The following is a 57671-nucleotide window of genomic DNA, read 5'->3' as shown; positions in this document are numbered from 1 at the left end:
TGTACAAGGTGGTGACCAGCCCGGCCATGCTCGGTGCACTGGCCGAGCTCCTGGACCGGGCGCTCCATGCGACGTGACGGTTCGTCATTGGGGCGTCTGCAGTGGATCCGTCGGTGCTCCGGGTGCTTCCGCGCTCGGGGCGGGGGCGGGGGCGGGGGTCGGGACGGGGTTCGTGGCCGTCGTCGAGGCGATGCGGGCTTCGTCACGGCCGAGACGGCGGTCGCCCTGCCGGCGCTGGTGCTGCTCGCCGTGATGCTGATCTGGGGCGTGCTCGCGGCGGGCGCGCAGATCCGCTGTGTGGACGCGGCGCGGGTGGGCGCCAGGGCGGCCGCGCGCGGGGAGGCGGATGCCGCCGCGGCGGCCCGCGCGGCGGCCCCGCCCGGGGCGGAGGTGCGGATCGCGGTCGAGGCCGACACCGTCCGGGTCACGGTGGTCGCGCCGTCGGCGGCGCCGGGCCGGTTCGGCTCGCTGCTCTCGGTGCGCCTCGGCGCGGCCGCGGTGGCAGCCCGGGAGGACACCCTGAAGGGCGGAGGAGGAGGTGGCCCGTGGCCGTCCTGACGCCGGTTGCGCGTGCCGCGGCGGCGGTACGGCGGGTGGCGCGGGCCCGCACCGCCCGGGCGGTGGCGGCAGGGCGCGGGGCCGACACCGGGTCCGCGACGGTGTGGCTGGTCGCGTTCGCGGTCCTCGGGTGTGCGGCCTTCACGGCGGTGCTCTCGGTGGGAGCGGTGGTCGGCGCCCGGCACCGGGCGGAGTCGGCCGCCGACCTGGCGGCCCTCGCGGCCGCCGACCGGCTGCTGCTGGACGTGGACGGCGGGTGCGGGCGGGCGGCCGGGATCGCCGCCGCACAGGCGGCCACCGTGGTGTCCTGCACGGTTGACCGGGAGGCGGACGCCGTCGAGGTCGTGGCGGAGGTCCGGGTCGGCGGGCTGCCCGTGCGGCTGCCGGTGGGACCGGCCCGCGCACGGTCCCGTGCCGGTCCGGTCCGAGCGACGGCCGCGTCGGCAGCCGCCACGGCGGGTGCCGACGCGGACGCCGGCCTCACCGGGACGGCGGGCGGCTCATGAGTCCTCAGCGCCCCCGGCCTCGTCGGTGGCTCCCGCCGCTCCGGTCTCCCCGCGCGGGGTGTCCCCGGGCACCGGCCCCGTTGCGGAGCTCGTCCCCGGCCCGGACCCCAGCCCCGCCCCTGTTGCGGACCCCAGCGCCGGCCCGGGCCCGGCCTCGTCCACCGCCGCCGGTGCGCCGGCGAGCAGGATGTCCAGGAGCCGGACGGCGGCCGCCTTGTCCAACGGGTCGTTGCCGTTGCCGCACTTGGGCGACTGCACGCACGAGGGGCAGCCGCGCTCGCACTCGCAGGCGGCGATCGCCTCCCGGGTGGCCGTCAGCCACTGGACGGCCCGTCGGAAACCGCGTTCGGCGAAGCCGGCCCCGCCGGGGTGGCCGTCGTAGACGAACACGGTGGGCAGCTGGGTGTCGGGGTGCAGCGGCACCGACACGCCTCCGATGTCCCAGCGGTCGCAGGTGGCGAACAGCGGCAGCAGGCCGATGGAGGCGTGTTCGGCGGCGTGGGCGGCCCCGGGGAGCTGGTCGGGCGGGATGTCCGCGTCGAGCAGCTGATCCTCGGTGACGGACCACCAGACCGCCCGGGTGCGCAGGGTGCGGGGCGGCAGGTCGAGCTTGCTCTCGCCCATGATCTCCCCGGTGGAGATCCGCTTGCGGAGGTAGCCGACCACCTGGTTGACCACCTCCACCGAACCGAAACTGAGCCGGCCCTCGCCCCACTCGACGGAGGTGTCGGTGGAGAGCACGGAGATGGAGGTGATGTCCCGGGCGGCCGTCGTGTAGGGCGGGTCGGCCGGCTCGACCAGGGCCACCGAGGTCTCCAGGTTGAGGTCGCGGACGAGGTAGCTGCGCCCCTGGTGCAGGTGGACGGCGCCGGTGTGGACGGTGGTGTGGGCGGCGGAGGCGTCCACCGTGCCGAGCAGCCGCCCGGTCGGGGCCTCGACGATCTGGACCGGGCTGCCCCCGCTTCCGCGCAGGTCGACGGCGTCGGCGGCCCGTTCGCGGCGGGTCCAGTACCAGGCCTCGCCGCGGCGGCGGAGCAGTCCGCGGCGTTCCAGGACGGGCAGCAGCGGTCCGGCGGAGGGGCCGAACAGCTCCAGGTCGGCATCGGTGAGCGGCAGCTCTGCGGCGGCCGCGCACAGGTGGGGGGCGAGGACGTGCGGGTTGTCGGGGTCGAGCACGGTGGCCTCGACGGGGGTGGCGAACAGGGCCTCCGGGTGGTGCACCAGGTAGGTGTCCAGCGGGTCGTCGCGGGCGATCAGGATGGCGAGCGAGCCCTGGGCCTCGCGTCCGGCCCGTCCGGCCTGCTGCCACAGCGAGGCCCGGGTGCCGGGGTAGCCGGCCATCAGGACGGCGTCGAGTCCGGATACGTCGACGCCGAGTTCGAGGGCGGAGGTGGAGGCGAGGCCGAGGAGCCGGCCGGTGTGCAGGTCGCGTTCGAGGGCCCGGCGTTCGTCGGCGAGGTATCCGCCGCGGTAGGCGGCCACCCGGTCGGCGAGCGGTCGGCCGAGCTGGTCCTGGGTCTGCAGCGCGACGAGCTCGGCGGCGCGGCGTGAGCGGACGAACACGACGGTGCGGGTCTGCCGCTCGACCAGGTCGGTCAGCAGGTGGGCGGCCTCGGCCGTGGCCGTCCGTCGGACGGGTGCGCCGTGCTCGCCGACGTTCTCGGTGAGCGGCGGCTCCCAGAGGCCGAAGACCATCGGGCCGCGCGGTGAGGCGTCCTCGGTGACCGCCTCGGCCGGCACCCCGGTGAGCCGGTGGGCCGTGGTGGCCGGTTCGGCGGTGGTGGCCGAGGCGAGCAGGAAGGTGGGTGAGGAGCCGTAGCGGGCACAGATCCGGCGCAGCCGCCGCAGCACCTGGGCGACGTGCGAGCCGAACACGCCCCGGTAGCTGTGGCACTCGTCCACCACCACGTAGCGCAGGGTTTTCAGGAAGGAGGACCAGCGGGCATGGGCGGGCAGGATGCCTCGGTGCAGCATGTCCGGGTTGGTGAGCACGTACGAGGCGTACTGGCGGACCCACTCGCGCTCCTCGGGCGGGGTGTCGCCGTCGTAGAGGGCGGCCCGGACCCTGGGCGGGGCGAGTTCGGCGGCACGCCGGCGCTGGTCGGCGGCGAGCGCCTTGGTCGGGGCCAGGTACAGCGCGGTGGCGCCGCGGCCGTTGCGGGCCTCGGTGCCGTCCAGCAGGTCGCTGAGCACCGGAGCCAGGTAGCCGAGCGACTTGCCCGAGGCGGTGCCTGTGGCGATCACCACGGAATGGCCGCTTTTGGCCAGATTCATCGCTTCTGCCTGGTGGGCCCAGGGCCGTTCCACACCGAGGTCCCGGGCGGCGGACGCGATCTCGGGCCGGATCGAGTCGGGCCACGGTGAATAACGGGCAGGTCGGGCGGGAAGGTGCTCCGTATGGGTGAGCCGGTCCGACCGCCCCCGGGTGGTGGACAGGGTCGTGAGCAGTGCCTCGGGCAGGCTGTGACGGGGCGGCATGAGGACCCAGTGTGTCACCGGCGTGACGGAGAATCGTTGTAAGCCATCGTGCGGGCATGGTCGCAGGTGGTTGAATGTGGCCGTGACGGCCGTACGGCCGGGGGTCGCAGCGCTGAGGCTTGCCACGCGTTCGCTGGGCGTGCCCGGGGCTCGCGACCATGCGGTGGCGGCCGTCCGGCCGAAGATCGCAATGACGTAGCAAGGCAAGGTGCTGGAGGTTCCGTGGACCTGTCCCTGTCGACCCGTACAGTCGGCGATCGCACGGTCGTCGAGGTTGGCGGCGAGATCGATGTGTACACCGCCCCGAAGCTGCGTGAGCAGTTGGTCGAGCTCGTCAACGACGGCAACTACCACCTCGTCGTCGACATGGAGGGCGTGGACTTCCTCGACTCGACCGGTCTGGGCGTGCTGGTGGGCGGTCTGAAGCGAGTGCGGGCCCACGAGGGCTCGCTGCGCCTGGTGTGCAACCAGGAGCGCATCCTGAAGATCTTCCGCATCACCGGCCTGACCAAGGTCTTCCCGATCCACACCTCGGTGGACGACGCGGTCAACTCGACCGACTGACGCGGCCGGGCCGGTCCCTGTGCCGGCCCGCCCGATCCATGCGTCCGGTACGCCGGGGCCCTGAGCGGCCCCGGCGGCCCGGGACGCCTCAGGGCCGGTGAAGACCGGCCCGCAGGGGCCGCATGCCCGGCCCCGGTCGGACACCCCGAGGGGGAGAAGATGGCAACCGTCGAACTTCGATTCAGTGCGCTTCCCGAGCACGTGCGTACGGCCCGGCTGGTCGCCGCGGCGGTCGCGAGACGAGCCGGGGTCGACGAGTCGGTGCTCGACGAGGTGCGCCTCGCCGTGGGTGAGGCGTGTTCCCGTGCCGTCGGCCTGCACCAGCGCGGTGGCATCACCGGCGCGGTCCGGGTCGCGCTCACGGACCAGGAGAAGCGTTTCCTCATCGAGGTCGAGGACGAGGCGGGCCCCGCCACCGTCCCGAGCCCTGGCGCGGCCGAAGGGGAGGATCCGGGCGAGGACACCCTGGGCCTCGCGGTCATCACCGGTCTGGTCGAGGACCTGGAGGTCACCAGCGGAGCCGAAGGCGGCCTGATCCGGATGAGCTGGCCGGTCTCGGTCGACGCGGTGGCGGTCTGAGGCGGTTCCGCCCCGGCGGCACAGCCTTCCTCAGTCCCTCACTCCCTCACTCCCTCAGTCCCTCAGTCGCTCGGCTCCTCGGCTCCTCGGCTCCTCGGCTCCTCGGCTTCTCGGCTTCTCGGCCCCTCTGGGGCACGGACGCGGGCTGCGTTCCTCCGGTGCGTCGTGCCGCGGTGCTCTGAGTCGGCGCCGGGTGGATCGGGGCTCCCGGGCGTCCGCTTCGCGGGCATGCTTTGACAAATTGTTGAATCCGGCGGTTCGCTGCTCTCGGCACGACCGGGTCCGATCGGTGATCGGACCTGTCGTAGAAGAGGGAACCCATGCGGATACGCATTCTGTGGCCGGCCGGTCAGGCGACCGCCACGTTGGCGACCACGCCCACCTCCGAGGCGCTCTGGGCCGCGCTGCCGGTCAGTTCGTCGGCGAACACCTGGGGTGAGGAGGTCTACTTCGACACCCCGGTCAGCATGCCGAGGGAGCACGACGCCCGGCAGGTCGTCGAGCCCGGCACGGTGGCGTTCTGGACGGACGGCGACAGCCTCGCGCTCCCGTACGGCCCGACGCCGATCTCGCGGGACGGGGAGTGCCGGCTGGCCAGCCCGTGCAACGTCCTCGGCGTGCTGGACGGGGACGCCCAGGTGCTGCGCACCGTCCGGCCGGGCGACCCGATCAGGGTCGAGCGGGCCTGAAGCGCACCTGAAGCCCACCCGAGGCCCACCCGACGCGCACCCGACGCGCACCCGACGCGCACCCGAAGAGAGCCCGGGCCGGGGTCGGGGCGGGGCCGGGAACGGGCGGGAACCGGGAGCGGGTCGGCGGCCGTGTAGGTTCGCAGTTCGACGACCGAAGACGACCGAAACCGAAAGGCCTCTCCCGGTGAACAAGCGACTGCTGGCCGTACCCGCGCTCGGCGCGCTGCTTGCGTTCGGCGCCGTCGGCTGCGGCGACGACAACAGCAAGCAGTTGGAGTCCTGGGCGACGAGCGTCTGCGGCGCGGCCAAGGACCCGATCGCCCAGGCGCAGACCGCGCTCGCGGACACCGGACAGGTGAAGACCGGCGAGGCGCCGGCCGACCTGCAGAAGCGGCTCTCCGCGGACATCGGGCGGCTGGCCAAGACCAACCAGGACATCGCCGCGGCCATCGACTCCGCCGGGGCCCCCAAGGTGGACGACGGCGCGAACCTGCAGAAGGACACCGTCACCGAGCTGAACAAGGCCGCGGACGGATACCTGGACGTCCAGAAGAAGCTGGACGGCCTGTCCAACACGGACCAGGGGAAGTTCGCGGACGGGCTGCGCAGCGTCGCCGACCAGGTGCAGCAGTTGGCCTCGCTCTCCACCCAGGCCCAGGCCAAGCTCCAGCGCGGCGAGCTCGGCGCCGCGATGGCCAAGCAGGAGGGCTGCAAGCCCGGCGCGGCCGGCGCGGCCCCGACCGCCGGGGCGAGCGGTTCGGCGGGTGCGAGCGGTTCCCCCGCGGCGGGCGGCGCGACCGGCACGCCGGCCTCGGGAACGCCCGCCCCGGGCTCCACGGACACGGCGAGCCCGGCCGCCGGTGCCACGGCCACCGGCGCTGCACCGACCGGGTCGGCCCCGGCCACCCCGTCCGCCCCGGCCCCCTCGGCGAGCTGAGGCCGACGAGGCGCGCGGCGGACCGGATCGGACCGAAGCGAACCGGACCGCCGCGCGGCGCGCGCCGGGCCCCGCGGTCCGGGCCGGCACGCTCCGGGCCTCCGTGGTCCTGGCCCCAAGGGGTCCGGACTGCCACCTTCCGGGCCATTGCGCCCCTGTCGGCTCCTCGGTCGGCGGGGGCGTTTCCGCCACTGGCCTAGCAGCGCCGTCGCCCTGTCCGGCGAGAAGCCGCCCGGACAGGGGGAGCGGTTCGCGATGAGCGGCGGGCCGGGGTGGCGGGTCGGGGTGGTGGGGCGCTGCGGGTGGGCGGAAAGGCCGCGTCGGACGGCCGGGCGGGCGGGCGGTGCCTGCGGCCCGGGGGACAATGGCGGGGTGATCAGTAGCCCCGTTCTCGACCCGACCCGCCTCGCCAAGCTGCGCGAGGCGCTGCTCGCCGCCTCGTTCACCGCCGACGGCTGCCTCGACCTGCTCGGGCCCACCGGGTACGCGGCGCTGGCCCGCAGCGAGGCCGTGCCGGCCCTGCGCGCGACCCGCGGCGGCACGCCGCTGGAGACGCTGGTGCGGCTGTTCCTGCTCCAGCAGCCCGTGCCGTACCGGGCGGCTGCCGCCGCTCTGCCGGTCGAGGACTGCCTGGCCGACGGCTGGCTGCGCCCGGACGGCGACCTGGTCCGGGCCACCGTGGACGTCCGCCCGTACGCCAACGAGGTCGCCGGGCTGCCGAGTTCGGACGCCTGGGTGGTCTCCGACCTCGGCTGTGCGGTCGGCGGCGCGGGCGGGATCGGCTCCGGCGAGACCGCGCACGGCGTGGCCCGCAAGGACCTGGTGCTCGGCGTGGGCGGCGCGTCCACCACGCTGGCCAACATCACCGTGCGCCGGCCGGTCCGGGCCGCCCTGGACCTCGGTTCGGGTTCGGGCGTGCAGGCGCTGCACGCCGCCCGGCACGCCCAGCGGGTCACCGCGACCGACCTCAATCCGCGCGCGCTGCGGTTCACCGAACTGACGCTCGCGCTCTCCGGGTTCGAGAACACCGAGGCCGCGACCGGCAGCCTCTTCGAGCCGGTCGGCGACCGGCGGTTCGACCTGATCGTCTCCAACCCGCCGTTCGTGATCTCGCCCTCGGGCCGGTTCACCTACCGCGACGGCGGGATGGCCGGCGACGACCTCTGCCGCAGCCTGGTCCGCTCAGCAGCCTCCCACCTGGAGCCCGGCGGCTACTGCCAGCTGCTCGCCAACTGGCAGCACGTCAAGGGCGAGGACTGGCACGAGCGGCTGGCCGGCTGGGTGGCCGGCACCGGCCTGGACGCCTGGGTCGTCCAGCGGGAGGTCCAGGACGTCTCCCAGTACGCCGAGTTGTGGCTGCGCGACGGCGGCGACCACCGCGGTCCCGGCGGCGACTACCAGGCCCGGTACGGCGAGTGGCTGGACGCGTTCGAGGCGGGCCGGGTCGAGGGCATCGGGTTCGGCTGGATCACGTTGCGGGCGGGCGGCGCCGAGCAGCCGACCGTTCGGGTGGAGGAGTGGCCGCACCCGGTCGAGCAGCCGCTCGGCCCGCACATCGAGGAGTGGTTCGCCCGGCAGGACTTCCTGCGCACGCACGACGACGCGGCGCTGCTCGCGGCCCGGTACGTGCTGGCCGACGAGGTGGTGCAGGAGCAGGTCGGCGCGCCCGGCGCGGAGGACCCGGAGCACGTGATCCTGCGGCACAACCGGGGCATGCGGCGGGCCACCAAGGTGGACACGGTGGGCGCCGGGTTCGCCGGGGTCTGCGACGGGACGCTGTCGGCGGGCGAGATCGTGGACGCCATCGCGCAGCTGCTCGGCGAGGACCGGGTGGTGCTGCGGGACCGGGTGCCGGAGTCGCTGCGACTGCTCACCGAGCAGGGGTTCATCCAGCCCGCCGGCTGAGCCCCCGGGGCCGGGCCGGTCGAGCATCGGCCCGGCCGGCTCCGCGCCCGGCGTCGGGCCGGCCGGCCACCCCTGCCCCATCACGCTGCCCCCATCCCTGCCCGGCCATCCGTGGTCGGCCACCCCTGCCCGGCGATCTCCCCGGGCCACCCCTGCCCGGCTGCGGTCGCCCGGGCCCCGGTGGGCTGCCCGGTCCCGGTCCCGGCCCGGCCGGCCCCGCGTCGGCCGCCGGACCCGCCGGGGCCGATGGGTCGGCGCACCTGGGCACCAAAAGGGCCGAGGAGCCGGGGCCCGACGCCGGAACCACCGGCTCCGGCCGGGCCCGCTCGGGGCGCGGGCCCGGTTCATCTCTCCGTAGTCCCTGCTTCGCCCGTCGGTCGCCGAACAGCTGCCCCTCGTTGGCCCCCGACTGTGAAGCTCTGTCCACAGGCTGTGGACAGAGCTGGGGGCGCAGGGGTGGAGACGACGACCGCGACGGTGGGCGGCGCGGTGCTCGCGCTGTTCGGCGGCGCGCTGCTGCTCTGGTGCGCCGCCGAAGTACGCCTTCGCCACGGTGTGCGCCGCCGGGGCATACCGGCGGTGGCCACCGTGGTCGCGGAGTCGGACACCCACGGCGAACTCGACAGCTCGCCGCTGCTCACCTTCTCCGCGCCGGCCGCGATCGGCGGTCCCGGTGCGGCGCGCCGGGCCGAGGTGGTGCTCACCCGGCCGCGCGGCCACACCCCGCTGCGCCGTCCGCCGCGCTTCTCGCCCGGCACGTCCGTCCGCATCTCCTACGACCCGCGTCGGCCGAGCCGGGTGGTGCTGGCGGCGGCGGAGACCGGCGGTGTCGTCGTGACGGACCTGCTGTGGACGGTGCTGGGCGTCGGCTGCCTGGCTGCGGGCGCCGCCCTGCTGGCCGCGGCCACCACCAACTGAGGCGTCGGCCGACCCCGGGCCCCGGCGTCCCGAACCGGCCACGACGCCGGATTCCGGCCACCCGGTCCGGCGGCGATCCGGTCGTGGTCGTGCGGCCGTTCGGCCGAGGTCGGGCCCCGGTCCGGTGGCGGTCCGCCGGGGACCGGCCCGGTCCGGCCCGGTCCGACCGCAGTGCTCGCCGGACCGGTCCCGAAGCGCCCCCGGCACCCCCTACCACCAGCCCGGTCGCCGGGCGCCGATTTTCCGTTGACAGATTTTGAAATCCGTCATTCCATCCTTCGGAACCCGCCGAAGCCCCCCTCCACGGGGCGCGATCCTCCATCATCGGGTTACCGTTCGAGTGGCGTCGGTCGGCCTTGCCGGTGAAAAAGCAGGATCCGTCCGTTTGACAAGGGTGGCCGGGGTACGGTCACACTCCGCTGGTGGGGTCGTCGTACAGCGGCTGCCCCGGGACGGTGGAAGGGGTCGGGCGGAGCGCAGCCCGTGCTGCCGGCGCCGACCAGCTCACATAACGACCGGGAGAGAAGAGCGAAGGTGTCCCCGAGCAGCGAGACCGCGCACGGACAGCGACTCGTCATTGTCGAGTCGCCGGCCAAGGCGAAGACGATCAAGGGCTACCTGGGCCCCGGCTACATCGTCGAGGCGAGCGTCGGGCACATCCGCGACCTGCCCAGCACGGCGGCCGAGGTGCCGGACAAGTACACCGGCGAGGTGCGCCGCCTCGGCGTGGACGTCGACCACGACTTCGCCCCCATCTACGTGGTCAACGCGGACAAGAAGTCCCAGGTCAGCAAGTTGAAGTCGCTGCTCGCGGAGTCCGACGAGCTCTTCCTCGCCACCGATGAGGACCGCGAGGGCGAGGCCATCGCGTGGCACCTCCAGCAGGTGCTCAAGCCCAAGGTGCCGGTGCACCGGATGGTGTTCCACGAGATCACCAAGTCGGCGATCCAGGAGGCCGTGGCCAACCCGCGCGAGCTGAACCAGCGCCTGGTCGACGCCCAGGAGACCCGCCGCATCCTCGACCGCCTCTACGGCTTCGAGGTCTCGCCGGTGCTGTGGAAGAAGGTCATGCCGAAGCTCTCGGCGGGCCGCGTGCAGTCCGTCGCGACCCGGCTGGTGGTCGAGCGCGAGCGCGAGCGGATGGCGTTCCGCAGTGCCTCGTACTGGGACCTGGTCGGCACCTTCGGCACCGGCCGCACCCCGGCCGACGCCGCGAACCCGGAGACCTTCGGCGCACGGCTGTCCGCCGTCGACGGCAAGCGGATCGCCAGCGGCCGCGACTTCGGCTCGGACGGCCGGCTCAAGGCCGGCAGCACCAACACCCTGCACCTGGACGAGCAGGCCGCCCGCGCGCTGGCCGCCGCCCTGGAGCAGACCGCGTTCAGCGTCCGCAGCGTCGAGTCCAAGCCCTACCGCCGCTCGCCGTACGCGCCGTTCCGCACCACCACGCTCCAGCAGGAGGCCAGCCGCAAGCTGGGCTTCGGCGCCAAGCGGACCATGCAGGTGGCCCAGAAGCTGTACGAGAACGGCTTCATCACCTATATGCGCACCGACTCGACGACGCTCTCGGACACCGCGATCGCGGCCGCCCGTGCGCAGGTCACCCAGCTCTACGGCGCCGACTACCTGCCGGACGCGCCGCGCACCTACGCCAGCAAGGTCAAGAACGCCCAGGAGGCGCACGAGGCCGTCCGCCCGTCCGGCGACCGCTTCCGCACCCCCGCCGAGACCGGTCTGAGCGGTGACGACTTCCGGCTGTACGAGCTGATCTGGATGCGCACCGTCGCCTCCCAGATGAAGGACGCGGTCGGCCAGTCGGTCACCGTCAAGGTCGGCGGGCGGGCCGCGGACGGCCGGGACGCCGAGTTCTCCGCCTCCGGCAAGATCATCACCTTCCACGGCTTCCTGAAGGCCTACGTCGAGGGTGCCGACGACCCGAACGCCGAGCTGGACGACCGCGAGCGCCGGCTGCCGCAGGTGGCCCAGGGCGACCCGCTGGCCGCCGAGCAGCTCACCCCCGAGGGGCACGCCACCAAGCCGCCGGCCCGCTACACCGAGGCCTCGCTGGTCAAGGAGCTGGAGGACCGGGAGATCGGTCGCCCCTCCACCTACGCCTCGATCATCGACACCATCATCGGCCGCCGCTACGTCTTCAAGAAGGGGACGGCGCTGGTGCCGTCGTTCCTCTCCTTCGCCGTGGTCAACCTGCTGGAGAAGCACTTCGGCCGGCTGGTCGACTACGACTTCACGGCGAAGATGGAGGACGACCTCGACCGGATCGCGGCCGGCGAGGCCAAGTCCGTGCCGTGGCTGAAGCGCTTCTACTTCGGCGAGGGCGAGGGCCACGCGACCGGCGGCGCCGCCGAGGCCGGCAACGGCGACGGCGACCACCTGGGCGGCCTCAAGGAGCTGGTCACCGACCTCGGCGCGATCGACGCCCGGGAGATCAGCTCGTTCCGGATCAGCGACGACATCACGCTGCGGGTCGGCCGCTACGGCCCGTACGTCGAGCGTGCGTCCGCCGTCGAGGGCGAGCCCGGCCAGCGCGCCGACATCCCCGACGACCTGCCGCCGGACGAGCTCACCGTCGAGCTGGCCGAGGAGCTGCTGGCCAGGCCGAGCGGCGACTTCGAGCTCGGCCAGGACCCGGTCAGCGGCAACCAGCTGGTCGCCAAGGACGGCCGGTACGGCCCGTACGTCACCGAGATCCTGCCCGAGGGCACGCCGAAGACGGGCAAGAACGCCGTCAAGCCGCGGACCGCCTCGCTGCTCAAGACGATGTCGCTGGACACCGTCACGCTCGAGGACGCGCTGAAGCTGCTGTCGCTGCCGCGCGTGGTCGGGACGGACCCGGAGGGCGTGGAGATCACCGCGCAGAACGGGCGCTACGGCCCGTACCTCAAGAAGGGCACCGACTCGCGCTCGCTCACCAGCGAGGAGCAGATGTTCACGGTCACCCTGGAGGAGGCCCTGGCCATCTACGCCCAGCCGAAGCAGCGCGGCCGGGCCGCCGCCGCGCCGCCGCTCAAGGAGCTGGGCACCGACCCGGTCAGCGAGCGTCCGGTGGTGGTGAAGGACGGTCGCTTCGGGCCGTACGTCACCGACGGTGAGACCAACGCGACCCTGCGCAAGGACGACGAGGTCGAGACCATCACTCCGGAACGCGGCTACGAGCTGCTGGCGGAGAAGCGGGCGCGCGGGCCGGTGAAGAAGGCGGCGAAGAAGGCCCCGGCGAAGAAGGCCGCCGCCAAGAAGACGGCGACCAAGACCGCGGCGAAGAAGACCGCCACGGCCAAGACCGCGACCGCCAAGAAGACGACCACGGCCAAGACCGCGACCGCCAAGAAGACGGCGGCCAAGAAGACGGCCGCGAGCAAGACCACCACCACCGACGAGGGCTGACCCCCGGCCGGCGGCACCGGGCCCGCACCTCCCCTTCCGGAGGTGCGGGCCCGTGGTGTCGGGAGGCGCGGTCCGTTGCCGCCGCAGGCGCGGGCGCGGCGTTCTCGGGGAGTGGGCCCGGCGTCCCAAGGGGGCGTCGTCGCAGGTGCGGGCGCGGCGTCCTCGGGGGAGCGGGTCCGGCGTCCTCGGGGGAGCGGGTCCGGCGCCCTCGAAGAGTGGGCACGCCGCTCTCGGGGGGAGCGGTCAGGGAGCTGTGCGGGGTGCGTCACAACCCTGCAATGACGGCGAACCGGAGGGCCGCTCACCCGTTTGTGGCAACCGTCGACCGCTACGCTGACCGTATGACGAGCGAGGAGCAGCCCACCCCCAGCGCCGCCGCGGCCGCCAGAGCCGGCATGCCCGACCTGGCCGAGGTCGCGCCCGCGGGAACCCCCGGCGAGCGGGCCCGCGCACTGCTGCGGCTGCGCCCGTACCGCCGGCTCTGGATCACCCAGCTGATCGGCGGCACCGCCGACCGGCTCGGCCTGCTGGTGCTGCTCGCGCTCACCGTGATCGCGGCCGCGCTCGGCGGGCAGTTCGGCGACCTGCCGCGCAGCCTCGCCTTCGCGGTCGCGGCGGTCTTCGCCGTCCGGCTGGCCGCCACCGTGCTGGTCGGCGCGGCCCTGCTCGGCCCGGTGCACGGGCTGCTCAGCGGGAAGCTCGACCGCCGCTGGACGCTGTTCGGCGCCGACGTGCTGCGGGCCGTGCTGATCGGCGTCGCGCCGTGGTGGATCGTCTGGCTGGGCTCCGGCTCCGGCGCCGAAGCCAGGCCCTCCGGGGCCGCCACCTACCTGCTGCTCGGGACCGTCTTCGTGACCGGCGCCGCCGAGCGGGTCTGGGCGATCGCCAAGGCCGCCGCCGTCCCCGCCCTGCTGCCGCCGGCCAACCCCTACGCCCCGCCCGCCGAGCGGCGCCCGTCCGCCGCCAACCTGGACACCGTCGGGACGCTGGACCGGCGCACCGGCTGGGCCACCGTGCCGCTCGCGGCGGTCGCGCTGGTCGCGCTCACGCTGGTCGGCAACGTCTTCGCGGCGGTGGCCTCGGACTGGCTGCGCGCCCACCAGACCACCTTCGCCGCACTCGGTGCGGCCGCCCTGTTCGCCGTCTCGGCCGTCCGGGTCTACCAGCACGAGCTTCCCGGCGGCCCGGTCTCCGTGGCCCCGCACTCCCCGCTGAGGGGCCTGCGCGCCCCGACCGACGCGGCCCCCGGGCCCGCGCTGGGCAAGGGCCGCACCGGCTCCGCCCCGTACTTCACCTTCGCGATCGCCGCCGCCTACGCCTCGATGGCGGGCGTCGGCGCGCTCGCGCTGCTGACCGCCGCCGAGCACCGGGCCGGGCCGATCGGCTACGGCCTGCTGGTCCTCGCCGCGGCCGGCACGCCCGTGCTCGGCGCCCGGCTCACCCGGGCCACCCTGCCCGCGCTCTCCCGCCGCCGACTGCTCGCGCTCGCCCTGCTGGCCGAGGGCGTCGCGCTGATCCTGGCCGGCCTGGTGCTGGACTTCGTCCTGGTCCTGCTGCTCACGGTGCTGGCCGGGCTGGCCGCCGGCATCGTGATCTCGGCCGGTCGCAACCTGCTCGCCCAGGAGGTCGAGGAGGCCCGGCTCCCGAAGGTCACCGAGCACCTGTACGCGGTGCTGCGGGCCGTCGTGGGCGCCGCACTGGTCGTCGTGCCGCTGATCGCCGCCGCCTACGGGAACGTCGAGTACGGCACCGTCGAGCCCGGCTCGTTCACCTTCATCCACGGCGGCGCGGCCCTCGCGGTCGCCACCACCGGCCTGCTGACCCTGGTGCTCGCCGCCGTGGTGCTGCTCAGGACCGACGACCGGCGCGGCACCGTCCCGTTCGGCCGCGACCTGGTGGACGCCGTCCGCGGTGCGGCCGGTCCGGTCCCGCACCGCACCACCGGCACCGGCTTCTTCATCGCCCTGGAGGGCGGCGACGGCGCCGGCAAGTCCACCCAGGCCCAGGCGCTCGCCGAGTGGATCCGGGGCAAGGGCCACGAGGTGGTGCTCACCCGCGAGCCCGGCGGCAGCCCGGTCGGCCAGCGGCTGCGCGGTCTCGTCCTGGATGTCGGCAACACCGGCCTGTCGCACCGCGCCGAGGCGCTGATCTACGCCGCCGACCGCGCCGAGCACGTCGAGAACGTCATCCGCCCGGCGCTGGCCCGCGGCGCCGTGGTGATCACCGACCGGTACATGGACTCCTCGATCGCCTACCAGGGCGCCGGCCGGGACCTCGCCGCCACCGAGGTGGCCCGGATCTCGCGCTGGGCGACCGGCGGTCTGCTGCCCGACCTGACCGTCGTCCTGGACGTCGACCCGACCAGGGCCCGGGAGCGGTTCACCGAGGCGCTGGACCGCCTGGAGTCCGAGCCCACCGAGTTCCACCAGCGGGTCCGCTCCGGCTTCCTCGCCCTGGCGGCCGCCGACCCGGCGCGCTACCTGGTCGTCGACGGCAGCCAGGAGCCCGCCTCCGTCACCACCGCGATCCGCCACCGGCTCGACCGCGAGCTGCCGCTCTCCGAGCAGGAGAAGGCCGCCCGCGCCGAGCAGGAGCGGCTCGCCCGCGAGGAGGCCGAGCGCCGCGCGGCCGAGGAGGCGCGGAAGAAGGCCGAGGCGGAGGCCGCCGAGCGCAAGCGGCAGGAACTGCTGGAGCAGCTCCGGGCCGAGCAGGCGGAGAAGGAGCGCCTTGCCAAGGAGGAGGCCGACCGCCTCGCCGCGGAGGCGGCGCGCAAGGCGGCGGAGGAGGCCCGGCGCAGGGCGGAGGAGGAAGCCCGCCGGCGTGCCGAGGAGGAGGCCAAGCTGCGCGCGGCCGAGGAGGCCCGGCTCGCCGCCGAGGCCGCCGAGCGCAAGCGGCTCGCCGACGAGGCGGCCGCCCAGGCGGAGCTCCAGCGTCAGCGTGAGCTGGCGCGCGAGGAGCAGCGCCGGCGTGCGGAGGAGGCGCTCCAGCGGGCCGAGGAGGCCCGGCTGGCGCAGGCCGCAGCGCTCGCCGCAGCGGCTGCCGCGGCCGAGAGCGCAGCCGACCGGGTCGGGCGGCCGGTGCCGGGCGACGCGGTGACCACCGAGCTGCGGATGGTCAAGGACGTCGACGACGCCACCCAGGAGATCTCCGAGCGGGACCGCCGGGCGGCGGTCCGGGCGGCGGAGGAGGCCGGCGCGGGTGTCTCCGGCGTCGACGCGACGACGAAGCTCCCGGTCGTTCCCACTGCTGCTGCGGACGAGACGGCGAAGCTTCCGGTCGTTCCCGCCGCGGCGGACGAGACGGCCGTGCTGCCCCGGGTGCCCGGGACGGACCGGACCGAGGTGCTGCCGCGGGTCGGGCCGACCGGGCCGGTCGGGCCGGCCCCGAGTGCCGGGCAGGACCAGCCGGTCGACGGCACCCGGGAGCTGCCGGTGGTCGAGGAGCCGGAGCAGGCCCCCGAGCCGCGTCCCCGGCCGTCCTGGGCCGAGGAGACCCCGATGGACGACCTGCCGAGCCTGACCGACACCCTGCTCGGCTCGCGCGACGAGTGGGCCCGCTGGGAGCAGCCGGGCCCGGCCGGGCAGGGCCCGCAGGACCCGCGCCTCGCGTACGGCGGCGAGGCGGCCGGTCCGGCCGAGCCGGGGGCCGACGCCCCGGACGACCAGGGCGGCAAGGGCAAGGGCCGGCGCTGGCGCCGCCGGGGCTGACCCCGGGACCGTCGGGACAGCAGGACAGCAGGACAGCAGGACAGCAGGACGGCGGGCGGTGTGGCCGGGGCGGTGCTCCGGCGGCGCCGCCCGCCGTCGTACCGGGCACGTATGCTCGACCGCGGGGAGCGGAGACCGGGCCGGGCGTCGGACACCGGGGCGGTCCGCACGAGGCAGTCCGTACCGAGCTTGGGAGCAGCAGTGGCCGTCTGGGACGACCTGGTGGGCCAGGAGCGGGTGGTCGAGCAGCTGACCGCCGCCGCCCGGGCGGCCGGGGCGACGGTCGCCGCCGGCCGCGGGGCCGCACCCGAGCCGGGCGGCAACGCCTCGCTGATGACGCACGCCTGGCTGTTCACCGGTCCGCCCGGTGCGGGCCAGACCACGGCCGCCCGTGCCTTCGCCGCCGCCCTCCAGTGCACCAGCCCGGACCTCGCGCTCGGCGGGACGCCCGGCTGCGGGTTCTGCGACGGCTGCCACACCGTGCTGGCGGGCAGCCACGCGGACGTGAAGTACGTGCGCACCGACGGCCTGTCGATCGGCGTCGGCGACATGCGCGACCTGGTGCTGCGCGCGTCCAGCTATCCGACCGGAGGCCGCTGGTCGGTGATCCTGGTGGACGCCGCCCACCGGCTCACCGAGGCCGCGGCCAACGCCCTGCTCAAGGGGGTCGAGGAGCCCTCGCCGCGCACCGTCTGGCTGCTCTGCGCGCCCTCCGTCCAGGACGTCCTGCCCACCATCCGCTCGCGCTGCCGCCTGCTCGTCCTGCGCCAGCCCGCCGCCGAGGCCGTCGCCGACATGCTGGTGACCCGCGACGGCGTCGACCCGGGGACGGCCCGGCTGGCCGCGCTCGCGGGCCAGGGGGACATCGAGCGCTCCCGCCGGCTGGCCGTCGACGAGGAGGTCAGGACCCGCCGGGCCGAGGTGCTGCGGATCCCGCTGGAGGTCGCCGACCTCGGCGGCTGCCTGGCCGCCGCCCAGCGACTGGTCGACACCGCCAAGGCCGACGCCGAGGCGCTCGCCGAGACCCAGGACGCCAAGGAGACCGACGACCTCAAGGCCGTGTACGGGGCGGCCGAGGGCGGCAAGGCCCCGCGCGGCATGGCCGGGGCGGTCAAGGAGCTGGAGAAGCGGCAGAAGAGCCGCGCCACCCGCACCCGCCGGGAGACGCTCGGCGTCGCCCTGCTCGACCTCCTGGGCTTCTACCGGGACGTGCTCGCCCTCCAGCTCGGCTCGACCGGCGCACTGGCCAACGAGGACCAGCGGCCGGCCCTGGAGCGGGTCGCGCAGGCCGGTCCGCCGGAGGGCACGCTGCGCCGGATCGAGGCGGTGCTCGCCTGCCGGCAGGCGCTGGACCGCAACGTCGACCCGCTGCTCGCCGTCGAGGCGATGACGGTCGCGCTGCGGGCGGGGTAGGGCGCGTCCTCGACCGCTTCCGTCCGGGCGTCCTCGACCGCTTCCGTCCGGGAAGGGAGGGCGTCAGTCCTCGCTTCCACTCGCGGGGGGTAGGGCTTCCCGCGCTAGGCGCGTGTCCCACCTTCGAGTGAACGGGCCGTACGCGCCGGGCACACCCACATGTGACCGCCGGGTCGTCTTGCACGCTGGGGCCGACTGCGCCCCGACGCCGGGGCCGTCGCGTCCCGTCCGGCACCGGCCCCCACCGGTGGTCCGGCCCTCCTCCCGAGGCGGTGCGTCCCATGGTCCGTTCGCTCCTCGTCGTTCCCCTGCTGGCGGCCGCCGGGGGAGGTGTCTGGCTCGCGCGCGGCGCTCTGCTGCGCTGGCGCGACCTGCGGGCCGCCGAGACCTACGAGCTCACCGGTGACCAGCGGCCGATGCTGCTGCGCGCGGCCGGGGCGATGGTCTGCGGCGTCTGCGTTACGGCGCTGACGCTGCTCACGGCCCTGGGGACGTTCGGCGTCCTGGGATCCTCGGCACCGCGGTCGGGCTCCGCCGAGTTCGGCGCCGACTCCGACGCCGCGGCGGCGGACGGCACGGACGGTGAGGGCGCCGCGCGGCAGGCCGCCCCGCCGGTGGCCGAGGCCGCGTCCGCCACCGCCACCGCCGCGGCCGCGACCACGCCGGCCGCCGCGCCGGTGGCCAGCCGGTTCGACAGCGTCGGCCACCCCGCCGGCGGCGAGCTGCTGCAGTCCGCCGTGCTCGGCCCGGACGGACACCCGCGCAACGTCCGGGTGTGGCTGCCCGCCCAGTACACCAAGGACCCGAACGCCCGGTTCCCGGTGGTCGTGATGCACGCCGCCACCCCGCGCAAGACCGCCGACGCCGAAGTCCCCGACGTCTTCGAGGGCCTCGGCTCCGCCGTCCAGACCGGCAAGGCCCGCCCGTTCATCCTGGTCGCCCCGGAGGCGCCGAACGGCACCGCGCACCCCTGCGAGCTGGTCGCCGCCGCCCCGCAGGCCATCGCCGACGACGCGGCGCTGCGGACCACGATCGCCGCGACCTTCCGCACCCTGCCGCCCGGCCCGGCGTCCTGGGGCACGCTCGGCGTCGAGGGCGGCGCGCCCTGCGCCGCGGCCGCCGCCCTGGCCCGGCCCGACCTGTACGGCGCGGCCGCAGCGGTCTCCGGCCGGTACGACACCGCCGCGCTGGCCCTGACGGGGGCGGAGGCGCCCGCCGGCGCCGCGCCCAAGCTGCTGCTGGCCGCGGCCAAGGCCGACGCCGCCGGGCTGGACGCGGCCCGCAAGCTCCAGACCGCGCTGCGCGCCGGCACCGGCGCGGCGGCCCGCGCGGACGTGCGGATCTCCGAGAACGTGCAGGACTACACGGCGGACCGGGAGCGGCTGCGGCTGGTCCGGCAGGCGGCGCAGTACCTGGCCGAGACGCTGGCCAAGGTGTCCTGACCAGGCCTCAGCAGGTCCGGAGCAGCAGGTCCTGAGCAGCAAGTCCGAAGCGGTGCTGAGCAGCCGGAGCAGGCCCGAGCAGCCCGGGGCCGGGCACCGGTGGGCGTTACGCTCGCCGTACCCGGGCACCGGCGGCGGCCGCGCCGCGGAACCCGAGGTCAGAGGGGGAGCAGATGCAGGCGGAGCGCGAACGGAAGCGGGAGCGGGAACGGGAGCGGGAACGGATGAGGGCGGAGCGGGGCCGGCGCGGGCCGGCAGTGGCGGCGGTGCTGGCCGCCGGGCTGCTGGTCGGCGGGTGCAGCTCCAGCTCCTCCACGCCGCACCCCTCCTCCTCGGACACCATCGCGCCGGGCTCCCCGTCCTCGCCGGGCTCCCCGTCCTCGCCGGGCTCCCCGTCCGCGGTGGCCTCCGCGGCCGACGCCCGGCCGGGGGTCACGCCGCTGGAGCCGCTTCCGGCGGCCGTCCCCGCCGCCCTGGCGCCGTACTACGCGCAGCGGCTCGCCTGGCAGCCCTGCGACGACGGCTTCGAGTGCACCACCTTCACGGTGCCGCTGGACTACGACCACCCGGCGGGCGGGGACCTCACCCTGTCGGCGGTCCGCGCCCCCGCCGTCCCGGCCGAATCCGGTACGGGCGCCGGATCCGGCTGGCTCGGCTCGCTGCTGCTCAACCCCGGCGGCCCCGGCGGCTCGGCGGTCGACTACGTGGAGGCCGTCGCCCGGACGTACGACGGCAGCATGCGGGCCCGGTACGACCTGGTCGGCGTCGACCCGCGCGGCGTCGGCCGCAGCGCCCCGGTGACCTGCCTCGGCGGCGAGCGGATGGACGCCTACAGCGCCGCCGACATCACCCCCGACGACCAGGCCGAGATCGACGCCCTGGTCGCCGCCGACAAGGAGTTCGCGGAAGGCTGCCGCCAGCGGGCCGGCGACCGGCTCGGCCACCTGAGCACCGTCGAGACCGCCCGCGACCTCGACGTGCTGCGGGCGCTGCTCGGCGACGAGAAGCTCAACTACGTCGGCAAGTCGTACGGCACCTTCCTCGGCGCCACCTACGCCGGGCTGTTCCCGACCCGCACCGGCCGGATCGTGCTGGACGGTGCCATGGACCCGTCCCTGGACGCGATCACCGGCAACCGCACCCAGGCCGGCGGCTTCGAGACCGCCTGGGCGGCCTTCGCCCAGGACTGCGCCAAGCGCGAGGACTGCCCGCTCGGCCGGACCGAGCAGCAGGTCGGCGAGCAGCTCACCGCCCTGTTCAAGGCGATCGACGCCCAGCCGCTGACCACCGCCGACGGCGGCCGCCGGCTCACCGAGGCCCAGGCCACCACCGGCGTCATCCAGGCCATGTACGCCGACTTCCTCTGGCCCAGGCTGCGCACCGCGCTCGCCGATGCCAAGGCCGGCGACGGCAGCGGCCTGCTCAAGCTCTCGGACTCGTACTACGAACGCGGCTCGGATGGCTCGTACCCCAACCTGATGTTCGCCAACATGGCGGTGAACTGCCTGGACCTGCCCGCGCCGTTCACCGGCCCCGGCGACGTCCAGCAGGCGGTGGCGGACTTCGAGCGGACCTCGCCGCGGTTCGGCCGCGACATGGCGTGGATGGCACTGACCTGCACATACTGGCCGGTGAAGGCCACCGGAGCGGCACACACCATCCGGGCGGCCGGCGCCGCGCCGATCGTGGTCGTCGGCACCACCCGCGACCCGGCCACCCCGTACGCGTGGGCGCAGTCGCTGGCCGGGCAGCTGGAGTCCGGCCGGCTGCTGACCTACGAGGGCGACGGGCACACCGCCTACGGCCGGCACGACGCCTGCGTCGACGGCGCGGTCAACCGCTACCTGCTCGGCGGCGAGCCGCCGGAGCAGGGGAAGCGCTGCGGCGCGTAGGCCCCCGGCCCCTGTCCGACCGCTGTCCGGCCCCCGCTCCGCGCCCGCCCGGGAACCCGTTATGGATCACCCGCGAACCTGTGTAGACTGGCCCGCGTTGCAACCACGTGTTGCAGCGGTGCCGCCTTAGCTCAGTTGGCCAGAGCAACGCACTCGTAATGCGTAGGTCGCGGGTTCGAATCCCGCAGGCGGCTCCAAGGTGAACCCCAGGTCAAGCCTCTGACCTGGGGTTTTCTCGTTCCGCCGACCATGAGAACCGGGGAAATTGAGCAGCTGGACTCTATGCATCGCAATGCGTAGGTCCTTGGTCCGCCACTGTGATCGATACCAGGCGTCGCATCTGCGACCTGCGGTTTCGCCGATTCCGGCCGGTCGGGCCAGTTGTTGCGGAGCGGCCTCGGTGGACAGCCGGTGGACAGCCGCGCGTGACTCAGCATCAGGGGCAGCTGTGCTGGTTATTGAAGGTACGCCTGCAGGCTGCTCTGGTTGTGGCGTTCTGACAGAAGGGCCTCAAGCGGAACGCTGCGTCGGCCTCAGAACTGTCCCTGGAGCTGAGCTAAAGGATCACCGTTCGGGCAGTTCGGCGAGGCCATCGCCGCTACTCTGATCGCATCGACGAGAGAGGGGGACGGGATGCTGCTCCGTTTCCGTGTCGCGAATGTGCGATCGCTACGTGACGAACAGGAGCTGTCCTTCGTCCTTTCCGAGGGTGAGTCGGAGGTTGCATCGCGTGAGCTCCGAACCGGCGGTGACCGCTCGGTATCCGTACTCCCTCTGATCGGGATCTTCGGCGCCAACGCTTCGGGCAAGTCGAACGTGCTGGCCGCTCTGACCGACATGAGGTCGGCCGTCCTCAACTCATACGCTCGTTGGGCTTCGTACGAGGGGATCCCGCGCAGGCCTTTCGCCTTGAAGGCCGCGGACGAGAACGAACCCAGCTTCTTCGAAGTCGATGTAGTCATCGACGAAGTGCGCTGGACGTACGGGTTCGAGCTGGGGCCGAAGCGCGTTGAATCCGAGTGGATCCATAGCTACCCGCGTGGTCACCGCCAGGTGTGGCTCGATCGTGATGCCTCGCGGCCCGAGGTGTACGAGTGGCCGGGCGGCCGGGTCAAGGACCGCGCGCAGTTGGCGAGACGTACCCGACCAAATGCCCTTGTCCTGTCCACGGCGGGCACGGACAACCACCCTCAGCTCTCCGCGCTCTTCCACTGGTTCCGCCGGAATCTCTGGATCATCAATCCGGAGGACGAACGGGAGGATCGGGAACGGTTCACGACACAGGCGCTGTCCGGCAGCCAGGCCCGCCGGATCAATGAACTGCTGCGGGTCGCCGACCTCGGGATCACCGGAGCGGAGGTTGTCCAGCAGGAAAAGGGCGAAGCCAGGGTGAGGCTTACCCACCGGTCGACCGGCGGTGACATGGCCTTCGACTGGCGTGACGAGTCGCTCGGCACCCGTTCCTGGTTCGCGTTGCTCGGCCCCCTCTTGCTGGCGCTCGACGAGGGTGCTGTGTTGCTCGTCGACGAGCTGGACGCCAGCCTGCACCCGCGCTTCGCCGCCGAGGTCGTCCGACTCTTCCACGACCCCGAGTCCAATCCCGGGGGAGCGCAGCTCCTCTTCACTTCGCACGACCCGTCGGTCCTTACCACTCCGAGTGGTGGGCGGCTGCTGGAGCCGGACCAGGTGTGGCTGACCGAGAAGGACGAGGACGGGGCCACAGAGCTGTACCCGCTGACCGCCGCGGCGCCCGGTGAGGACGAGGACCTGACGAGGTCCTACCTGGTCGGTGCGTTCGGGGGGGTTCCTTCACTCCTGGAGGGGCAGATCGCCCGCCGGCTGCTGGCCGTAGGCGCGGAGGAGCGCAAGGAAGGGGAGGGGCGGAGCTGATGGCACGCACGAAGGGGAATGAATCGCTGGGGTCAGCGAAGCAGCAGCGCGGCCGGCGCCGCCGTGTGGTCCATGTCTTTACCGAGGGGCGAGTCACCGAACCCACCTACATCGAGGTGGTCTCCGATCTGGTCCGCCTCCACGACCAAGGGGTCGAAGTCCGGATCGCCAACGCGAATGCCCCGGGCTCCCAACGCAAGCCGATCAAGCTGGTTGAGGCGGCGGTGCGGCTCATGCGGGAGGAAGCCCGCGCCGCGAAGCGTAGCGGCGTGAAAGAAGACCTGTGGCCGCAGGTCTGGTGCCTGTTCGACCGGGACGCGCACGAGTCGGTCGAAGCGGCGCTCAAGCAGGCCCGCGAAGGTGGTGTCCAGGTCGCTTTTTCGCACCCGTGCTTCGAAGTATGGCGACTGCTCCACCACAAGCCGGTGACCGGCACCTTCGGCGGCGTGTGCGGGGAGGCGGAAGCCAGGCTGCCGTTCGTCAAGGAGCCCGGGAACATCAAGGTGGTGCTACCGACGCAGATCAAGGGCGGGTTCGTCAAGGCGAAGGCTCGGGCCGAGAAGATGAACGGGGAGCACGGCAAGCACGTGCCGTTGACCCAGCGCGACCCGTACACCGACGTGCACGACTTCGTCGAGAAGGGGCTCGGCATCGCGTCGTACTGAGCGGCAGTCCACCGGTTCGGATGAACGGTTTCCGCTCGGTCGCCCCGTCCCCGTAGGGTTCCTACGTCAGACCGGTCGTAGGGAGTCGTACGTTGGCCAAGCTCACGCTCGCGCAGTTGGAGCGGCATCTGTTCGCCGCCGCGGACATCCTCCGCGGCACGATGGATGCCTCCGAGTACAAGGACTACATCTTCGGTCTGCTCTTCCTGAAGCGGGCCAACGATGAGTTCGAGGCCGCCACTAACCGGATCAGGGAGCATGTCGCCGAGGAACTCGATCTCACTGGCGAGGCGCTGGACAGCTACATGGACGAACCTGCCGCGTACAGCGACCGCGACGTGCTGTTCGTGCCGCAGGACGCCCGCTGGGAGCGGATCTCCTCGGCTACCCACAACATCACCGAGGAACGACTGCGCCCGGCCCTCCAAGCGCTGGAGGCGCAGAACGACAAGCTCAAGGGCCTGTTTGACCACCTCGACTTCAACCGGATCGGAGGATCCGGCGCGGCGTCGGGCGCGGCAAAGCTCGCAGACCAGCGGCTGAAGCTGCTGATCGCCCACTTCGGGCGCATCCGGCTGCGGACCGACGACTTCGAGTTCCCCGACCTGATCGGGGCCGCGTACGAGTACCTGATCAAGGAATTCGCCGACTCGGCTGGTCGTAAGGGCGGCGAGTTCTACACTCCGCGAGCCGTCGTCCGGATGATGGTCGAGCTGCTCCGCCCCCGGCAGGGAATGCGTATCTACGACCCGTGCGTCGGCTCGGGAGGCATGCTCATCCATGCCAAGGAGTACGTGGAGGAGCACGGCGGCGACACCACGGACATGTACTTCGCCGGCCAGGACGCCAACAGCGGCTCCTGGATCATGTCGACGATGAACATGGTGCTGCACGGCGTGCGCCGCTTCGACCTGCACACCGGGGACACACTCTCCGAGCCGGCGCTGGTTCCGGAGTCCGACACGAAGCGCTTTGACGGTGTTCTCAGTAACCCGCCGTTCTCTATGGACTATGTGTTTGACGAGCTCAGGTTCAGTGCTCAGCGCGCTGCGTACGGCGCCACGAGCGAGCGAGGCAAGGCCGACCTGATGTTCCTCCAGCACATGCTCTGGATGACCAAGCGGGAGGGACGCGGCGGCATGGTCATCACGGTCATGCCGCACGGTGTGCTGTTCCGCGGGGGCGGCGAGCAGGAGATCCGCACCAAGCTCCTTGATGACGATGTGATCGAGGCGGTCATCGGCCTCGCCCCGAACCTCTTCTACGGCACCGGCATCCCCGCCTGCATCCTGATTCTGCGCCCGCCGGGCAAGAAGGACCCCGCACGGGGGGGGAAGGTGCTGTTCATCAACGCGGATCGGGAGTACCGCAAGGAGTCGGCGCAGAACGTCCTGCTGCCGGAGCACGCGGAGAAGATCACCTCCACCTTTCACGCGTACGCAGAGGTGCCGGGCTTCTCGCGGTTGGTGAGCCGTGAGGAACTGCGCGACAACGGCGACAACCTCAACATCCGCCGCTATGTGGACAACACGCCGCCGCCGGAGCCGCAGGACGTGAGGGCGCATCTGGTGGGCGGAATGCCCCGCGCGGAGATCGAGGCCAAGAAGGAACTGCTCGACGGGTACGGGGTGAGCCTGGCCGACCTCTTCGCCGAGCGTGACCCGATCGACCCGGAGTACGTCGACTTCCTGCCTGAGGGACAGCGCCCGGACGCCGCCCGGCTGTCGGAACTGGCTCGCCCGCGTGAGGGAGCGCTGCAGGGTGTGTTCCAGGAATGGTGGGAAGCGGAGGTCCAGCGCCTGGAGGCGGTGACCGCGACTCCCGAGCGGCTTGCGGACCTGACCCCCTCGGACCGCAAGGCCGCGTTGATGGCCGTGCGCGGCGAGCTGATCGAGTCGTTCGTTGAACGCTTGGGCCGCGTCGGGCTGCTGGACCAGCACGCGCTCGCGGGCGTGGTCGCCGGCTGGTGGTACGAGGCCAAGTACGACCTGCTCGCGCTCTCCGAGAACGGGTTCGCGGGCGTCCTGGACGGCTGGGTCGAGAACGTCGAGACGCTGCTCGCCCCTGAGCAGGACCCGAAGACCCGCAAGCTGCGCAAGCGCACGGCCGCCGAGCGGCGCCAGGCGTACGATCACAAGGTGGTCGCGGCGATCCTTCCGGACTTCCTGGAGGAGCTGGCTGCGGCGGACGCGCGGAAGGCGGAGCTGGACGCGCGGTGGAAGGAACTCAACGCGGAGCCGGAGCCGTCGGAGGACGGTGAGGGCGGGGGCGAGGAGGGCAGCGACGCCCCCACGCGGGAGGAAGTCGTGCTGAACGCCGAGCAGTTGGCGGAGCTGGCTTGGGTGAAGAAGGAACGCACGAAGGCGGGCGCTGTGATCAAGCGCCTGGAGGCGGAGTTCTGGTTCCCGTGGCGGAGTGATCCGCCGAAGTTGGGCGAGGAGCCGCCGAGGTTGTTCCGGGCACGGGAGGCGCTGGACGCGGAAGGGGAGCGGCGCGTGGTGTTGGACCTGCTGCGGGACGATCTGGTGGCGAAGCTGGACGGACACATGATGCGCGGGCGGTGGGAGTTGGCGGAGACGTACGGGGTCTGGGAGGACAAGTACGCGGTGTCGTTGCGAGAGATCCGGGCCGAGCGGGAGAAGGCGGCGGCGACGATGGACGGGTTCCTGAAGGGCCTGGGCTATGCGGACTGATGCTGCACGTGATTGGCCGACTCGCTGCCTTATGGATGTGGTCAGTCTGCCTACCGGGCAAGTCGACCCACGTGTTGAGCCATATCGAAGCGGCATATTGCTCGCTCCGGATCATGTGGAATCGGCTACCGGGAGGATTCTAAAGCGCGAAACGGCAGCCGAGCAGGGTGCTGCGAGCGGTAAGTATCTGGTCCGGCCCGGGGATGTAGTGTTCAGCAAGATTCGACCCGCTCTTCGCAAAGTCGCACTGGCTGACTTTTCGGGAGTCTGCTCGGCAGACATGTATCCTTTGAGGCCCAAGGAGGATATCCTGGGGGGATTCCTGGCGACTGTTCTCTTGGGGGAAAGATTCTCGGCATACGTAGCGAGTATTTCTGGGCGAACTGGCATTCCGAAAGTCAATAGAGCCGACTTGGCGGGATTCTTCTTTGTGGTCCCCCCATTGTCCGAGCAGCGGCGGATCGTTGAGGTTGTCGACGCATTCTCGGCGCAGGAGCGTGCAATCGAAATGTCGATCCAGAAGCTACGGAGTGCGCGACAGGGCGCCCTGCTGGCTGCCATGCCCTCCATTGAGGGCGGGGATCTCCCTCGGGGGTGGACTCGGGTGCCACTCAAGGACGTGGTGCCCAAGGCGGAATACGGTATCTCTAACGCTCTCGATCAGGACCCCAGAGGCGTTCCGGTTCTTCGGATGAACAACCTCAGCAACGGCAGGCCGGAACTGTCTGACTTGAGGTACAGCTCAATGCCAATTCCTGTAGAGCTTGAGCTTCGCCGTGGGGACGTATTGTTCAATCGGACGAACAGTATTGACCATGTCGGAAAGTCTGGCATGTGGCGCTCAGAGATTCCCCGAGCCGCGTTCGCCTCGTACCTGGTGCGCATCAACCCGGATGAGACTCGCTTGATTCCCGAATACCTGGTCGAGTGGCTGATGCATCCGCTGATCCGTCAACGCGTCAAGTCAATCTCTACCGTTGCGGTTCAGCAGGTGAACGTAAATCCAACTCGGCTGCGTGAGCTGGAAATCGATATGCCGGTTGATCTGGTCGAGCAGCGTCGGATCATTGACTTGCTCTACTCGTGCGATGGGCAAATTCAAAGTGAGCATGCGGAGCTGAAAAAGATTCGCATGCTCAAATTGGGCCTCGTGGATGACTTGTTGACTGGAAGTTCATGAAGAGGGCGGAGCTGGTCATTCGGACCATTCTTGGCTGGCTCGGATCGGGAACCCTCCGTCTTTGAGGGACGTGATGAATCATGACCAGGCGTCCGCCGGGAAGACCAGGGTAGGGCTGCGCGGGTTCTTGGAGTCACGGGCGGGGATTCCTGACCGTTAGCCGTCCAGCACTGGTGTCCGCCTACGCCGACCCCGAGGAGAGCGCCCCGTCCCCGCCGGAGGCCTGAACCGCCTGAACCACCAGGCCCGCTGTACTCCCATTCGTTCGAACACTCCCGCCGAACCCGACCGATGGCGCAGAATGGATCACCTGGGCGGCAATTGGAGGGGAAAGGCGCGTGCATGGCAGTGCAGACCGAACGGGACGAGGTGGAGCGGCCCATCGTCGCGCAGCTCCAGGCGATGGGGTGGCGCCACGCCCCCGGTACGGAGGTCGGCACGCTCGACGTCGAGACGCCGCTGCTCGTGGACGAGTTGGGTGAGGCCCTGCGCCGGATCAATGTCCGGGCGTCGGACCGCGAGCCGTGGATGGACGGGACCGACGTCAAACGGTCCATCGCCGAACTGGTGTCTGCCTCCCTCGGAAAGGGCGTCGCGCAGGCCAACTTCGACGCCACTGACCTGCTGCTCAGCGGACTCGTCCTCACCGGCCCGTCCGCCGCGCACGGCGGGGCGTCGGCCACCGTGCAATACATCGAATGGCACGAGGAGCGGGCCGCACTTAACGAGTTCACCGTCGTCGACCAGCTCCGCGTCCGGAACCGGTCCGGGGAGGTGTCGGTCCTCGACATCGTCCTGTTCGTGAACGGCATCCCGCTCGTCGCCGTCGAGTGCAAGAGTCCTGATCTCGCCGATCCGATCCGCAGTGCCGTGCTCGATCTACGGCACTACGCCGGCGACCCCGTCGCCGACGACGAACGGGACGACGCCGCGCTGTTCATCCCGGCCGGGGTCCCGGAGCTCTTCCGAACCGTGCAGCTGCTAGTCGCCGCGACCGCGGAGAGCGCGTACCTGGGCACTGTCACGTCCACGCCCGATCACTTTCACCCCTGGCGGAGCATCGAGCCGCAGAGTGAGGCGACGCTGAGGGCGGAGCTGCCTGACCACATCGGCAAGCTGAACGAGCGACACAAGCTCGTCGGGGTCGTCCTGCGTCCCGCAGCGCTTCTCAACGTCGTACGCCACTACATCATCCCGCTCCCGGTCGAGACCGAATCCGGAGGGACCCGGACGGTCAAGGCCGTCGCCCGGCACCAGCAGTACCGGGCGACGGAGAAGTCCGTACACAGGCTGCTCACCGGCAGGACGCGCGGCGACTCTGTGGCCGACGACGAGCGTGGCGGGATCATCTGGCACACCCAGGGCTCTGGCAAGAGCCTGACCATGACGTTTCTCGTGCGCCGGATCCATCTGCACCACCGGCTCAGCGAGTTCATGGTCGTGGTCGTCACCGACCGCACCCAGTTGCAGGACCAGCTCTCCAAGACACTGAAGCTGAGCGAGTCCGACGTCGAGACCGCCGCGACCCGCCCGGAGATGGAGGGACTGCTACGGGACGGTGGGCGGCGGGTCGTCTTCGCGATGATCCAGAAGTACGGAACCGGGTTCACCTTCGCTGCCGAGGCGACGGGCGACGAGGACGACCGGGACCTGGCAGAGGAGTACCAGGAAGCCGCGCGAGCCAGCGTGGGCCGGGAGGCCGACACCCAGCCGCCCGCGGTGAACTTCCCTGAGTGCAATACCTCGTCTGACATCCTGGTCCTGGTCGACGAGGCTCACCGCTCACACACCAACACGCTGCACGCCGCCCTGCGCAAGGCCATTCCCAGGGCGGCGAAGATTGGTTTCACTGGCACGCCGATCATGACGGGCCGGCTGGAGGACACCCGCCGGATCTTCGGCGGCTTCCTCGACACCTACCGGATGGCGGAGGCCGAGCACGATAGGGTCGTCGTCCGCATCCGCTACGAGGGCCGCACCGGTGAGGGCAAGGTCTTCGACAAGGACGGCCTCGACCGGAACTTTGCGGATCTGGTCCGCGACCTCACCGACGACAAGCGAAACGCGCTCCGGCGCTCGCCCACCGCACGCGACGTCGCCGAAACCCAGCCTATGATCCGCGCGAAGGCCGAGGACATGCTGGAGCACTGGGTGACCTGGGTGTTGCCCGGCGGCGGCTTCAAGGCTCAGGTCGCAGCGGTCAGCCGGAAGGCGGCCGTCGAGTACCACCATGCGCTGCGGCTGGCACGCGACGCCCTCCTGACCGAACTCGCCGCATTCGAGCCGGAGTCAGTGGCTGGCCTTCCCCTCGAGAAGCTGCCCCGCCGACAGCGCTACCTCTACCAGGCCCACCAGTACCGCGCCCTCCTGCGCCGCATCGACTTCGTGCCGATCATTTCGCCGGGCGCGGAGCGGAAGCGCCGTGAGTGGTTGCACTGGACGGACAAGGATCGGCAGAAGGCCTACATCGAGCGTTTCCACCAGGCCTTCCCTCACCTGCCGTCCGAGCCGGAGTGGGTCGCCACCACACCCTTCCACGTACCAGCGTCGGACGCGCCGACGACGAGTCCCGCCGGGGACAACCCCTGGTCCAAGGTTGCCTTCGAGCAGCCGCAGACCAAGGAGGCGATTGGGCCCGACCCCGTCCACCCCGAGAGCCCGATCGCCTTCCTCATCGTGAAGTCCATGCTGCTCACGGGCTTCGACGCCCCGCGCGAGCAGGTGCTCTACCTGGACCGGCCGATCCGCGACGCCGAGCTCCTCCAGGCCGTCGCCCGGGTCAACCGGCCGATGCCGGGCAAGGACGTGGGCTACGTCGTCGACTACCACGGAGTCTTCGAGCACCTGTCCGGCGCGCTGGCCGCCTACCAGCAGGCTGACATCGACGACACGATGCGCAGCCTGTCGGAGGAGATCGATGGCCTCGGGCCGGCGGCAGAAGCGGTGCGCACCTACCTGCGTGCGCATGGGGTGACAGAGGCAGACCTCGCCGACCTCGGTCGGTTGGGCTCCGCGGCGCTGGCTTTCGAGGACGAGACGGCGCGGTTCGGGTACGACGAGGTGCTGAACCAGTTCCTCGCCGTGCTGGAACGTGTTCTCCCGCACGAGCACGGCCTCGACTACGTCGCCGACGCCCGGCGCTGGGGGACGCTCCAGAAGCGCATCCGCAGGCTCTACCGGGATGCGCCGGGCGGCGCGTTCACCCTGCGGCGCTACGGTCGCAAGGTCCGCGCGATGATCGCCGACCACCTGGAGGGCCCGGAGATCGAGCAGGTCATCGCGCCCGTTTCGCTCGCCTCGCAGGTCTTCGACGACAGGGTGCGCGCTCTTCCCCCGCGCGAGGCTGCGGCGGAGATGGGGCACGCGCTCCGCTTCCACCTGGAGGAGCGGGTCAAGCGGGAGGACCCGGCGAAATACGCGAAACTCTCCGAACGCCTGGAGGAGATCCTTCGGGAGCTGGCTGGACGTTTCGAGGAGCAGATCGAGGTATTCGGCCCGCTGATCGAACAGGCCCGGCGAGAGGACGAGGAAGACCCGAAGCTTGCGGGGCTCAGCCCGCTGGAGCAGCGGGTCTACCGGCTGCTGGAGCAGTTGATCGCGGAGAATCCGGGAGTCGCGCGGAGGGACGGGGCCACCCGGCCACTCGTCGACGTAGTGTGCGACACGGCCGCGCAGATCATGGTCAAGGTGTCGTTCCAGGGGCAGCACCAGGACCTCGACGCGTTGGCGAACAGCATCCAGAACCAGTTGATAAAGGGCGGTATGCGGCCCGCCGGCTCGGACTGGGCACCCCTGCGGGACATCGCGCAGAGCCTAGCGGCGTATGCGGCGGATAACCGGCGGCAGTTTCTGGGCAGGTTGCGGGGAGAATAGGCCAGGTGATCGCTTTTACCGACAACCGCATGCTCCCGCCTCTTGCCGAAGGAGATCGGCTCACCGTGGACGACCTGGCGCTGCGCGTGCAGGTCAGCGCCCGCCGCAAGCGGTTCGCGCTGACAGTGGAGGCGGACGCCGGGCTGACGCTGCACGCGCCCGAGGGCCGTCAGGCAGGGGACGCAGAGCGGTTCGTCCGCGACCACCGGGCCTGGTTGATGGCCAAGGTCGGCGTGCGTGAGCGGACTCGTCCGCTGAATCCCGCGAAGCGGCTGATCGAGGGCGAGGTCTTCCGCTACCTGGGACGGACGTACCGGCTGGCGATCGTGGCGGACCCGCCTGCCGATGGCAGAGTACGCCTGATCGCTGGGCGGCTGGTCATGGGCAGGGAACAGGCCGAGGACCCGATCCGTGGGCGGGCGGTGCTGGTCGACTGGTACTGCCGAGCCGGTGACGCCTGGGCGGCAGGGAGGCTGCAGCCCTGGGCGGCTCGAATGTCCGTGACCCGGCCGGTGGTGGACGTACGCGATCTTGGCACACGGTGGGGTGTGTACCGGCCTGAGCTGAAGGGGCCCGGGCCGGGTCGTATGAGCCTCGGTTGGCCGCTCTTCCAGCTGCCGATGCACCTGGTGGACTACGTCATCGCACACGAGCTTGCACATGTGCGGGTCCCTGGACATGGTGCCGACTACTGGCGGCTGCTGAGGTCGGCTCTGCCCGAATGTGAGTCCCGTCGCGGGGAGCTCGATGAACTGGGGCGACGCATGTGGATGGGGGACGTGGTTTAGCAGGGGGTGCTCGGTGGCGGTGCCGGGCCTTAAGTTCGATCACGATGATATCGGTATCTGCGCTACCGTCGAGCGGAGCGGACCGGGATAGGCACATTGGGGTGGGCATGGCCAGGACGAACAACGGCGACCTCACAGCAGTTCGACAGGTCGGTCGCATGCTGGATGCGGCGTTCGACGGTCGTATCGACATGTCCGACTTCGAAAGCAATTCTGAGGAGCAGCGCAAGAAGGCATTCCGGTCCCGAGCGCTGGCCGCCCTGGCCGTGCGCATGGTCACCGGTTGGCAGAACACGGACGCAGCGGAAGCGGTCATCGACGGGCGGGACGACCAGGGCATTGACGCCATCGCCGTCACGAGTAGCCCTCCGCATGTCTACCTGGTGCAGGCGAAGTGGAGTGACCAGGGGCGGGCGACAGCTCGAACCGATGCCATCCTCAAGATGTTCGCCGGGCTGAGGCTGATCGATGGGGAAGAGAGTAGCCAGTTCAACCCGCGCGGTCAGCTGTTGGCCGAGCAGGCCAAGGAGGCGATGAGCGAGCAGGCGGTTGGTGTCACGCTGGTCACCGTTCTGATGGGCGCCGAGCCGCCGTCCAGAGAAGTTCTCAATGAGCTGGCCAACGGAGAGCGTGAGTTCAACACTCATGGCGACAGGGTCGACCATCGCTTCCTACACGCTTCGGATGTGTGGAACTGGGCGCGTGCGGACGCCGCACCGGCGCCCGTGACCATGTCGGTGAAGATGGATCCGTGGTTCTCCCTCGACGTACCCCACCAAGCGTTCCAGGGAGTGGTCAAAGCGGAGCAGGTTGCCAGCTGGCTGGACACCCACGGCACCAGACTCTTCGAACTCAATATCCGGAACCCGTTGGACGGCACGCTCGCGAATGAGGAGTTGGTCGCCACACTGACGGATGAACCCTCGTTGTTCTGGTACTTCAACAACGGAATCACCGTGCTCTGTGACACGGTGGATCCGCTGTACGACTCGATGCGAAATCCCCACGGCGGACCGGTGGTTCTTCGGCTCACCGGGGCGAGCGTCGTCAACGGTGCTCAGACGGTCAGAGCGGTCCAACGAGCACTCGAGTCTTCCGATGATCCGGCGACAGCGCGCGTAGGTGTCCGGGTGATCGCGACCGGTGGTGCGACCGACTTCTCCTCGCGCACCACCCGGGCCACCAATCGGCAGAATCAGGTTGGGCCGCGTGATTTCGCCGCCCTGGACCCGGTACAGGCGGAGATCCGTGCCGATCTCCGGGCCGAGCTGGGCAAGTCGTACTCGGTGAAGCGTGGCGAACTGAGCCCGTCACCCGAGACGGGTTGCTCGCTTGATGAGGCGGCTGCTGCCCTTGCCTGTGCCCACCCGAACGCCGAGTATGCAGGCAGGACGGCCAGTTCACTGGACACGTTGTGGGAGCGCGGAAGCAAGGAGACCTACGACATCCTCTTTCGCCCGCAGCCGAGTGCCTTCCAAGTATGGCGCTCTGTCGTGACGATGCGGCTGATCCGTAATGAGCTGCACCGGCTGCGACCCACGTATGAGAAGCTCCCGGCCGCCGTCCTCGAGCACGGTACCTACCTGATGTGTCATTTGGTGTTCCGCCAGTTGGGGACGGACCGGATTGACGACCCGGACCTCGATTGGGAGGGCGACTTTCTGCCCCAGGTGCCCGCGGCCGTCGAGGCGCAGCTTGCCGCACTGGTCGACGTCCTCGAAAAGGGTTACACGTCCCGGGTGCAGGGACTCCTCAGCGATCCCGACAAGTGCCGCGAGCTCGCCGCGAAAGTTGTCGGACTCGGGGCTACGGGTGGGGATACGGCCGGACTAGTCGACCGGTACGGCAAGCAGACTCAGGCGCGAAAGCGGCGACGGCCCAATGCCGTGCCCACGCTGGTCGATCACCAGGCGATCAAGGAGGGGACACCGCTGCGTTTCGTGCCGATGAACTCCATCGAGCAGGAGGCCCTGGCCGACTGGTTGGCGGAGGACGATCGGCGTTCCCGAGTCACTTGGATCAACGACCGGACGAAGCCGCTGCTCTGGGAGGCAGACGGCCTGCGGTACTCGCCTTCCGGGCTGGTCACGCTGATGTGGGGGCAGGCGAGGTGGGAAGAGCGGCCGGTCTCCAACCAGGGGACGGCCCGCTGGCAGACGTTGGAGGGCGTCACTCTGGCAGCACTGGCCTTTGCGCTGCAAGACGGTAATGCCGAGTCTGACTGAGCCTATCTGGGGCACTCCGACACAGCGCCGAGCTGGCGAGTGGTGAGCGGCCGGCAGCTCCAGGTGGGGCCCGGTAGGTGTCACGGCGCGGACCCTTGTAGAGAAGCGACAAGACGGTCGAAACCGTCGTCGAGTCGCTCCCGGCTGCCTCTGGTGGACGGCCGGTGGACGGACGCCTATGGACGGAATGGCACCGGGTGGCACGGGCCAACCTGCCAAACGCACTCTGATCAGCTGAAACATCACGAGACGGCATGGCTCGGCACCGCGCATCACGACCGCCGATGATCTCGTAATGCGTAGGTCGCGGGTTCGAATCCCGCAGGCGGCTCTGTAGAAGCCCCAGGACTCACTCGCCGTGACCTGGGGCTTTTGCGTGTCCGGGGTGGGGTGGCGGGTGGTGCTCCGGAGCTCTGGCGCTCCGCGCTGCGAGGCGGAGCCGGGGCCGTGCAGGTGGTTGCCACAAACAGTGGGCGGGATTTCGGGCTCGTGGTCGTTTAATTCTTTAGTAAACGGATGTTCAAATTCCAAGGAGAACTCTCCGGCCGGAAGCGCGTTGACGCTCGAACGGGGCGCGGGGTAGCGTTTCGACGGGCTGCTCAAGAGGTCTGCGTGACTGGCGAGCATCATCGGAGCCCCGGGTGTTCACGGTTCTTCAAGTCGGTTGAATTCGGAACAGATTGGGTGTCGGGGGCCGACCGGGGCCAGTCGGGGCGGAAGGAGTGGTCCCCGGTGGAATGGGTCGGCAGTTCCGGGGATTTCAGGGCATTCTCATGGGATTCGCCCCCGGTCCGCCTGTCCCGATGCCGGTCGGCATCCAGGGTGCACGGCAAAAACGGGGGAAATGTGGAATATCTCGTACAGGTTTCCCGACCTTCCGGTCGGGCCGGACGGTCGAGTGCAGCGGACCCGGCCGGGGCGGCCCGGGTGGCGGCGGGCGATCTCACGGCCGTGGCCCGGGCCGGTGCCGAGGTGTGGCTGCTCTGCGTTCCGAGTCCGCCCTGCAGGGGCTGGAGAACCTCCGCGCCGGGCACGCCGATGACGTCGGCGCGCGGAGTGCGCGGGTCTCGCTGCTCATCCACCGCCGCCAGGCCGCGGAGCTGATGCGGGAGACCGGCGTCGGCTCCTCTCTTCCGGTCGGAGCCGGCCCCCGATTGCGGACCTCCGCTCAAATCCAGGTCAGGCGCCTGCCGGCCTGGAATCGGTATGCGGGCGGGTCGAGCGGCTTCGGTGGGGCGGTCCCGGTGGGCCGGAGGGCCATTTACTGAAATGATCATGGGGGAACGGTGGAGGTTGACGGCGAATCCCGGTGTCTGCGAAGCTCATTGGTGGGGGATTGTGTACTCCGGCGCTGCTCAAGCCCCTTCCCTGTAAAGGGATTTGATCCGCTCATGGCGAGTCTGCAGGGCCGGTGGGGGAATTTTGCTCATGTCAACTCGTAAAGGTGTTTCACGCGTAGAGGACCTCGAAGTGGCAGATGAAATGTCGCAGGTCTTCGCAGAAATGCAGGCATTGCTCGAATATGCCGTTTCTCAGCGGCAGTTGCAGTGTGCCGCCGAAAACCGCTCACAGTTGGTGCCGGCCGCGGATCTCGGCGGCGCGGGTCGCGCGCTGCGGGAGTGCCTGGCCGCGGCGAAACAGTTGATCGGCATTCTGCTGCCGTCCGATCCCGAGTCCATCGAGCTGATCGAATCGGCGGTCCGCGACTGCGGCGGCCTGGCCGACGGGGTCCGGCTGCAGGTCCTCTGCTCGCGGGAGGTCGCCGAGCTGAAGCGGTTCGGCGAGTACAAGGACGCGTGTTCGGCGTTCGACTTCCGGGTCACCGATGCTCCCGTGCACGGGGCGGTCCTGGTCGACGGGGAGGTGGCGCTGATGCAGTCGTCGCCGGGTGACGGAGCGGGAACGGAGGCGACCCTGGTCCGCTCCCCGGCCGTGGTGCGGACGCTGAACGCGCTGTTCGCCGGCGCCTGGCGGCGGGCCACACCGCTGGTGAGCGAGCGGTTCCGCAACGGATTCGCCAAGGAGGTGCTGCGCTGCCTCAGCGAGGGGTACACCGACGAGGCGGCCGCGCGGGAGCTGTGCGTCTCGACCCGTACCTACCGCAGGCACGTGGCGGACCTGATGGGAGCGCTTGGCGCCAACTCCCGCTTCCAGGCCGGCATCATCGCGGCCGAGTTCGGACTGCAGCCGACCGGCGTGGTCACCCGACGGGTGCCCTGACCGACGGTGCACTGACTGACGGTGCCCGGGCCGGCGGCCCGGGCACCTGCCGTTGCCCGGAGCGGTGGAGCTGCGCGTGTTCCGGATCTCCCCGCCCGCCGTACAGCAGAGCGGCCGGGTCGGTGTGGAGTCCTTGCCCGGGCGACGGGGCGGGCCATCCCCATCCGATCCCATCCGATCCCAGGCATACATGCGGGGGAACCGGGGAAGCCTTCGGCGGGCCGGGACCGGCTCCCGGGCGACGGGGTGCGGGCCGCCCGAGTCCGCAAGCTGTCAAAAACCACGCCGAAACCCGGAACCGGGGCCGTCCGGTGTCAACTTCCGGACTCCGCCATGGTCGTGGGCCGCCCGCCTGGCCTAGCGTCGATCCTGCTCCTGACGGGGCCCACGGCGAAATTCCGTGGTGTTTTCACCGGGGCGGAATCACGCGAGCGGCGCCCCGTGAACGGGGGATTCGATGGAGTGGAAAACTCCCAAGGGGATGGCTGACGGCGACGTCGTGGTCACCGGCCTCGGGGCGGTGAGCGGCCTGGGCGGCTCGGTCGGGGCGCTGTGGGCCGGGCTCCTGGCCGCCGACCGCCGGCCCGATCAGGCACCCGGGGACTACGGGCCGGGGGAGCGCCCCCCGGTCTATCTGCTGGACCCGTCGGCCGCGGGCCGCGAGCGTGCTTCGGACCGGTCTCCCGGCCGGGCCGGGCAGGCGGCCGTCGACGCCGTCGGGCAGGCCCTGGCGGATGCCGGACTGCGCCCCGGCGAGCTGACCGAGCTGGGGCTCACCGTGGGAACCACGCTGGGCGACATCGACTTGGTGGAGAACGCGGAGCCGGGCGCAGCGCCGCCCGGAGGCGCCTACCGGGTGTCCGCTGCGGTGGCCGCCCGGCATCGGCTCTGGGGTCCCAACCAGACGTTGAGCACCGCCTGTTCGGCCGGCCTCTACGCGGTGATCCGGGCCTGGGAGCTGATCGGGAGCGGCGCGGCGGAGGTGGTCGTCGCCTGCGGTACGGACAGCTACTCGCGGGTCGCGCTCGCCGCCCTGGACCGGTTCGGCCTGGTCGACCCGGAGCTCTGCCGGCCGTTCGACGCGGCCCGGCAGGGCATGGTGACCGGCGAAGGAGCGGCCGCCGTGGTGCTGGAGTCCGCCGCGCACGCGCGCCGGCGTGGTGCGCCGGTCCATGCCGTGCTGGGCCGCGCGGGGGTGAGCTGCGACGGCCACCACCCGACCGCGCCGGAGCCCGGCGGCGCCCAGCTGGGCCGGGCGATCGCCGCCGCCCTCGACGGTGCGGGCGGGCCGGTCGGGGCGGTGGTGCCGCACCGGGCCGGGATCGCCGTGAACGACGCGGTGGAGACCGCGGCGATCGCGCGGGCGCTCGGTGCCGCGGCGGCGACCACGCCGGTGTTCGGTATCAAGGCGGTGCTCGGGCACACGGCCGGGGCGGCCGGCCTGTTCGCCTGCGTGGCAGCTGTTCTGATGCTCCGTCATCGCACCGTCCCGCCGAACGCGCACGTCTCGGTGCCGGATCCGGACTGCCCGCTGCAACTGCCGGTGGGAGCGGTTCTGCCACTGGTGCACCCGCGGGTGCTGGTCAGCGCCACCGGCTTCGGCGGCAACAACGCCGCGCTGGTCCTGGAGGCGGCCCGGTGAGCATCGTCGTCAGCGGCCAGGGACTGCTGGTGCCGGGCGTCCGGGGGCCGGCCGACCTCGCCCGGCCGGACGCCGCGCCGGCGGCACCCGCGCAGGACTGGTTCGACCCGGTCGCGCACCTGGGGCGGCGCGGCTGGAAGTACCTCAGCCCGGCCACCCGCTACCTGCTCGCGGCGGCCAACGCCGCCCTCGGCCGGACCCACGGCGACCCGGCCGCCGAGGGCCGGCGCGCCGATCGGTTCGGCATCTCGGTGGGCACCCACCACGCCATCGGCGCGCTGCACGTGCGGCTGGACGAAGAGGTCCGCCGGGACGGGGCGGCCGGTCTGAGCCCGGCCGAACTGCCGGGCTTCTCGGTCAACATGCCGGCCAGTCAGGCGGCGATCTCGCTCGGCTGCCGGGCCTTCTCGGTGACCCTGACCAACCCGGTCGTCGCGGGCCTGGAGGCGGTGGTGTTCGGCGCCGACGCACTGCGCCGGGGCCGGGCCGACCGGGTTCTCGCGGGGGCCACCGAGGCCGCGCCGGCGGCCGGGGGCCCGCCGTACGACGGCGCGGCCGCCCTGGTCCTGGACGTGGTGGGGCACGGTGCGGCGGCCGGGCGCCCGGAGCTCCTCGGCGGGCTGTCCAGATTCGTCCCAACCGGTGCGGACGGAGGGCCCGATCCCGCCGCGGCCCGCGCCGCCGCCGCACAGGTGGCGGCGCTGGCCGCCCGGGCGGGTGGCGCCGGGCGGATCGGCTACGCGTTCTGCGGCCCGCCCGGAACCCGGCTGCTGGACGAGGCGGTCCGGCACGCACTGGAGAGCGCCGGCACCAGGGCCGAACCGGTGCCTTCGACGGGGGCCGACGCGCGCTTCGGCACCACTTCGGGCCTGCTGCGACTGGCGGCCCTGCTCGGCCGGCCCGAACCGGGCCTCACCGTGGCGGTCTCCGCCGACGGCCACCTCAGCGCCGTGGTGGCCCGGGGCGCCGACTGAGCGCTTCTCGACACACCGCAACACAACGGGGGAAACACCATGCAGGTCCATGCTGCGGAACAACGGCACCGTGCGCGCCCGACGGCCGGTGCCCGGATGAGAGGACGCGCTCCCTACGGCTATCTGGCCGTCGAGCGCGTGGTGGCCGGGCGGCGCGAACGCACGCTCGCGCCCGACGAGCGGACGGCGGCCGTGGTGCGCCGGATCTTCGGCGAGTACGCCGAGGGGAGCGGACTCCAGCTGATCGCCGAGCGGCTCACGGCTGACGGGATCCCGAATCCCGGCGCGGAGGGCGGGCGCGGCGCGGACGGTGCCGCGGCCTGGTCCAAGAGCGCGGTGCGGGCGATCCTGGTGAACACCCGCTACAGCGGCCGGTGCTCGGCCGGCAGTCCACTGGGGCACCGGCCGATCGTGCCGGCCGAGATCTTCGACAGGGTGGAGAGCAGGTTCGCGACCCGGCGCAGCGCGCCGGCGAGGTCCCACGAGCATGCCCAACGGCCGTACGCGCTGCGGGGGCTGGTTCGCTGCGGACGCTGTCAGCGGCTGATGCAGGGCACCTGGAACAACGGCGAGCCCTACTACCGGTGCCGGTTCCCGGCCGAGTACGCCAGCGCCAGCCAGATCGACCACCCGAGGAACGTCTACCTGCGCGAGCAGACGGTGCTCGAACCGCTGCACTCCTGGGTGCTGAAGAACTGCTCGCCGAGCCGGCTGCTGAGCCTCGACGGCTCGGTGGTGAGGCACGAGCGGGTGCTGCGCTCCACCGCGGTGAAGCTGCGGCAGCTCCGGGAGGCCGGGGGCGACTGCCGGGCCGAGGTCCTGCGGTCCTTCGGGCTGGGCCTCACCTTCGCCGACCACGACCGCACGCTGCACATCAAGGCGGAGCTCGGTCCCGGAATTCCGGTGGTCCGGGGCAGCGTCGTGCTGTGATCCCGCACCGGACGGCACGATCGGAATTCTGCGAACACCCATGGAAAGCCTGCGGGATTTCGGCGGACGAATAGCGTTCACGACGAAAGCCGCCGGGACGGAGGAGATATCTGATGGCTGTGCAGAACATGGTGGACGGCGAAGAACTGCGTGAGCTGGTGGCCGATGCGCTCGATGTCGAGCCGGAATCGCTCACCGACGACGCACTCTTCATCGAGGACCTGAACGTGGACTCGCTGGTGGCGCTGGAACTGGCGGTGACGCTGGAGCGCAGGTACCAGGTGAAGATCGACGAGTCGGAGATCGTGACGATCCGCCGCCTCACCGACGTGCGCGAGCTGCTGACCCGGAAGCTGGGCGGATGAGCCCGTCCCCGCTGCTGGCCGAGGAGGAGCCGGTCCGGATCGAGGAGTTCGTGGTCGAGACCCGGCAGTGGGTCGATCCGGACCACCCGGTCTTCGCCGGACACTACCCGCGGTTCCCGCTGCTGCCCGGGGTCTTCCTGGTGGACGCCGTCCACCGGGCCGTGCTGCGCCACGCGGCGGAGCGGGGACTGGCTGCGCCGCGGCTGGCCGAGGTCGGCTCGGTGCGGTTCGCCGCACCGGTCCTGCCGGGCGACACCCTGACCGTCGAGTGCACGGTCACCGCCGTGGACGGGGGCTGGGCCGTGCGGGCCGGCTGCCGGACCGGGCGGGGCAAGACGGCGACCATGCGGTTGCGGTACGCGAAGCCTGCCGACCGAGAGAGGGGCTGACGAGCCATGCGGGAGAACCCGCGCTACCTACTGATCGAGAGCCAGGGCAACTGGGCGGGCCCGAACGCCGGCCGGTTCCTGGACGACGCCGTGGCGCTGGCCGACGCGGGCCGCGAGGTCTCGGTCTTCCTCGTGCAGGACGGCGTGTTCGCCGCCGTGCCGGGCGCCGTGCCGGCGGTCGACCGGCTGGCGGAACTGGCGGTACCGGTCTGGGCGGACGACTTCTCGGCCGCACAGCGATCGCTCCCGGCCCGTTCGCTGGCCCCGCACGTCGAGGTGGTCGGCATGGACGCGGTGGCGCGGCTGCTGATGGCCGACGGCTGCAGGACGGTGTGGCACTGATGGCCGGCGGGATCGTGCAGCGACGCTGGGACCTGCTGCTGGTGGTCACCGCGGCGCCGCACTCCAACGACGTGATCACCTCCGCGCTGCGGCTGGCCCAGGCCGTCCTCGACGAGGGCAGGACCGTCCGGCTCTGGGCCTGCGGTTACGCCAACATGCTCACCCAGCAGTCGCAGGGCGAGACCAAGCTGGTCAACACCCGCGACCCGCAGGGGTACTACCCGTCCAGCGTGACCGTCGTACGCCGCATGCTGGCGGCGCACGGCTCGCGCTTCGCGTGGATCGCCTGCACCGCGTGCAGCGCCGAGCGGGGCGCCACCGACCACATCGCCGAGGTCCGGTTCCGCTCGCCGATGCGCTTCGTCTCCACGATCGAGAGCGCCGACAAGACCGTCTTCATCGGAGGTGCCTGATGTCGGACTACCGGGTGCTCGGGGTCATCGACCGGGCCTACCGCGGTGCCGTCGAGGTGCAGTTCTTCGACGCCCTGTACGGGATCCTGGACTTCCGGGAGCAGCTGGGCGCGGTCGCGCTGGCGCTGCGCGGTGCGGCGGTCACGCTGGCCGTGGACGAGACGGAGTACCAGCCGGTGCTGGAGCTGGGGGCGGTCCGGATGGACACCCTGCCCGACTACCGCAGGTCGGTCCGGGCGCTGGTGGCCGAAGGGGTGCCGGTCATGGTCGACGAGCCCGACCTGCGCCGCCTGGGGTTCACGCCCGAGGACCTGGTGCCGGGGGTGGCCTGCCTGGACACCAACCGGCTGGCGGCCACGTGGGACGAGTACGACGGGGTGTGGTTCGTGTGACCGCGGTGTCCGCGCCGGTCCTGCCGGCGGCCCCGGCCGGGGTGCCGGTCATCAAGTCGCTGATTCCGCACCGCTTCCCGATCCTGCTGGTGGACCGGGTGCTGGAGCTGGCCGCGGGCCGGAGCATCGTCACCGTCAAGGCGGTGACCTGCAACGAGCCCTGGTACCAGGGGGTGGCGGACGACGCCACCCAGGAGCAGCTCGGCTATCCGGTGCCGCTGCTGATCGAGTCCTGGTGCCAGTCCGCGGCGCTGCTCGCGGCCTGGGACCAGCCCGCGGAGCAGGTGGCCGGCCAGGTCGCCGTCTTCGGCGGGATGTCCGACGTGGTGGTCCGCGGTGCGGCGCTGCCCGGGGACGTGCTGCGGCACGAGGTGCGGATCAGCCGGGCGCTGGACGGGGTGTGGTTCTTCGAGGGCCGGACCCTGGTGGACGGCGAACCGGTGCTGGAGGTCGGCTCGGTGATGACCGCGCTGCGTCCTGCCTCGGCGCTGCTGCCGGACGGGACGGCGGTGTGAGCGGCACCGGGCGGGCGGGTCCGTTCGCCTTCGCCACCCCGCTGCGGGCCGTGGACCGGGTCGAGTTGCGCTCGGGCACCGGGGGGCCGGGCACGCGGGTGCACTCCGTCAAGGTGGTGACCACCGCCGACCCGTACATGGCGGGGCACTTCCCCGACCTGCCGATGCTGCCCGCGGTCTTCCTGCTGGAGGGCGTGCGGCAGGCCCTGGTGGAGGCGCTCGGTCTGGACGATCCGCCGCAGCTGCTGGAGGTGCGCTCGGCCCGGCTGCTGGCGCCGATGCTCGGCGGGGACGAGATCCACGTGGACGCGGCCGCCGAACCCCGGCCGGACGGGCGCGGGTGGGAGGTGCAGGCCGAGTGCACCCGCCGGGACGGCACCCCGGTGGCGCGGCTCAAGGTCGTGCTGGGCGAGGACGCGCCGGCCGCGGCGAGCCCGGGACCGGCGCCGCCGTGGCCGGAGCCGGCAGCCGCCGGGCCGGTGCTGGACCACGCCGCGATCCGTGACCTGCTCCCGGTCCGGCACCCGATGCTGCTGGTGGACCAGGTGGTGTCGGTCGTGCCCGGGCGGGAGATCTGCGCGGTCAAGGCGGTCTCCGGCAGCGAGCCCTGCTACCAGGGCCTGCCCGAGGGGCTGGGCGGGGACCGGTACGCCTATCCGCGCACCCTGGTGTTCGAGTCCTTCGGCCAGACGGCCGCCCTGCTCTGGCTGGCCAGTGCCGGGGCCGGCCTGCCCGAAGGGGTGCTGATGCTCGCCGCGATCCGCGGCTGCCGGTTCTCCGGGGCGGTGCATCCGGGCATGGTCCTGCGCCACGTCGTGCGCCTCGAACAGCTGGTCTCCGGGACGGCGTTCCTCTCCGGGGAGATCTGGGCGGCGGACCGCCGGATCGCCGTGGTGGACTCCCTGGTGGCGGTCAACCGGCCCGGGGCGGCGGTGCGCAGCCGGCGCTGATCCTTCGACACCTCTTGCGAGTTCCTGGCCCTGCCATATTCCGGCAGGGCCATTCGCTGTTTCATGGGGGTTTGTTGATCGGTGATTCCGGCTATTTCTGTGAACTCCCATAGCGGCTCGCCGGGGGTCTGGGGATTCGCCTACTGTGAGAAGCACGGAACGGGGGATCGGCCCCTTCCAGGGTAATTCCTGAGAGGTTGATGGAAATGACTGTTGTCGTCAGGGAAGATCTGATCGAGGAAATCCGCGACATCGTGGCCGAGGTGCTGGAGCTCGAGCCCGAGGAGATCACCGAGACGAGCCACTTCATCGAGGAGCACGAGGCGGACTCGCTGCGCGCCATCGAGATCCTCGCCCGGCTCGAGAAGAAGTACAAGGTCGAGATCCCGCAGTCGGAGCTGCCCAAGATGATCAACCTCACCGAGGTCTACAACGTGCTGGCGCAGCACGCCGGCTGGCTGGCCTGACCCATGCGACGGGTGGTCATCACCGGCCTGGGGCCTGTGTCGAGCATAGGTATCGGCGCGTCCGCCTACGGCGAGGCGCTGCGGACGGGCGTGAACGGGGTCTCCCCGATCGCCTGCTTCGATTCCAGTGGTTTTCCGTACTTCATGGCCGGAGAGGTGCACGACTTCCGGCCTGAGCGCATGGTCCGGCGACTGTCCGTCGAAGAGTGGGGCCGTACCAGCCTGTTCGCGGCGTCCGCGGCCCGGCTCGCGGTCGCGGACGCCGGGATCGACGAGGACGAACTCGCGGCCTCCAGGGCCGGATCGAGCATGGGGACCACCGGCGGTGAGTCCCAGGTCCTCGAGCGGCTCACCGGCGACGCCCTGGAGGTCGGGTTCGGGGCCCTCGACCCGGGCCTGGTCCGCCAGGTCTCCAGCGCCCGGCTCTCCCAGGCCGTCAACCGCGAACTGCGGCTGAGCGGCGACGCGGTGACGCTCTCCACCGCCTGCTCCGCCAGCAACTACGCGCTCGGCTACGCCTACGACCTGATCCGCACCGGCGAGGCGGACTACATGATCGCCGGCGGTGCGGACTCGGTCGGACGCTGGTCGCACGCCGGCTTCTACCGGCTCGGCGCGCTCACCGAGAAGGCGTGCTCGCCGTTCGACAAGGACCGGTCCGGGATCATCACCGGCGAGGGCGGTGCCGCGATGTTCCTGGAGAGTCTGGACTCCGCGCTCGCCCGCGGCGCCCGGATCCATGCCGAGGTCCTCGGTTACGGGCTGAACTGCGACGCCAACCACATGGTGGCCCCGCACCGGGCCAGCATCGCCGAGTGCATGCGGCTGGCCCACCGCAACGCCCGGATCAAGGCCTCGGACGTGGACTACATCTGCGCCCACGGGACCGGAACGCCGGCCAACGACCTGGTCGAGGCCGGGGCGGTGGTCGACGTCTTCGGCGACAACCCGCCGCCGATCAGCTCCACCAAGTCGATGCTGGGCCACACCATGGGCGCGGCCAGCGGTCTGGGCGCCATCGCGTCGGTGCTCGGCATCACCGGCTCGTTCCTGCCGCCCACCATCAACTTCCACACCCCGGACCCGCAGATGCCGCACATCGATCCGGTGCCCAACGTGGCACGGGCGGCCGATGTGCGGATCGCCCAGGTCAACGGGTTCGCCTTCGGTGGCAACAACGCCATCGTCATCCTGGGGAGGCACGAGTGAGCACGGCGCTCGCCATCACCGGCTTCGGCGTGCTGTCCGGCGCCGGCATCGGGCCGCGCGCACTGGCGGCCGCTCTCGACGCCCGGCGTCCCGAACCCGCCGATGTGAGCGGCATGTTCGAGGATCCGCTGCCGCACCCGCGGGCGCACGCACTGGTCGACTTCGACCCGCGCGCGCACCTCGGTCGCAAGGGCACCTCCTTCTTCGACCGCAGCACCGCGCTGTCCATGGTGGCCTGCAAGGAGGCGCTGGCCGACAGCGACCTCGCGGTCGACGACGACAACCGCGCCCGGGTCGGCATCACCCTGGGCACCACGGCCGGCAGCGCCAAGTCCACCAGCGACTACAGCCGGGACACCTTCACCCAGGACCGGCCCTACCTGGTGAACCCGCTGCTCTTCCCCAACGCCGTGATGAACTGCGCGGCCGGGCAGGCCGCCATCCGGTACGGCCTGCAGGGGGTCAACGCCACCATCGCGGGCGGTCCGATGGCCATGCTGAACGTGCTGCGCTACAGCCGGAACCTGATCGGCTGCGGCTACGTCGACGCCCTGCTCACCGGCGCCGTCGAGGAGTTCAGCCCGCAGTCGGCCTGGGCCGTCCAGTACGGGCAGGCCGCCCGGGGCGGTGACCTGCCGCCCGGCGAGGGCGCCGCCGTCTTCGTGGTGGAGAGCGCGGACGCGGTGCGCGCGGCCGACCGCCGGATGGACGCCGAGGTGCTCGCGGTCGAGGTCGGCGTCTTCGACCCGGCCGAGCCGGGCGCCGTCGGCGCGGGCCTGGCCCGCTGCATCGGGCGGGCACTGGAGGCGGCCGGCATCCCGGCGGCCGGGGTGGTCACGGTGGCCACCGCCGCCAACGGCATGACCGATCTGGACGAGCTGGAGGAGGCGGCGATCGACGCCGTCCTCGGGGCCGGGACGCCGCGGCTGCGGGTCAAGGAGGCGACCGGCGAGGCGTTCAGCGCCTCCGGTGCCTTCCAGCTCGCCGCGCTGCTGGCCCGGCACCGGGCGGATCCCGCCCGGGACGGCGAGATCTCGCTCATCACGACCCGTTCGGCGGACGGCGCCGTCGGTGCCGCACTGGTCAGGGGGTGGAGCCGTGTCGGTGGTGATCACGGGTAGTTCGATGCTGAGCTGCCTCGGCGATCTCGACGAGACCTACCGGGCACTGCTCGCCGGCCGCAGCGGGGTCGCCCCGCTGCGGGTCGGCGACCCGCAGAAGCTGGGCGTCCGCAACGCCTACGGCATCGAGGACCGGGGCGCGGTGCACTCCGCCGCGCCGCGGCTGGCGGGCCGTTGGCTCGCCCGGTGCGTGCTGGACGCGTTGCGCCAGGCCCGGATCGACCCGGCCGGGCGCCGGGTGGCGGTGGTGGTCGGCACCGGACTGCGCGAGCTGCACGGGGTCGAGCAGTGGTACGCCGACGGAGCCGAGCTCCGGCTCGCCGAGCTTCACTTCGGCACCGCGGTGCGCTCGGTGCTGCCGCAGGCCACTGAGATCCACACGCTGACCAACGCCTGTGCGGCCTCCGGCTACGCGCTGGCGCTCGCGGCCGACCTGCTCGAACTGGGCGAGGCCGACGCGGTGGTGGCCGCCGGGTGCGACACCATGACCGAGTCGATGCTCGCCATGATCGGCCGGGTCGGCACGTCGACGGCCGACATGGTCCGCCCGTTCGACGAGTTCCGGGGCGGGGTGCTGCTCGGTGAGGGCGCCGCCGCGGTCGTCCTGGAGCGGGCGGGCTCGCGCCCCGACCAGCCGGCCGCCCAAGGGGTGCTGCGCGGGGTCGGAGTGGGCTGTGACGCCTACCACGAGACCGCCCCCGACCGGGCGGGCATCGTCGCCACCATGCGCGACGCGCACAGTCGGGCCGGAGTCACCCCGGAGGGCGTCGACCTGGTCCTCGCGCACGGCACGGCGACCGCGCTCAACGACCCCACCGAGGCGGCCGCGCTGCTGGAGGTCTTCGGCACCGGCGGACCGCCGGTCACGGCGATCAAGGGTGCCATCGGACACACCTCCGGCGGGGCCGCGCTGATGAGCCTGCTGGTCGCGCTGGCCGCGATGCGCCGGGGCGAGGTGCCCCCGGTGGTCGGACTGCGTGCGCCGATCGCGGCGGCGGAGAAGCTCGACCTGGTCTACGGACAGCCGCGTCCGGCCCGTCCGAGGGTGGCCCAGGTGAACGCGTTCGGCTTCGGCGGAGTGAACGCGGTGGCGATCGTGGAGGCCGTCGATGACTGAGCACGCCGACCTGATCAACGTGGCCGGCTGGGCCGTGCACGTACCCGGCCTGAGCGCGGCGGAGCTGCCGGGATCGCCGGCCGAGCCGGCCTGCCCGCCCGACCGTGCCCTCGAAGTACTGGGCCGCAAGGGCCTGTTGGGCAAGGACCCGAGCACCCGAATGGCGCTGTGCGCGGTGCACCGGGCACTCGGGCTGCCCCCGGGCCGGCTCGCCGAGCCGCTGCCCGGCGCGGCCGGCACGGCGGTCGTGGTCGCCTCCAACCTCGGCAACGTCGAGACCGTGTGCGAGGTGCTCACCGACGTGCGGGAGCGGTCGGTGTCCGCCGTGAGCCCGCTGGACGCGCCCAACGCCTCCAGCAACGTGATCGCCAGCAGCATCGCCATCCGCTACGGGTTCACCGGGCCCAACCTGATGGTGTGCAGCGGGGCGACCGCCGGCCTCGACGCGGTCCGGCTGGCCCAGCTGCTGCTGCGCTCGGGCCGTGCCGGGCGGGCGGTGGTGGTGGGCGTCGAGCCCGCCGATCCGGTGGCCCGACGGCTGGCCGAACTGCGCCCGGACCCGCCCGGCGAACTGCTCGCCGGCGCCGGCTGTCTTCTGCTCGGCCGTCCCGGCGCCTGGCCGTGGACCACCGGCCTGCACCTCGGTCCGGTCCGCCGGGCCGACCGCGCCGTCCCCGCCGACATCCGGCCGGGTGAGCTCTACGGGGCCGCCGGCGTGGTCCGACTCGCCGTCACGGCGGCCGGTCTCGCGGCGGGCGAATCCGCACACGTCGGCTGCGGCGACCCCGAGGACGGCTGGGCGAGCGTCCGACTCACCCGCGCCGCAGCCGAAGGAGCCGCAGCGTGACCGGCAGGAGGACCGGCTCCCAGCTCCCGGCCGGAGGGGACTTCCCCCGCCCCCCGGCCGGGACCACCCCCACCCGGGACGGCTGGACCAGGGTGGCCGCCGAGGACGGCCTCGAAGTGTGGCGCGGACCCGGTGAGGGCCCGCCCCTGGTCGCGGCCCACGGCATCGAGGACTCCTGGCGCAACTGGCGCCCGCTCGTCGAGCGGCTGCCGGGCTGGACCCCGTACGCCCTCCAACTGCCCTGGCACGGGGGAAACCGCTACACCTGGCGGGCCGAGGGCAGCCCGGCGCAGTGGCTGCGCCGCGCGCTGGCGCTCGTCCCGGAGCGGCCGCGGCTCCTGCTGGGCCACTCCTTCGGTGCCAACGCCATCCTGCAGCACCTCGCCACCCTGGACGAGGACCCGCAGCTGTCGGCCGTGGTGCTGGCCACGCCGTTCTACCGCCCCGCCGACTACGTCCTCTCCGAGCAGTTGCGGCTGCGCTCGAAGGCGGCGTTCCGGCGGGTGCTGACGGACGGGCTGCGGCTCTCGCTCGGTGACAAGGCGAGCCGGATGGACCCGGAGATCCGGAACCTGATGGAGCAGAAGCTGCTGGAGCGCGCCGTACCGTCCGGATTCCCGGTGTTCTTCCGGGAGTTCACCGACTCCGGGCAGTTGGACCTGGCCCGGATCACGGTGCCGACGCTGGTCCTGGCCGGCTACCGCGACGAGGGTCTCACCCCGATGCGCGCGGCGGCCCTCGGCCGGGCGATGCCCGCGGCGACGGTGCGGCTGGACCCCGAGTACGGCCACTTCTGCCACGTCGCGCAGGCCGACCGGATGAGCCGGGACACGGCCGACTTCCTGCACCGGGTCACCGCCCGGCAACCCGACCACTCCCAAGGAGAGACGACCGTGACCGAGCTGCTCGACGGCCAGCCCACGAGCTACGTGGGGATGCCGCGCTACGAGGGCGCCAACATCCGTACCTGGATCGGCTTCAAGCACTTCATGTACCTGGTGGAGGAGGCGATCCTGCAGTACTTCCGGGATCGCGGCGTCGGTGCCCGGGACCTCTACCACCGCTACGGGCTGGGCCTGGAGATCGTCGACTCCTCGGTCCAGCTGCCGGTGGCGCTGGAGGTCGACGAGCAGGTGTACGCCACCGTCGTCTCGGGCCGGGCCAAGCCGGGCCAGGGCGCGCCGTTCAACGTCTCGCTCACGGTGGAGCGCAGCGGCGGCACCGTCACCGCGCTCAAGGGCAAGGTCCGGGTGGCCCTGGTGACCGTCAAGGACGGTTCGGGCACCGAGCCCGTCCCGCCCTTCCTGGAGCCGTACGTGGTCCCCGACGTCGCCGCGCTCACCCACGCCGAGGCGGGCGCCCTGGAGATCCCCGAGGGCCGCACCGTTGCCGAGGTCCTGACGCCGGAGGGCTCGGGCGCGCTGCTCTGGTCGTGGCGGGCCCCGTACTACTACTGCCACTTCTCCGACCGGCTCCAGCACTCCGCCTACGTCCGCACCCTGGAGGAGGTGGTCGACCGCTACCTGTACTCCAAGGACCTGGCGATCGGCCGGCTGCTGGAGGAGCGGGGGTGGATCCCGGTGGTCTCCCGCGCCCGGGTGCAACTGCTGTCCGACATCTTCATGGAGGAGACCGTGCACACGGTCTTCCGGGTCGAGGAGATCCTGCGGGACGCCATGTACACCGCCCGGATGGACTGCTACGTCCAGCGCGGCGACCGGCTGGAGCGCGCGGCGACCGGCACCATCATGCACGGCTACGCGATCAGCCGCGGAGAGCAGGCCGGCACCGTCGCCGTCCTCGACCAGGACGTGCAGGCCGCGCTGCTGGGCGGTGCGGCATGAGGAAGCCGCCGCGGCTGTACTTCTCGCTGCGCAGCCCGTTCAGCTGGATGGCCGTGCGGCAGCTGGAGGAGCGGCTGCCGAACGCCCAGGAGCTGATCGAGTACATCCCGTTCTCCGAGCCGGACGCGCAGAGCGCGGCCGCGCTGGAGGCGCAGGGCGGCACCTTCCACTACGTGGCCATGAGCAAGGCCAAGCACCTCTACATCCTCAACGACACGAAGCGGCTCGCCGCGAAGTTCGGCTATCCGATGAAGTGGCCGATCGACAAGGGCGACGAGTGGTGGGACCTGCCGCACCTCGCCTGGCTCAAGGCCCGCGAGCTCGGCGTCCACCGGGAGTACTACGCCGCGGTGATGGCGGCCCGCTGGGAGCGCGGCGAGGACATCTGCGACCCCGAGGTGCTGCGGGCGACCTGCGGGGCGGCCGGGCTCGACGCCGACGCGCTGGTCGGCGCCCCGGACGAACCCCACATCCGCGAGCAGCTGGTGCGCGGGCTCATGGACATCTACGAGGACGACGTCTTCGGCGTGCCGTACTTCAAGGTCGGCCGGCACCGCTTCTGGGGCCTGGACCGGCTGGACGACTTCCTGCCGGTGCTCGAACAGGCGCTGGCCGCGGCGGCCGCCAAGGCCTGAGGGCTGGCGCAGGAGAGGAGAGGCGTGATGAACCCGTCCGATACCCAGGACCTCCCCCTGGTCGATGCCGAGTGGGGCGAGGACCGGCTGGCGGACGTCCCGCAGGAGCTGATCGAGCGCCTGGGCGCGCTGGACCACGACACCGCCGGCGGCTGCGGTTGAGCACCGCGAAGCGGCCGAACCCCGACAGGCAAGGAGAAATGCAATGACCGAACGGCGTTTGGCCATCGTGACCGGCGGGTCCCGCGGCATCGGCCGTGCCGTGGCCGTCCAGCTCGCGGCGGACGGCTACGACATCGCCTTCTGCTACCGCAGCGGTGCGCAGGCCGCGGCCGAGACCGAGAAGCTGGTGCGCGAGCAGGGCGCACAGGTCTACCACGCGCCCTGCGACGTGGCGGACCACGCTGCCGTCAAGGAGTTCGTGGCCCGGGCCACCGAGGCCCTCGGCGACGTGCACGTGCTGGTGAACTCGGCCGGTATCGTGCGCGACAACCCGATGGTGCTGATGCCGGTCGCCGACTGGAACAGCGTCATCGAGACCAACCTCAACGGCACCTTCAACTTCTGCCACGCCGTCACCTTCGGCCTGATGAAGCGCAAGGCCGGCGTGATCGTCAACCTCTCGTCGATCGCCGGCGTCTACGGGCACGCCACCCAGAGCAACTACTCGGCGTCCAAGGCCGGCATCCAGGCGATGAGCATCTCGCTCGCCAAGGAGGTCGCCTCCTACGGCATCCGGGTCAACGTGGTCGCGCCCGGCTTCATTGAGACCGACATGACCGAGGCGCTGCCGGAGAAGCTGCGCGCGGCGGCGCTCAAGCAGATCCCGATGAAGCGCTACGGCGGCGCCGCCGAGGTGGCCGACCTGGTCTCCTTCCTGGTGTCGGACCGCGCGGCGTACATCACCGGCGAGGTCATCCAGATCGACGGCGGGGTCGCGCTGTGACCACGGCCCGGACCAGGGCGGTGCCGATCGACCCGGTCGACTGGGTGTCCGTGCGATCGGACTCCCAGGTCCGGGCCGGCCGCACGGTCCGCGCCGACGACCCCTACCTCGTCGGCCACTACCCGGACCTGACGGTCTATCCGGGCGTCTTCCTGATCGAGACGGTCTACGAGGCGGTGGCGCGGCTGGTCCGGCGGACCCACGGCCCCGGCACGGCCGCCGAGCCGGCCGTGCTCAGGTCGGTGCGCTTCACCACCGCACTGCGCCCCGGCGATCCGCTGGAAGTCGACTGCGAGTGCACGCCGGGCGACCGGCCCGACCGGCTGGTCGCCAAGGCCGTCTGCACCACCGGCCAGGCCAGGGCCGCACAGATGACCATCGAGTTCCGGCTGGTCGACACCGCTGCCGAAGGGGGGCCGCATGCGTGAGTACGCGCAGGTCCGAGGGCTGATCCCGCACGCCCACCCGATCCTGCTGGTGGACCGGGTGCTGGAGATGGAGCCGTACGACCGGATCGTCACCACCAAGACCGTCAGCGGCAGTGAGCCCTGCTACGCCGGGATGGCGCCGGGCCTCGGCGAGCGCGCCTTCGCCTACCCGCCCTCGCTGCTGATGGAGTCCTGGGGCCAGGGCGGCGCGATCCTGTGGATGGAGCGGATCCGGGCCCAGGGGCGCGAGCGCGAGGGTGCCCTGATCCTGGCCGCGACGCGGGACGTGACGCTCCATCACCCGGTGCTCCCGGGCGACACGCTGCGCCACGAGGTGCGGGTGGACCAGTACGTGGGCGACAACGTCATCCTCGGCGGGGAGTCCTGGGTCGGCGACCGGCTGGTGGCCACCGTGGGTCACGCGATCGCCGTGATGCGCCCGGCCGAGCACGTGAGCTGGGAGTCGTGACCATGGGACCCGATGCGGTCATCACCGGTCTCGGCCTGGTGTCCCCACTGGGCAACGACCTGGAGAGCTACTGGCACGGGCTGCTGAACGGCGAAGTGCCGATCCGCCCGCTGGACTATCCGGGCACCGCCGTGCACGAGCGGCCCACCTACCTGGTGCCGGGTGCGCCGGACGACGGGGAGGCCGGCCGGGCGAGCGGGTTCGCGCTGGCGGCGGCCCGGTCGGCGCTGGCCGACGCCGGTCTGGACACCGCCGAGGCGGAGTGGATCCGCGAGGCCGCCGGCGTCTGCGTCGGCACCGGGAACGGGGACAGCGACCTGCTGGAGGCCGAGCGCGACGGACGCCGCGAGCTCTCCGGGCTGCAGTGGTTCGGCTACCGCAGCGCCGATCTGCTGGCCGGCGAACTCGGCCTGCACGGGCCGGGGCTGACCGTCTCCACGGCCTGCGCGGCGGGTGCCTACGCGGTCTCCCTCGGGGCGGAGATGATCCGCGACGGGGAGGCCGAGGTGGTGCTGGTCGGCGGTACCGAGGCCGTCTGCCGCCCGGCCATGGGAGCGTTCCTGCGGCTCGGCGCGGTCGATCCGGTGCACTGCCGCCCGTTCGACGCCGAGCGGTCCGGCACCGTGTACGGGGAGGGCGCCGCCTTCCTGGTCCTGGAGTCCGCCGGGCATGCCGCGGCGCGCGGCAAGCAGGCGTACGCGTCGGTGCTCGGGGCCGGCTGGAGCTGCGACGCGCACCACGTGACGGCGCCGGACCCGTCCGGGACGCAGGCCCTCCGGGCGGCCCGGGAGGCGTTGGAGCGCGGAGGTGTGGCCGTGGCCGAGCTGGGCGCGGTGATCAGCCACGGCACCGGCACCCCCGCCAACGACAGCACCGAGAGCGGGAGCAGCTCGCAGCTGCTGGGCGACCGGACCCCCCGGGTTCCGGTGGCGGCGATCAAGTCCGCGCTGGGCCACAGCGGCGGGGCGGCCGGGGCGTTCTCCTGCCTCACCGCCGCCCTGGTGGTCCGGCACGGTCTGGTGCCGCCGGTGGGCACCCTGGTCCGGCCCGAGGACGGCAACGCGCTGCGGCTGGTCCGCGGCGCCGCCGAGCCGGTGACCGGGCGGGCCGCCCTGGTCAACGCCTACGCGTTCGGTGGCAACAACATCACGGTGGTGATCGGCGAACCGGCCGGACCCGCGACGACCGCCGCGGAGGTGGCGCGATGACCAGGAACGGCAGGCCGCTGGCCGCGATCACCGGGATCGGTCCGGTGAGCCGGGCCGCCATCGGGACGGCGCAGCTGGCGGCGGAGCACGATCCGCTGGGCGCCGACGCGGCCGAGGCGGTGGGCGCCGCCCCACGGATCAGGCCGCTGGACAACTTCGACCCGGCCACGTACCTGGGCCGCCGGGGCTGGAAGTTCCTGCCCCCGGTCACCCGGCTGGCACTCGCCGCGGTCCGGCTGGCGCTCGACGACGCCGGGGCGCAGGCGGTCTGCGGCCCCGAGCGGACCGGGGTGGTGCTGGGGACCAACTTCGCGGTGAGCGAGGTCGTCGACCGGATCGACCGGGCCCTGCTCAAGGACGGGATCAGCGGGATCAGCGCCGTGGAGTGCCCGAACTTCTCGATCAACGTGCCGGCGAGTCAGGTGTCGATCGCCCATGGCCTCAAGGCCTTCAACATCACCCTGGTCGACCTGCTCGCCGCCGGGTACGAGGCACTGCTGGTGGCCGGCTGGGCGCTGCGCGCCGGACGTGCGGACTCGGTGCTGGCCGGCGCGGTCGAGGGTCTGCCGCAGACCGCCGCCCACCAGGTGGGCGGTGCGCTGCTCGATGCCGGTGGCGCCTGCGTCCTGCACCTCGAAAGCCCCGAGCTGGCCCGGCGGCGCGGGGCCGAGGTACGGGGCTGGCTGACCGCCGGTACCAGCCTGCTGCTTCCGGAGGCGCCGGAGCCGGCCGAGCGGGCGCTCGGGTCGGCTCTGGAGCGGCTCGGCGCCGAGCCGCCGGCCCGGCTCCACCTCTGCGGGCCCGCGGGCGAGGAGGAGCCGGGCGGCTGGTCCGTCGAGCGGAGCGCCCGGGACTGGGCCGCGCACCGAAGCGGCGCGACCGAGGTCACCGTGACCCGCGGCGCGCCGCAGGCCAGCGCCACCAGCGTGCTCGCACTGGCCCGTCACCTGGCCCGGCGCGAACCCGGCGACGCCGTGTTCGCCGCGCTCGGGCCGCAGCGCCGGCTCGTCCTGCTGCGGGTGGCGCCGGCCGTTTCCTGAAGCGCCACCGAGCGCCGTGTCGCTCCGTCAGATCTCCCCAACACCCGGAAGAGAGCCCCCTATGTCGTCCGCCACGCCGCCGCCCGCCGAGGCGGCCGAGCTGCTCGGGCGCCGGGCCGGGAAACCCGGCCTGACGCTGCTGGCCGCCCTGCTGGGACTGTTCATCACGCTGCTCGACATCACCGTCGTCACCGTGGCGCTGCCCACGATCGGCACCGACCTCCAGGCCTCGTTCCGCGGCCTGGAGTGGGTGGCCAACGCCTACATGCTGGCCCTCGCGGTGTTCATCGTCACCGCCGGGCGGCTCGGCGACCTCTACGGGCAGCGCCGGGTCTACACCCTCGGCACGATCGTCTTCCTGCTCGGGTCGCTGATCTGCGCACTCTCCGGGCGGCTGAGCATCCTGGGCTGGGCCCACATCACCACGCTGCACCTGGGCCGGGTGGTCCAGGGCCTGGGCGGTGCGGTGGTGCTGCCGCTGACGCTGGCGATCGTCTACTCCTGCTTCGAGGGCCGCAAGCGCGCTCTCGGGATCATGCTCTGGGGCGCGGTCGGAGGGCTCGCCACCGCTCTCGGCCCGCTGGTCGGCGGTCTGCTGGTGGAGTGGATCGGCTGGGAGTGGATCTTCCTGGTCAACCTGCCGATCGGCGCCGTGGTCATCGTGGCGGCGCTGGTGGGCCTGAGGGATCCGGCGCCCCGGGCCGTCGGCAGGTCCGGCGAATCGCTGGACCTGCCCGGCCTGGCGATCGTCAGCGCGGCGCTCTTCTGCCTGAACCTCGGGTTGATCAACGGCGCGGCCTGGGGCTGGAGCTCGTGGCGGGTGCTCGGGCTGCTGGGCGGCTCGATCGCGCTGTTCGCGCTCTTCCTGTTCGCGGAGTCGCGGGCCACGGATCCGATCATGGACCTGTCGTGGTTCCGGCGGCAGAACTTCGGCGGCAGCGTGCTGGCCGGATTCCTGCTGGGCGCGGGCATGTTCTCGGTGCTTTTCTACCTGTCGATCTATCTGCAGAACGGGCTCGGCCTGTCCGCGCTGGCGACCGGTGTCCGGCTGCTGCCGCTGACCCTGGTGCTGATGCTCGGCGCGCCGCTCGGCGGCCGGGTGGCCGCGAAGCTGGGCGTCCGCAAGGCGCTGGCGGGTGCGTTCGTCCTGATGGCGATCGGTATCGCGCTGTTCACGCTGGTGGACCCCGAGGGCGGTGCCGACTCCTGGACGCTGCTGCTGCCCGGCATGCTGATCACCGGTTTCACCATGGGCGTCGTCATGCCCATCTCCTCCGAGCTGACCGTGGCCGCGGCGCCTCCGGAGCAGATCGGGGTGGGCGCCAGCGCCGGCACCATGTTCCGCCAGGTCGGCAACGCGGTGGGCATCGCGGTCATGGGCGCGATGATGAGCAGCCAGACCGACGCGGTCCGGGACAAGGCGGCGCGGCTCAAGGAGGCGGGCACGCTGACCGCGGAGAAGGCCGAGGCGCTCCAGCGGGCCGCCGTCACCCACGGCCTGCAGCACGGCGCCTGGTACGCGGCGGGGCTGACCCTCGCGGCGGCCCTGTTCGTCCTGCTGCTGGTGCGCGATCCCCGCTCGCCCGCGAGCCCTACCGCACCGGCCGAGCAGACCGCTCCCGTGCTGTCCGTCCACGACCGCCCGACCGTCTGAGTACGAGGGAGACACCGCCGCCATGGACCAGACCGCATTCCTCTTCCCCGGACAGGGCTCGCAGAGCCCGGGCATGGGAGCCCACCTGCTGGAGCGCCGGCCCGACCTGCTGGAGCGCTACTACCGCCCGGCCGACGAGATCCTCTCGCTGCCGCTGTCCGAACTGTGCCTGACGGGCTCCGCCGACGCGCTGCAGGACACCTCGATCACCCAGCCGGCGGTCTTCCTGACCAGTCTGGCGACCCTGGAGGTGCTGCGGGGGCACGGCGTGCGTCCCGCGGTGGTGGCCGGCCACAGCCTCGGCGAGTACACCGCGCTGGTCTGCGCGGGCGTGCTGGAGTGGACCGACGCGCTGCGGCTGGTACGGCGCCGGGGCGAGCTCATGGCGGCGGTCAACGAGCGGGTGCCGGGCGGCATGGCCGCGGTGCTGGGCCTGGAGATCGCCCAGGTCGAGGCGCTCTGCGCGCAGGTCCGCCAGGAGACCGGCCAGATCGTCGAGGTGGCCAACGACAACGCGCCGGGGCAGGTCGTCGTGTCCGGGCAGCGTGAGGCGGTGGCGGTGCTCTCCGGGGTGGCCAAGGAGGCGGGAGCGATCCGCGCGGTCACCCTGGAGGTGGGCGCGCCCTTCCACTGCAGCCTGATGGCGGGCATCGAGGCCGAGTTCGCGCGGGAGTTGGCCGCGGTGGAGTTCCGGGACCCGGTACTGCCGGTCGTCTCCGGGGGCACGGCCGGGCGGGTGACCAGTGCCGGGGAGGCGGTGGCCGCTCTGCGCGGGCAGCTCGCCGGCCGGGTCCGCTGGGTCGCCGCCGTGCGGCGGATGGCCGAGGAGGGGGCCCAGCGGTTCCTGGAGGTCGGGCCCGGCCGGGTGTTGAGCACCCTCAGCCGTCGGATCGAGCCGCAGCTGCCCGCATTCACCACGAACGACGAGGGCCGGCTCGCCCGGGCGATCGAGGAGATCGCACCGGACACCGTCCGGGCCTGAACCGCTCAGCTGTTTCCAACGGGGGGATCACGCGATGAACGAGGAAGAGTCCGGCGGCAGCCGGCGGCGTCTGCCGGTCGAGGAACTGCACGCCCTGAGGGAGGAGGTCCGCCGCGGCCCCGGCGAGAAGGCCACGGAGGCGCAGCACGCCAAGGGCAAGCTGACCGCCCGCGAGCGGATCGACCTGCTGCTGGACGAGGGTTCGTTCCGTGAGGTGGAGCCGCTGCGCCGGCACCGCGCGACCGGTTTCGGCCTGGAGGCGAGG

Annotated in this window: 50 protein-coding genes and 1 tRNA gene (1 of these 51 running past the window's edge); 49 read left to right on the top strand and 2 right to left on the bottom strand. The window is 72.2% G+C overall.

The window, feature by feature from the left end:
* The 3 genes from J5Y04_RS37145 to J5Y04_RS37135 all read left to right on the top strand — a co-directional run.
* Positions 1 to 77: the 3' portion of a DUF4244 domain-containing protein gene (locus J5Y04_RS37145; RefSeq protein ID WP_209416950.1), read on the top strand. The gene continues 196 nt to the left of window position 1, outside the view; only the last 77 of its 273 coding nucleotides appear in the window; its start codon lies off the left edge, out of view; the stop codon is at positions 75 to 77.
* A gap of 160 nt (positions 78 to 237) precedes the next feature.
* Positions 238 to 558 carry a TadE family type IV pilus minor pilin gene (locus tag J5Y04_RS37140; RefSeq protein WP_307853495.1) on the top strand — a complete coding sequence of 107 codons (321 nt, stop codon included), beginning with the start codon at positions 238 to 240 and terminating at the stop codon, positions 556 to 558.
* Positions 546 to 1064, top strand: a complete 519-nt coding sequence (locus tag J5Y04_RS37135) for an Rv3654c family TadE-like protein (RefSeq protein WP_209416949.1) — start codon at positions 546 to 548, stop codon at positions 1062 to 1064. Before J5Y04_RS37140 ends, J5Y04_RS37135 begins: the two co-directional genes overlap by 13 nt.
* Here the strand turns inward: J5Y04_RS37135 and J5Y04_RS37130 are convergent.
* Positions 1059 to 3542: a DEAD/DEAH box helicase gene (locus J5Y04_RS37130; RefSeq protein WP_209416948.1), complete on the bottom strand. Its 2484-nt coding sequence runs from the start codon at positions 3540 to 3542 to the stop codon at positions 1059 to 1061. The two genes, J5Y04_RS37135 and J5Y04_RS37130, sit on opposite strands and share 6 nt — an antisense overlap.
* Before the next feature lie 222 nt (positions 3543 to 3764).
* Between J5Y04_RS37130 and bldG the strand changes: the two genes are divergently transcribed.
* The 16 genes from bldG (at position 3765) to J5Y04_RS37050 (ending at position 27421) form a co-directional block, all read left to right on the top strand.
* Positions 3765 to 4106: an anti-sigma factor antagonist BldG gene (gene bldG / locus J5Y04_RS37125; protein ID WP_148644090.1), complete on the top strand. Its 342-nt coding sequence runs from the start codon at positions 3765 to 3767 to the stop codon at positions 4104 to 4106.
* Between the two features lie 159 nt (positions 4107 to 4265).
* Positions 4266 to 4685 carry an ATP-binding protein gene (locus tag J5Y04_RS37120; RefSeq protein WP_209416947.1) on the top strand — a complete coding sequence of 140 codons (420 nt, stop codon included), beginning with the start codon at positions 4266 to 4268 and terminating at the stop codon, positions 4683 to 4685.
* A gap of 320 nt (positions 4686 to 5005) precedes the next feature.
* The gene (locus J5Y04_RS37115; RefSeq protein WP_209416946.1) at positions 5006 to 5374 is read left to right on the top strand and encodes a cyclophilin-like fold protein; all 369 of its coding nucleotides are present in this window, start codon (positions 5006 to 5008) and stop codon (positions 5372 to 5374) included.
* Positions 5375 to 5561: 187 nt separating this feature from the next.
* Positions 5562 to 6314: a small secreted protein gene (locus tag J5Y04_RS37110; protein WP_209416945.1), complete on the top strand. Its 753-nt coding sequence runs from the start codon at positions 5562 to 5564 to the stop codon at positions 6312 to 6314.
* Positions 6315 to 6686: 372 nt separating this feature from the next.
* On the top strand, positions 6687 to 8219 hold the full coding sequence (locus tag J5Y04_RS37105; protein WP_307853494.1) for a methyltransferase: 1533 nt from the start codon (positions 6687 to 6689) through the stop codon (positions 8217 to 8219).
* Between the two features lie 456 nt (positions 8220 to 8675).
* Positions 8676 to 9137, top strand: coding sequence for a DUF3592 domain-containing protein (locus J5Y04_RS37100; RefSeq protein WP_209416943.1), 462 nt, complete (start codon positions 8676 to 8678; stop codon positions 9135 to 9137).
* Positions 9138 to 9671: 534 nt separating this feature from the next.
* Entirely contained in the window at positions 9672 to 12539 is a 2868-nt protein-coding gene (gene topA, locus J5Y04_RS37095; RefSeq protein WP_209416942.1) for a type I DNA topoisomerase, read from the top strand.
* 341 nt (positions 12540 to 12880) lie between these two features.
* Positions 12881 to 16246 (top strand): dTMP kinase, encoded by a 3366-nt coding sequence (gene tmk, locus J5Y04_RS37090; RefSeq protein WP_209416941.1) that lies wholly within the window; start codon positions 12881 to 12883, stop codon positions 16244 to 16246.
* Between the two features lie 201 nt (positions 16247 to 16447).
* Entirely contained in the window at positions 16448 to 17659 is a 1212-nt protein-coding gene (locus J5Y04_RS37085; RefSeq protein WP_209416961.1) for a DNA polymerase III subunit delta', read from the top strand.
* A 281-nt stretch (positions 17660 to 17940) separates the two neighbouring features.
* Positions 17941 to 19101 (top strand): hypothetical protein, encoded by a 1161-nt coding sequence (locus J5Y04_RS37080; RefSeq protein ID WP_209416940.1) that lies wholly within the window; start codon positions 17941 to 17943, stop codon positions 19099 to 19101.
* Positions 19102 to 19325: 224 nt separating this feature from the next.
* Entirely contained in the window at positions 19326 to 20993 is a 1668-nt protein-coding gene (locus tag J5Y04_RS37075; protein WP_245206226.1) for an alpha/beta hydrolase, read from the top strand.
* A gap of 120 nt (positions 20994 to 21113) precedes the next feature.
* Positions 21114 to 21190 (top strand) — tRNA-Thr (locus J5Y04_RS37070).
* 436 nt (positions 21191 to 21626) lie between these two features.
* The gene (locus tag J5Y04_RS37065) at positions 21627 to 22883 is read left to right on the top strand and encodes an ATP/GTP-binding protein (RefSeq protein ID WP_209416938.1); all 1257 of its coding nucleotides are present in this window, start codon (positions 21627 to 21629) and stop codon (positions 22881 to 22883) included.
* Positions 22883 to 23548, top strand: a complete 666-nt coding sequence (locus tag J5Y04_RS37060; protein WP_209416937.1) for an RloB family protein — start codon at positions 22883 to 22885, stop codon at positions 23546 to 23548. The genes J5Y04_RS37065 and J5Y04_RS37060 overlap by 1 nt, the downstream gene beginning before the upstream one ends.
* 92 nt (positions 23549 to 23640) lie before the next feature.
* The gene (locus tag J5Y04_RS37055) at positions 23641 to 26241 is read left to right on the top strand and encodes a class I SAM-dependent DNA methyltransferase (RefSeq protein WP_209416936.1); all 2601 of its coding nucleotides are present in this window, start codon (positions 23641 to 23643) and stop codon (positions 26239 to 26241) included.
* Entirely contained in the window at positions 26231 to 27421 is a 1191-nt protein-coding gene (locus tag J5Y04_RS37050; RefSeq protein WP_256463612.1) for a restriction endonuclease subunit S, read from the top strand. The genes J5Y04_RS37055 and J5Y04_RS37050 overlap by 11 nt, the downstream gene beginning before the upstream one ends.
* 78 nt (positions 27422 to 27499) lie before the next feature.
* Here the strand turns inward: J5Y04_RS37050 and J5Y04_RS43075 are convergent, their stop codons facing one another.
* A complete protein-coding gene (locus J5Y04_RS43075; RefSeq protein WP_307853497.1) occupies positions 27500 to 27568 on the bottom strand; it encodes a DUF397 domain-containing protein in 69 nt (22 codons plus the stop codon).
* A gap of 195 nt (positions 27569 to 27763) precedes the next feature.
* Here J5Y04_RS43075 and J5Y04_RS37040 point away from each other — a divergent pair, with 195 nt between their 5' ends.
* The 30 genes from J5Y04_RS37040 to J5Y04_RS36900 all read left to right on the top strand — a co-directional run.
* Entirely contained in the window at positions 27764 to 31294 is a 3531-nt protein-coding gene (locus J5Y04_RS37040) for a type I restriction endonuclease subunit R (RefSeq protein ID WP_209416934.1), read from the top strand.
* 5 nt (positions 31295 to 31299) lie between these two features.
* A complete protein-coding gene (locus J5Y04_RS37035; RefSeq protein WP_307853493.1) occupies positions 31300 to 32082 on the top strand; it encodes a SprT family zinc-dependent metalloprotease in 783 nt (260 codons plus the stop codon).
* A 107-nt stretch (positions 32083 to 32189) separates the two neighbouring features.
* Positions 32190 to 34307: an AIPR family protein gene (locus tag J5Y04_RS37030; RefSeq protein ID WP_209416933.1), complete on the top strand. Its 2118-nt coding sequence runs from the start codon at positions 32190 to 32192 to the stop codon at positions 34305 to 34307.
* Between the two features lie 1482 nt (positions 34308 to 35789).
* Positions 35790 to 36527 carry a helix-turn-helix transcriptional regulator gene (locus J5Y04_RS37025; RefSeq protein ID WP_209416932.1) on the top strand — a complete coding sequence of 246 codons (738 nt, stop codon included), beginning with the start codon at positions 35790 to 35792 and terminating at the stop codon, positions 36525 to 36527.
* 481 nt (positions 36528 to 37008) lie between these two features.
* Positions 37009 to 38169 (top strand): beta-ketoacyl synthase N-terminal-like domain-containing protein, encoded by a 1161-nt coding sequence (locus J5Y04_RS37020; protein WP_209416931.1) that lies wholly within the window; start codon positions 37009 to 37011, stop codon positions 38167 to 38169.
* Positions 38166 to 39143 (top strand): beta-ketoacyl synthase N-terminal-like domain-containing protein, encoded by a 978-nt coding sequence (locus J5Y04_RS37015; RefSeq protein WP_209416930.1) that lies wholly within the window; start codon positions 38166 to 38168, stop codon positions 39141 to 39143. The genes J5Y04_RS37020 and J5Y04_RS37015 overlap by 4 nt, the downstream gene beginning before the upstream one ends.
* 96 nt (positions 39144 to 39239) lie before the next feature.
* Complete coding sequence (locus tag J5Y04_RS37010) at positions 39240 to 40073, top strand: recombinase family protein (RefSeq protein WP_209416929.1); 834 nt, start codon at positions 39240 to 39242, stop codon at positions 40071 to 40073.
* A 113-nt stretch (positions 40074 to 40186) separates the two neighbouring features.
* Entirely contained in the window at positions 40187 to 40438 is a 252-nt protein-coding gene (locus J5Y04_RS37005; RefSeq protein WP_209416928.1) for an acyl carrier protein, read from the top strand.
* Positions 40435 to 40827: a 3-hydroxyacyl-ACP dehydratase FabZ family protein gene (locus J5Y04_RS37000; protein WP_209416927.1), complete on the top strand. Its 393-nt coding sequence runs from the start codon at positions 40435 to 40437 to the stop codon at positions 40825 to 40827. The genes J5Y04_RS37005 and J5Y04_RS37000 overlap by 4 nt, the downstream gene beginning before the upstream one ends.
* 6 nt (positions 40828 to 40833) lie before the next feature.
* Positions 40834 to 41169, top strand: a complete 336-nt coding sequence (locus tag J5Y04_RS36995) for a DsrE family protein (protein ID WP_209416926.1) — start codon at positions 40834 to 40836, stop codon at positions 41167 to 41169.
* Positions 41160 to 41582 carry a hypothetical protein gene (locus J5Y04_RS36990; protein ID WP_209416925.1) on the top strand — a complete coding sequence of 141 codons (423 nt, stop codon included), beginning with the start codon at positions 41160 to 41162 and terminating at the stop codon, positions 41580 to 41582. The genes J5Y04_RS36995 and J5Y04_RS36990 overlap by 10 nt, the downstream gene beginning before the upstream one ends.
* Positions 41582 to 41974: a hypothetical protein gene (locus J5Y04_RS36985; protein ID WP_209416924.1), complete on the top strand. Its 393-nt coding sequence runs from the start codon at positions 41582 to 41584 to the stop codon at positions 41972 to 41974. Before J5Y04_RS36990 ends, J5Y04_RS36985 begins: the two co-directional genes overlap by 1 nt.
* The gene (locus J5Y04_RS36980) at positions 41971 to 42489 is read left to right on the top strand and encodes a 3-hydroxyacyl-ACP dehydratase FabZ family protein (protein WP_307853492.1); all 519 of its coding nucleotides are present in this window, start codon (positions 41971 to 41973) and stop codon (positions 42487 to 42489) included. The genes J5Y04_RS36985 and J5Y04_RS36980 overlap by 4 nt, the downstream gene beginning before the upstream one ends.
* Positions 42486 to 43439 carry a hypothetical protein gene (locus J5Y04_RS36975; protein WP_209416923.1) on the top strand — a complete coding sequence of 318 codons (954 nt, stop codon included), beginning with the start codon at positions 42486 to 42488 and terminating at the stop codon, positions 43437 to 43439. The genes J5Y04_RS36980 and J5Y04_RS36975 overlap by 4 nt, the downstream gene beginning before the upstream one ends.
* A 206-nt stretch (positions 43440 to 43645) precedes the next feature.
* Entirely contained in the window at positions 43646 to 43906 is a 261-nt protein-coding gene (locus J5Y04_RS36970; protein WP_209416922.1) for an acyl carrier protein, read from the top strand.
* A 3-nt stretch (positions 43907 to 43909) separates the two neighbouring features.
* Positions 43910 to 45115 carry a beta-ketoacyl synthase gene (locus J5Y04_RS36965; RefSeq protein ID WP_209416921.1) on the top strand — a complete coding sequence of 402 codons (1206 nt, stop codon included), beginning with the start codon at positions 43910 to 43912 and terminating at the stop codon, positions 45113 to 45115.
* Positions 45112 to 46236, top strand: a complete 1125-nt coding sequence (locus J5Y04_RS43785) for a beta-ketoacyl synthase N-terminal-like domain-containing protein (protein WP_209416920.1) — start codon at positions 45112 to 45114, stop codon at positions 46234 to 46236. Before J5Y04_RS36965 ends, J5Y04_RS43785 begins: the two co-directional genes overlap by 4 nt.
* Complete coding sequence (locus J5Y04_RS36955) at positions 46220 to 47353, top strand: beta-ketoacyl synthase N-terminal-like domain-containing protein (protein ID WP_307853491.1); 1134 nt, start codon at positions 46220 to 46222, stop codon at positions 47351 to 47353. The genes J5Y04_RS43785 and J5Y04_RS36955 overlap by 17 nt, the downstream gene beginning before the upstream one ends.
* A complete protein-coding gene (locus J5Y04_RS36950) occupies positions 47346 to 48200 on the top strand; it encodes a beta-ketoacyl synthase N-terminal-like domain-containing protein (protein ID WP_209416918.1) in 855 nt (284 codons plus the stop codon). Before J5Y04_RS36955 ends, J5Y04_RS36950 begins: the two co-directional genes overlap by 8 nt.
* Positions 48197 to 50044, top strand: coding sequence for an alpha/beta fold hydrolase (locus tag J5Y04_RS36945; RefSeq protein WP_209416917.1), 1848 nt, complete (start codon positions 48197 to 48199; stop codon positions 50042 to 50044). Before J5Y04_RS36950 ends, J5Y04_RS36945 begins: the two co-directional genes overlap by 4 nt.
* Positions 50041 to 50679: a 2-hydroxychromene-2-carboxylate isomerase gene (locus J5Y04_RS36940; protein ID WP_209416916.1), complete on the top strand. Its 639-nt coding sequence runs from the start codon at positions 50041 to 50043 to the stop codon at positions 50677 to 50679. Before J5Y04_RS36945 ends, J5Y04_RS36940 begins: the two co-directional genes overlap by 4 nt.
* A gap of 27 nt (positions 50680 to 50706) precedes the next feature.
* Positions 50707 to 50841 (top strand): hypothetical protein, encoded by a 135-nt coding sequence (locus tag J5Y04_RS43060; protein WP_256463611.1) that lies wholly within the window; start codon positions 50707 to 50709, stop codon positions 50839 to 50841.
* 43 nt (positions 50842 to 50884) lie between these two features.
* Complete coding sequence (gene fabG / locus J5Y04_RS36935) at positions 50885 to 51625, top strand: 3-oxoacyl-[acyl-carrier-protein] reductase (RefSeq protein WP_209416915.1); 741 nt, start codon at positions 50885 to 50887, stop codon at positions 51623 to 51625.
* Entirely contained in the window at positions 51622 to 52053 is a 432-nt protein-coding gene (locus tag J5Y04_RS36930; RefSeq protein WP_209416914.1) for a 3-hydroxyacyl-ACP dehydratase FabZ family protein, read from the top strand. Before fabG ends, J5Y04_RS36930 begins: the two co-directional genes overlap by 4 nt.
* Positions 52046 to 52522: a 3-hydroxyacyl-ACP dehydratase FabZ family protein gene (locus tag J5Y04_RS36925; protein WP_209416913.1), complete on the top strand. Its 477-nt coding sequence runs from the start codon at positions 52046 to 52048 to the stop codon at positions 52520 to 52522. Before J5Y04_RS36930 ends, J5Y04_RS36925 begins: the two co-directional genes overlap by 8 nt.
* Positions 52523 to 52524: 2 nt before the next feature.
* Positions 52525 to 53730 (top strand): beta-ketoacyl-[acyl-carrier-protein] synthase family protein, encoded by a 1206-nt coding sequence (locus J5Y04_RS36920; RefSeq protein ID WP_209416912.1) that lies wholly within the window; start codon positions 52525 to 52527, stop codon positions 53728 to 53730.
* Positions 53727 to 54770, top strand: coding sequence for a beta-ketoacyl synthase N-terminal-like domain-containing protein (locus J5Y04_RS36915; RefSeq protein ID WP_209416911.1), 1044 nt, complete (start codon positions 53727 to 53729; stop codon positions 54768 to 54770). Before J5Y04_RS36920 ends, J5Y04_RS36915 begins: the two co-directional genes overlap by 4 nt.
* 61 nt (positions 54771 to 54831) lie before the next feature.
* Positions 54832 to 56424, top strand: coding sequence for an MFS transporter (locus J5Y04_RS36910; protein ID WP_209416910.1), 1593 nt, complete (start codon positions 54832 to 54834; stop codon positions 56422 to 56424).
* 22 nt (positions 56425 to 56446) lie between these two features.
* The gene (gene fabD / locus J5Y04_RS36905; RefSeq protein WP_209416909.1) at positions 56447 to 57406 is read left to right on the top strand and encodes an ACP S-malonyltransferase; all 960 of its coding nucleotides are present in this window, start codon (positions 56447 to 56449) and stop codon (positions 57404 to 57406) included.
* A 34-nt stretch (positions 57407 to 57440) separates the two neighbouring features.
* The coding region (locus tag J5Y04_RS36900) for a carboxyl transferase domain-containing protein (RefSeq protein ID WP_305852887.1) at positions 57441 to 57671 on the top strand (231 nt) is incomplete at its 3' end.

It is taken from the genome of Kitasatospora sp. RG8 (assembly GCF_017813315.1).
Lineage (GTDB): Bacteria > Actinomycetota > Actinomycetes > Streptomycetales > Streptomycetaceae > Kitasatospora.
Note: the sequence above shows the minus strand (reverse complement) of the source record. Positions and strands in the feature narration are given on the sequence as shown.

Excerpts from the sequence above, each read along its gene's own strand:
- J5Y04_RS37075 (WP_245206226.1), top strand. The coding sequence starts at position 19,326 with ATGAGGGCGGAGCGGGGCCGGCGCGGGCCGGCAGTGGCGGCGGTGCTG.
- fabD (WP_209416909.1), top strand. The coding sequence starts at position 56,447 with ATGGACCAGACCGCATTCCTCTTCCCCGGACAGGGCTCGCAGAGCCCG.
- J5Y04_RS37000 (WP_209416927.1), top strand. The coding sequence starts at position 40,435 with ATGAGCCCGTCCCCGCTGCTGGCCGAGGAGGAGCCGGTCCGGATCGAG.
- fabG (WP_209416915.1), top strand. The coding sequence starts at position 50,885 with ATGACCGAACGGCGTTTGGCCATCGTGACCGGCGGGTCCCGCGGCATC.
- J5Y04_RS36920 (WP_209416912.1), top strand. The coding sequence starts at position 52,525 with ATGGGACCCGATGCGGTCATCACCGGTCTCGGCCTGGTGTCCCCACTG.
- J5Y04_RS37040 (WP_209416934.1), top strand. The coding sequence starts at position 27,764 with ATGGCAGTGCAGACCGAACGGGACGAGGTGGAGCGGCCCATCGTCGCG.
- J5Y04_RS37065 (WP_209416938.1), top strand. The coding sequence starts at position 21,627 with ATGCTGCTCCGTTTCCGTGTCGCGAATGTGCGATCGCTACGTGACGAA.
- J5Y04_RS43060 (WP_256463611.1), top strand. The coding sequence starts at position 50,707 with ATGAACCCGTCCGATACCCAGGACCTCCCCCTGGTCGATGCCGAGTGG.
- J5Y04_RS37010 (WP_209416929.1), top strand. The coding sequence starts at position 39,240 with ATGAGAGGACGCGCTCCCTACGGCTATCTGGCCGTCGAGCGCGTGGTG.
- J5Y04_RS36940 (WP_209416916.1), top strand. The coding sequence starts at position 50,041 with ATGAGGAAGCCGCCGCGGCTGTACTTCTCGCTGCGCAGCCCGTTCAGC.
- J5Y04_RS37120 (WP_209416947.1), top strand. The coding sequence starts at position 4,266 with ATGGCAACCGTCGAACTTCGATTCAGTGCGCTTCCCGAGCACGTGCGT.
- J5Y04_RS36915 (WP_209416911.1), top strand. The coding sequence starts at position 53,727 with ATGACCAGGAACGGCAGGCCGCTGGCCGCGATCACCGGGATCGGTCCG.
- J5Y04_RS36925 (WP_209416913.1), top strand. The coding sequence starts at position 52,046 with ATGCGTGAGTACGCGCAGGTCCGAGGGCTGATCCCGCACGCCCACCCG.
- J5Y04_RS36910 (WP_209416910.1), top strand. The coding sequence starts at position 54,832 with ATGTCGTCCGCCACGCCGCCGCCCGCCGAGGCGGCCGAGCTGCTCGGG.
- J5Y04_RS37050 (WP_256463612.1), top strand. The coding sequence starts at position 26,231 with ATGCGGACTGATGCTGCACGTGATTGGCCGACTCGCTGCCTTATGGAT.
- J5Y04_RS36965 (WP_209416921.1), top strand. The coding sequence starts at position 43,910 with ATGCGACGGGTGGTCATCACCGGCCTGGGGCCTGTGTCGAGCATAGGT.
- J5Y04_RS37020 (WP_209416931.1), top strand. The coding sequence starts at position 37,009 with ATGGCTGACGGCGACGTCGTGGTCACCGGCCTCGGGGCGGTGAGCGGC.
- tmk (WP_209416941.1), top strand. The coding sequence starts at position 12,881 with ATGACGAGCGAGGAGCAGCCCACCCCCAGCGCCGCCGCGGCCGCCAGA.
- J5Y04_RS36950 (WP_209416918.1), top strand. The coding sequence starts at position 47,346 with ATGACTGAGCACGCCGACCTGATCAACGTGGCCGGCTGGGCCGTGCAC.
- J5Y04_RS36995 (WP_209416926.1), top strand. The coding sequence starts at position 40,834 with ATGCGGGAGAACCCGCGCTACCTACTGATCGAGAGCCAGGGCAACTGG.
- J5Y04_RS36985 (WP_209416924.1), top strand. The coding sequence starts at position 41,582 with ATGTCGGACTACCGGGTGCTCGGGGTCATCGACCGGGCCTACCGCGGT.
- J5Y04_RS36970 (WP_209416922.1), top strand. The coding sequence starts at position 43,646 with ATGACTGTTGTCGTCAGGGAAGATCTGATCGAGGAAATCCGCGACATC.
- J5Y04_RS37130 (WP_209416948.1), bottom strand. The coding sequence starts at position 3,542 with ATGCCGCCCCGTCACAGCCTGCCCGAGGCACTGCTCACGACCCTGTCC.
- J5Y04_RS37115 (WP_209416946.1), top strand. The coding sequence starts at position 5,006 with ATGCGGATACGCATTCTGTGGCCGGCCGGTCAGGCGACCGCCACGTTG.
- J5Y04_RS37080 (WP_209416940.1), top strand. The coding sequence starts at position 17,941 with ATGGTCCGTTCGCTCCTCGTCGTTCCCCTGCTGGCGGCCGCCGGGGGA.
- J5Y04_RS37030 (WP_209416933.1), top strand. The coding sequence starts at position 32,190 with ATGGCCAGGACGAACAACGGCGACCTCACAGCAGTTCGACAGGTCGGT.
- J5Y04_RS37005 (WP_209416928.1), top strand. The coding sequence starts at position 40,187 with ATGGCTGTGCAGAACATGGTGGACGGCGAAGAACTGCGTGAGCTGGTG.
- J5Y04_RS37025 (WP_209416932.1), top strand. The coding sequence starts at position 35,790 with ATGTCGCAGGTCTTCGCAGAAATGCAGGCATTGCTCGAATATGCCGTT.
- J5Y04_RS37060 (WP_209416937.1), top strand. The coding sequence starts at position 22,883 with ATGGCACGCACGAAGGGGAATGAATCGCTGGGGTCAGCGAAGCAGCAG.